Annotated in this window: 52 protein-coding genes and 4 tRNA genes (1 of these 56 only partly in view); 26 read left to right on the forward strand and 30 right to left on the reverse strand. The window is 67.1% G+C overall.

Going from position 1 to position 55,353, the window contains the following annotated elements; genetic code table 11:
- The first annotated feature begins 108 nt into the window (after positions 1-108).
- The 7 genes from PMI12_RS08670 (at position 109) to PMI12_RS08700 (ending at position 7,367) form a co-directional block, all read left to right on the forward strand.
- On the forward strand, positions 109-1,026 hold the full coding sequence (locus PMI12_RS08670; protein ID WP_007831137.1) for a DMT family transporter: 918 nt from the start codon (positions 109-111) through the stop codon (positions 1,024-1,026).
- Positions 1,027-1,066: 40 nt separating this feature from the next.
- Positions 1,067-1,975, forward strand: a complete 909-nt coding sequence (locus PMI12_RS08675; RefSeq protein WP_007831138.1) for a sulfurtransferase — start codon at positions 1,067-1,069, stop codon at positions 1,973-1,975.
- Complete coding sequence (locus PMI12_RS08680; protein WP_007831140.1) at positions 1,972-2,571, forward strand: DUF2796 domain-containing protein; 600 nt, start codon at positions 1,972-1,974, stop codon at positions 2,569-2,571. The genes PMI12_RS08675 and PMI12_RS08680 overlap by 4 nt, the downstream gene beginning before the upstream one ends.
- A 4-nt stretch (positions 2,572-2,575) precedes the next feature.
- Positions 2,576-3,322 carry an ABC transporter ATP-binding protein gene (locus PMI12_RS08685; protein ID WP_042673075.1) on the forward strand — a complete coding sequence of 249 codons (747 nt, stop codon included), beginning with the start codon at positions 2,576-2,578 and terminating at the stop codon, positions 3,320-3,322.
- On the forward strand, positions 3,319-4,581 hold the full coding sequence (locus PMI12_RS08690; RefSeq protein ID WP_007831144.1) for an ABC transporter permease: 1,263 nt from the start codon (positions 3,319-3,321) through the stop codon (positions 4,579-4,581). Before PMI12_RS08685 ends, PMI12_RS08690 begins: the two co-directional genes overlap by 4 nt.
- A gap of 3 nt (positions 4,582-4,584) precedes the next feature.
- On the forward strand, positions 4,585-5,220 hold the full coding sequence (locus tag PMI12_RS08695) for a DUF3299 domain-containing protein (RefSeq protein ID WP_007831145.1): 636 nt from the start codon (positions 4,585-4,587) through the stop codon (positions 5,218-5,220).
- Positions 5,221-5,387: 167 nt separating this feature from the next.
- Positions 5,388-7,367, forward strand: coding sequence for a DUF3300 domain-containing protein (locus PMI12_RS08700; protein ID WP_007831146.1), 1,980 nt, complete (start codon positions 5,388-5,390; stop codon positions 7,365-7,367).
- Between the two features lie 42 nt (positions 7,368-7,409).
- On the opposite strand, the gene PMI12_RS08705 is transcribed toward PMI12_RS08700, so the two are convergent.
- Positions 7,410-8,615 carry a M20/M25/M40 family metallo-hydrolase gene (locus tag PMI12_RS08705; RefSeq protein WP_272943557.1) on the reverse strand — a complete coding sequence of 402 codons (1,206 nt, stop codon included), beginning with the start codon at positions 8,613-8,615 and terminating at the stop codon, positions 7,410-7,412.
- Between the two features lie 23 nt (positions 8,616-8,638).
- Positions 8,639-9,352, reverse strand: coding sequence for a helix-turn-helix domain-containing protein (locus tag PMI12_RS08710; protein WP_007831148.1), 714 nt, complete (start codon positions 9,350-9,352; stop codon positions 8,639-8,641).
- A 202-nt stretch (positions 9,353-9,554) separates the two neighbouring features.
- Between PMI12_RS08710 and PMI12_RS08715 the strand changes: the two genes are divergently transcribed.
- Genes PMI12_RS08715 through PMI12_RS08750 form a run of 8 tightly spaced genes read left to right on the forward strand, consistent with a single transcriptional unit; the run spans position 9,555 to position 19,240 of the window.
- Complete coding sequence (locus PMI12_RS08715) at positions 9,555-10,712, forward strand: NAD(P)/FAD-dependent oxidoreductase (protein WP_007831149.1); 1,158 nt, start codon at positions 9,555-9,557, stop codon at positions 10,710-10,712.
- 45 nt (positions 10,713-10,757) lie between these two features.
- Positions 10,758-12,209: a M81 family metallopeptidase gene (locus PMI12_RS08720; RefSeq protein WP_007831150.1), complete on the forward strand. Its 1,452-nt coding sequence runs from the start codon at positions 10,758-10,760 to the stop codon at positions 12,207-12,209.
- Between the two features lie 46 nt (positions 12,210-12,255).
- A complete protein-coding gene (locus tag PMI12_RS08725; RefSeq protein WP_007831152.1) occupies positions 12,256-13,848 on the forward strand; it encodes an ABC transporter substrate-binding protein in 1,593 nt (530 codons plus the stop codon).
- An 18-nt stretch (positions 13,849-13,866) separates the two neighbouring features.
- The gene (locus PMI12_RS08730) at positions 13,867-14,802 is read left to right on the forward strand and encodes an ABC transporter permease (RefSeq protein ID WP_007831166.1); all 936 of its coding nucleotides are present in this window, start codon (positions 13,867-13,869) and stop codon (positions 14,800-14,802) included.
- A gap of 24 nt (positions 14,803-14,826) precedes the next feature.
- Positions 14,827-15,720 carry an ABC transporter permease gene (locus PMI12_RS08735; protein ID WP_007831169.1) on the forward strand — a complete coding sequence of 298 codons (894 nt, stop codon included), beginning with the start codon at positions 14,827-14,829 and terminating at the stop codon, positions 15,718-15,720.
- Between the two features lie 10 nt (positions 15,721-15,730).
- Complete coding sequence (locus PMI12_RS08740; RefSeq protein ID WP_007831171.1) at positions 15,731-16,771, forward strand: ABC transporter ATP-binding protein; 1,041 nt, start codon at positions 15,731-15,733, stop codon at positions 16,769-16,771.
- Positions 16,768-17,766, forward strand: coding sequence for an ABC transporter ATP-binding protein (locus PMI12_RS08745; protein ID WP_007831172.1), 999 nt, complete (start codon positions 16,768-16,770; stop codon positions 17,764-17,766). Before PMI12_RS08740 ends, PMI12_RS08745 begins: the two co-directional genes overlap by 4 nt.
- Before the next feature lie 16 nt (positions 17,767-17,782).
- Entirely contained in the window at positions 17,783-19,240 is a 1,458-nt protein-coding gene (locus tag PMI12_RS08750; RefSeq protein WP_007831174.1) for an N-acyl-D-amino-acid deacylase family protein, read from the forward strand.
- Between the two features lie 10 nt (positions 19,241-19,250).
- On the opposite strand, the gene PMI12_RS08755 is transcribed toward PMI12_RS08750, so the two are convergent.
- From PMI12_RS08755 to PMI12_RS08775, 5 genes are all read right to left on the reverse strand, one after another.
- The gene (locus PMI12_RS08755) at positions 19,251-19,463 is read right to left on the reverse strand and encodes a hypothetical protein (protein WP_007831182.1); all 213 of its coding nucleotides are present in this window, start codon (positions 19,461-19,463) and stop codon (positions 19,251-19,253) included.
- Positions 19,464-19,581: 118 nt separating this feature from the next.
- Positions 19,582-20,472 (reverse strand): ZIP family metal transporter, encoded by an 891-nt coding sequence (locus PMI12_RS08760; protein ID WP_007831184.1) that lies wholly within the window; start codon positions 20,470-20,472, stop codon positions 19,582-19,584.
- 108 nt (positions 20,473-20,580) lie between these two features.
- Positions 20,581-21,477 (reverse strand): dienelactone hydrolase family protein, encoded by an 897-nt coding sequence (locus PMI12_RS08765; RefSeq protein ID WP_007831187.1) that lies wholly within the window; start codon positions 21,475-21,477, stop codon positions 20,581-20,583.
- A 103-nt stretch (positions 21,478-21,580) separates the two neighbouring features.
- Positions 21,581-22,330, reverse strand: a complete 750-nt coding sequence (locus tag PMI12_RS08770; RefSeq protein WP_007831190.1) for an aspartate/glutamate racemase family protein — start codon at positions 22,328-22,330, stop codon at positions 21,581-21,583.
- A 112-nt stretch (positions 22,331-22,442) separates the two neighbouring features.
- Positions 22,443-23,333, reverse strand: a complete 891-nt coding sequence (locus PMI12_RS08775) for a transporter substrate-binding domain-containing protein (protein ID WP_007831192.1) — start codon at positions 23,331-23,333, stop codon at positions 22,443-22,445.
- Between the two features lie 186 nt (positions 23,334-23,519).
- On the opposite strand from PMI12_RS08775, the gene PMI12_RS08780 reads away from it, so the two are divergent.
- Complete coding sequence (locus PMI12_RS08780) at positions 23,520-24,731, forward strand: D-amino acid dehydrogenase (protein ID WP_007831194.1); 1,212 nt, start codon at positions 23,520-23,522, stop codon at positions 24,729-24,731.
- Position 24,732: 1 nt separating this feature from the next.
- Here PMI12_RS08780 and PMI12_RS08785 read toward each other — a convergent pair whose 3' ends face one another.
- The 3 genes from PMI12_RS08785 to polA all read right to left on the reverse strand — a co-directional run bounded on the left by PMI12_RS08785 (position 24,733) and on the right by polA (position 29,893).
- Positions 24,733-25,635, reverse strand: coding sequence for a LysR family transcriptional regulator (locus tag PMI12_RS08785; RefSeq protein ID WP_007831195.1), 903 nt, complete (start codon positions 25,633-25,635; stop codon positions 24,733-24,735).
- A gap of 125 nt (positions 25,636-25,760) precedes the next feature.
- Positions 25,761-27,035, reverse strand: a complete 1,275-nt coding sequence (locus PMI12_RS08790) for a M20/M25/M40 family metallo-hydrolase (protein ID WP_007831196.1) — start codon at positions 27,033-27,035, stop codon at positions 25,761-25,763.
- A 41-nt stretch (positions 27,036-27,076) separates the two neighbouring features.
- Positions 27,077-29,893: a DNA polymerase I gene (polA, locus tag PMI12_RS08795; protein WP_007831197.1), complete on the reverse strand. Its 2,817-nt coding sequence runs from the start codon at positions 29,891-29,893 to the stop codon at positions 27,077-27,079.
- A 97-nt stretch (positions 29,894-29,990) separates the two neighbouring features.
- On the opposite strand from polA, the gene PMI12_RS08800 reads away from it, so the two are divergent.
- The 3 genes from PMI12_RS08800 to PMI12_RS08810 are packed head-to-tail and all read left to right on the forward strand — an operon-like array spanning position 29,991 to position 32,316.
- Positions 29,991-30,362, forward strand: a complete 372-nt coding sequence (locus tag PMI12_RS08800) for a hypothetical protein (RefSeq protein ID WP_007831198.1) — start codon at positions 29,991-29,993, stop codon at positions 30,360-30,362.
- A 58-nt stretch (positions 30,363-30,420) separates the two neighbouring features.
- On the forward strand, positions 30,421-31,479 hold the full coding sequence (locus PMI12_RS08805) for a homoserine kinase (RefSeq protein ID WP_007831199.1): 1,059 nt from the start codon (positions 30,421-30,423) through the stop codon (positions 31,477-31,479).
- A 9-nt stretch (positions 31,480-31,488) separates the two neighbouring features.
- Positions 31,489-32,316 carry a BPSS1780 family membrane protein gene (locus tag PMI12_RS08810; RefSeq protein ID WP_007831200.1) on the forward strand — a complete coding sequence of 276 codons (828 nt, stop codon included), beginning with the start codon at positions 31,489-31,491 and terminating at the stop codon, positions 32,314-32,316.
- Between the two features lie 36 nt (positions 32,317-32,352).
- Here the strand turns inward: PMI12_RS08810 and PMI12_RS08815 are convergent, their stop codons facing one another.
- Positions 32,353-34,767 carry a UvrD-helicase domain-containing protein gene (locus PMI12_RS08815; protein ID WP_007831201.1) on the reverse strand — a complete coding sequence of 805 codons (2,415 nt, stop codon included), beginning with the start codon at positions 34,765-34,767 and terminating at the stop codon, positions 32,353-32,355.
- A 206-nt stretch (positions 34,768-34,973) separates the two neighbouring features.
- Here PMI12_RS08815 and PMI12_RS08820 point away from each other — a divergent pair, with 206 nt between their 5' ends.
- Positions 34,974-35,951, forward strand: a complete 978-nt coding sequence (locus PMI12_RS08820; RefSeq protein ID WP_007831202.1) for a GMP reductase — start codon at positions 34,974-34,976, stop codon at positions 35,949-35,951.
- Between the two features lie 16 nt (positions 35,952-35,967).
- Here the strand turns inward: PMI12_RS08820 and PMI12_RS08825 are convergent, their stop codons facing one another.
- Positions 35,968-36,834: an alpha/beta hydrolase gene (locus tag PMI12_RS08825; RefSeq protein ID WP_007831203.1), complete on the reverse strand. Its 867-nt coding sequence runs from the start codon at positions 36,832-36,834 to the stop codon at positions 35,968-35,970.
- Between the two features lie 88 nt (positions 36,835-36,922).
- Between PMI12_RS08825 and PMI12_RS08830 the strand changes: the two genes are divergently transcribed.
- Positions 36,923-36,998: transfer RNA gene (locus PMI12_RS08830), tRNA-Ala, on the forward strand.
- 51 nt (positions 36,999-37,049) lie between these two features.
- Here PMI12_RS08830 and PMI12_RS08835 read toward each other — a convergent pair.
- Positions 37,050-37,757, reverse strand: a complete 708-nt coding sequence (locus PMI12_RS08835; protein WP_007831205.1) for an SDR family NAD(P)-dependent oxidoreductase — start codon at positions 37,755-37,757, stop codon at positions 37,050-37,052.
- A 139-nt stretch (positions 37,758-37,896) separates the two neighbouring features.
- On the opposite strand from PMI12_RS08835, the gene PMI12_RS08840 reads away from it, so the two are divergent.
- The 4 genes from PMI12_RS08840 (at position 37,897) to PMI12_RS28685 (ending at position 40,053) form a co-directional block, all read left to right on the forward strand.
- Positions 37,897-37,972, forward strand: a tRNA-Lys gene (locus tag PMI12_RS08840).
- Positions 37,973-38,450: 478 nt separating this feature from the next.
- Entirely contained in the window at positions 38,451-38,903 is a 453-nt protein-coding gene (locus PMI12_RS08845) for a hypothetical protein (protein ID WP_007831206.1), read from the forward strand.
- A 129-nt stretch (positions 38,904-39,032) separates the two neighbouring features.
- Positions 39,033-39,431: a tyrosine-type recombinase/integrase gene (locus PMI12_RS08850; RefSeq protein ID WP_007831208.1), complete on the forward strand. Its 399-nt coding sequence runs from the start codon at positions 39,033-39,035 to the stop codon at positions 39,429-39,431.
- 451 nt (positions 39,432-39,882) lie between these two features.
- Complete coding sequence (locus PMI12_RS28685) at positions 39,883-40,053, forward strand: hypothetical protein (protein ID WP_007831210.1); 171 nt, start codon at positions 39,883-39,885, stop codon at positions 40,051-40,053.
- A 92-nt stretch (positions 40,054-40,145) separates the two neighbouring features.
- Here PMI12_RS28685 and PMI12_RS08855 read toward each other — a convergent pair whose 3' ends face one another.
- The 4 genes from PMI12_RS08855 to PMI12_RS08870 form a co-directional block, all read right to left on the reverse strand.
- Positions 40,146-40,709: an HNH endonuclease gene (locus PMI12_RS08855; protein WP_007831211.1), complete on the reverse strand. Its 564-nt coding sequence runs from the start codon at positions 40,707-40,709 to the stop codon at positions 40,146-40,148.
- Positions 40,710-40,761: 52 nt separating this feature from the next.
- Positions 40,762-40,835 (reverse strand) — tRNA-His (locus PMI12_RS08860).
- 28 nt (positions 40,836-40,863) lie between these two features.
- The gene (locus tag PMI12_RS08865) at positions 40,864-41,070 is read right to left on the reverse strand and encodes a hypothetical protein (RefSeq protein ID WP_007831213.1); all 207 of its coding nucleotides are present in this window, start codon (positions 41,068-41,070) and stop codon (positions 40,864-40,866) included.
- A gap of 42 nt (positions 41,071-41,112) precedes the next feature.
- A tRNA-Arg gene (locus PMI12_RS08870) sits at positions 41,113-41,186 on the reverse strand.
- 725 nt (positions 41,187-41,911) lie between these two features.
- On the opposite strand from PMI12_RS08870, the gene PMI12_RS08875 reads away from it, so the two are divergent.
- Positions 41,912-42,304 (forward strand): hypothetical protein, encoded by a 393-nt coding sequence (locus tag PMI12_RS08875; RefSeq protein ID WP_007831215.1) that lies wholly within the window; start codon positions 41,912-41,914, stop codon positions 42,302-42,304.
- A 5-nt stretch (positions 42,305-42,309) separates the two neighbouring features.
- On the opposite strand, the gene PMI12_RS08880 is transcribed toward PMI12_RS08875, so the two are convergent.
- From PMI12_RS08880 to PMI12_RS08940, 13 genes are all read right to left on the reverse strand, one after another.
- Positions 42,310-42,771 carry an acyl-CoA thioesterase gene (locus PMI12_RS08880; RefSeq protein WP_007831217.1) on the reverse strand — a complete coding sequence of 154 codons (462 nt, stop codon included), beginning with the start codon at positions 42,769-42,771 and terminating at the stop codon, positions 42,310-42,312.
- A 2-nt stretch (positions 42,772-42,773) separates the two neighbouring features.
- Positions 42,774-43,307: a MarR family winged helix-turn-helix transcriptional regulator gene (locus PMI12_RS08885; protein ID WP_007831218.1), complete on the reverse strand. Its 534-nt coding sequence runs from the start codon at positions 43,305-43,307 to the stop codon at positions 42,774-42,776.
- Positions 43,304-44,080, reverse strand: coding sequence for an SDR family NAD(P)-dependent oxidoreductase (locus PMI12_RS08890; RefSeq protein WP_007831219.1), 777 nt, complete (start codon positions 44,078-44,080; stop codon positions 43,304-43,306). The genes PMI12_RS08885 and PMI12_RS08890 overlap by 4 nt, the downstream gene beginning before the upstream one ends.
- Positions 44,081-44,185: 105 nt before the next feature.
- Positions 44,186-45,775 carry an ATP-dependent acyl-CoA ligase gene (locus PMI12_RS08895; RefSeq protein ID WP_007831222.1) on the reverse strand — a complete coding sequence of 530 codons (1,590 nt, stop codon included), beginning with the start codon at positions 45,773-45,775 and terminating at the stop codon, positions 44,186-44,188.
- A complete protein-coding gene (locus PMI12_RS08900; RefSeq protein ID WP_007831224.1) occupies positions 45,765-46,496 on the reverse strand; it encodes an ABC transporter ATP-binding protein in 732 nt (243 codons plus the stop codon). The genes PMI12_RS08895 and PMI12_RS08900 overlap by 11 nt, the downstream gene beginning before the upstream one ends.
- Before the next feature lie 82 nt (positions 46,497-46,578).
- A complete protein-coding gene (locus tag PMI12_RS08905) occupies positions 46,579-48,366 on the reverse strand; it encodes a branched-chain amino acid ABC transporter ATP-binding protein/permease (protein ID WP_007831227.1) in 1,788 nt (595 codons plus the stop codon).
- Positions 48,363-49,418, reverse strand: coding sequence for a branched-chain amino acid ABC transporter permease (locus PMI12_RS08910; RefSeq protein WP_007831229.1), 1,056 nt, complete (start codon positions 49,416-49,418; stop codon positions 48,363-48,365). The genes PMI12_RS08905 and PMI12_RS08910 overlap by 4 nt, the downstream gene beginning before the upstream one ends.
- 34 nt (positions 49,419-49,452) lie before the next feature.
- Complete coding sequence (locus PMI12_RS08915; protein WP_007831231.1) at positions 49,453-50,616, reverse strand: ABC transporter substrate-binding protein; 1,164 nt, start codon at positions 50,614-50,616, stop codon at positions 49,453-49,455.
- A 40-nt stretch (positions 50,617-50,656) separates the two neighbouring features.
- Entirely contained in the window at positions 50,657-51,121 is a 465-nt protein-coding gene (locus PMI12_RS08920; protein ID WP_007831249.1) for an aromatic-ring-hydroxylating dioxygenase subunit beta, read from the reverse strand.
- Entirely contained in the window at positions 51,118-52,437 is a 1,320-nt protein-coding gene (locus PMI12_RS08925) for an aromatic ring-hydroxylating dioxygenase subunit alpha (RefSeq protein ID WP_007831250.1), read from the reverse strand. Before PMI12_RS08925 ends, PMI12_RS08920 begins: the two co-directional genes overlap by 4 nt.
- Positions 52,438-52,459: 22 nt before the next feature.
- A complete protein-coding gene (locus PMI12_RS08930) occupies positions 52,460-53,605 on the reverse strand; it encodes an ABC transporter substrate-binding protein (protein ID WP_007831251.1) in 1,146 nt (381 codons plus the stop codon).
- A gap of 1 nt (position 53,606) precedes the next feature.
- The gene (locus tag PMI12_RS08935) at positions 53,607-54,773 is read right to left on the reverse strand and encodes an ABC transporter substrate-binding protein (RefSeq protein WP_007831252.1); all 1,167 of its coding nucleotides are present in this window, start codon (positions 54,771-54,773) and stop codon (positions 53,607-53,609) included.
- Positions 54,774-54,825: 52 nt separating this feature from the next.
- Positions 54,826-55,353, reverse strand: the 3' portion of a protein-coding gene (locus PMI12_RS08940) for an SDR family NAD(P)-dependent oxidoreductase (RefSeq protein WP_007831253.1). Its footprint extends 207 nt past the window's final position; 528 of the gene's 735 nt are visible here — the last part of the coding sequence; its start codon lies off the right edge, out of view; the stop codon is at positions 54,826-54,828.

Below are 55,353 nucleotides of genomic sequence, written 5' to 3' on the forward strand. Positions count from 1 at the left end.
GCGGAACCGGCTTTGCCGGGCCGCTGGTGTTGCCCCCGGTGAGGGGGTAGGAGAAGCGACACGAAGTGCGCGAAGCCTGGGGGAGAGTAGATAGTGCAAGCGCTCTGGATGGTGCTCGGCGCCTTTTTGTTCGCCACGATGAGCGTGGTCGTCAAGGTGGCCTCGGCGTGGTTCAACAGCGGTGAGATGGTGCTGGGCCGCGGCCTCATCGGCATCGTCTTCCTCTGGCTCCTGGCCCGCAACCGCGGCGTCTCCCTGGCCACCCGCTACCCCGGCATGCACGCCTGGCGCAGCACCATCGGCGTGGTCTCGCTGGGCGCGTGGTTCTATGCCATCGCCCACATGCCGCTGGCCACCGCCGTCACGCTCAACTACATGAGCAGCGTGTGGGTCGCGGCCTTCCTCGTCGGCGGTTCGCTGCTGGCGTGGGTGCCGGTGCCCGGGCGCGACGGGCGCGTGGAACGCCCGCCGCTGCAGGGCGCGCTGGTGCTGACCGTGCTGGCGGGTTTCGCGGGCGTGGTGCTGATGCTCAAGCCCAGCGTCAACGCCAACGAAGGCTTCGCGGGCATGCTGGGCCTGCTGTCGGGCCTCACGGCCGCCTTTGCCTACATGCAGGTGGTGGCGCTGTCGCGCATCGGCGAGCCCGAACTTCGCACGGTCTTCTACTTCGCGGTGGGCTCGGCCGTGGCCGGTGGCATTGCCACGGCGACCACCGGGTTTTCGGACGGCGGTGCATGGACGTGGCAGCATGCGCTGTGGCTGCTGCCCATTGGCTTGCTGGCCGCCCTCGGACAACTCTGCATGACCCGCGCCTACGCAACCGCCAAGACCGCAGCCGGTACGCTGGTGGTGGCCAACCTGCAGTATTCGGGCATCGTGTTTGCTGCGTTCTACAGCGTGGTGCTGTTCAACGACCGCATCGATGCCACCGGCTGGGCCGGGATGGCGCTCATCATCGCGAGCGGCATTGCTGCAACCGTGTTGCGACAGCGGGCGGTGCCCAAGGCGCCGGCCGAAGAGCACTGAACGACATAAATACATTCTCGATTTCGAAGGAGCACACGCCATGTACACCACCCTCATCTCCGTCGAACAACTCCAGCAATTGCAAGCGGGCGACACGCCCTTGATGGTGTTCGACTGCAGCTTCGACCTCATGAAGCCCGAAGCGGGCGCACAGCAGTACGCCGCCGCCCACATTCCGGGCGCCCTGTACGCCAACCTCGACACCGACCTCAGCGCCAGGCACGGCGTCCCGGGTGCACACGGCGAGGTGGTGGTGGCGCAGGAAGACGGCGTGCCCGCATCGGGCGGGCGCCACCCGCTGCCCAGCCGCGAAAAGTTCGCGGCGTGGCTGTCGAGCATCGGCTTCGCCAACGGCATGCAGGCCGTGGTGTACGACCGCAACGGCGCCAACTACTGTGGCCGCCTGTGGTGGATGCTCAAGTGGATGGGCCACGAGGCTGTGGCCGTGCTCGACGGCGGCCTGCAGGCCTGGCAGGCCGCGGGCGGCGAAGTCACCGACCGCGAGGAGCCCGCGCGCTTCCAGTCGAACTTCGTCGCGGGCGAGCCCATCGCGAAGCTCGTGACCACCGACACCGTGGTGCGCCGGCTCGGCCAGCCTGACCAGAACCTGATCGATGCACGCGCTGGCGCACGTTACCGCGGCGAGGTGGAACCTCTGGACCCGATTGCCGGTCACATCCCCGGGGCCCTCAACCGGCCCTTCGCCGACAACCTCGGCCCCGACGGCAAATTCAAGCCGGCATCGCAATTGCGTGCCGAGTTCGAAGCGCTGCTCGCGGGACGCGAAGCGGCGACCGTCGTCCACCATTGCGGCAGCGGCGTGAGCGCCGTGCCGAATCTGCTCGCCATGCAGATCGCGGGGTTCGGGACGACCGCGCTCTATGCCGGCAGCTGGAGCGAATGGAGCAACACGCCGGGGCTGCCGACCCGGCAAGGCGCTGAACCATGACATTGATGACGACGAGTCGACCATTCCGGAGCTTCCAACGCACCGCGGGACTCGCAATCGCCGCCGCGCTCTTCGCGGCGGCCCCGTTCCTCCCGGCACAGGCCCAGCAGCAGCACGCCCACGTGCACGGCCAGCTCAAGCTCGACGTGGCCGTCGACGGCCCCACGGTGGTGATCGACATGGAGTCGCCCCTGGACAACATCATCGGCTTCGAACGCGCACCCAAGACCGATGCCGAGAAGAAGCTCGTCGAAGAGGCCGTCGCCCAGTTGCGTGCGGCCGACAAGCTCTTCATCGTCGACCCCGCCGCCAACTGCAAGCTCGGACCAGTCGACCTGCGCTCAGGCGCGCTGGGCCTGGGCAACCCCGACCCCGCCGAGCCCGTCGGCCACGCCGACCTCGACGCCACCTTCTCCTTCAACTGCACCAACGCGGCCGCCGCGAAGTTCATCGACCTCAACCTGTTCGGTGCATTCAAAGGCTTGCGCCAGATCGACTCGCAGATTGCCACGGCGCAGGGACAGTTCAAGCGCCAGCTGAAGCGCCCTGCCGGTGCGCAAGCCGCCCAGCCCGTCCGCCTGAGCTGGGGCAAGTAAAGCTGTGAGTACCTCCCTGCAGGCCGAGCCGTCGCCCTTGCGCGTCGTGCTCGCAGCCGAAGCATTGCGCTTCGCATGGCCCCGCGTGAAGAAACCGTGCATCGACATCGAGGCCTTTCGCATCACCGCGGGCGAATCGGTGTTCCTGCACGGCCCGAGCGGCTGCGGCAAGAGCACGCTGCTGTCGCTGCTGGCCGGCGTGCTGGTGGCCGACGAAGGCCGGGTCACGCTGCTCGGGCACGACTGGTCGAAGCTCTCGGGCGCCGCACGCGACCGCAGCCGCGTGGCCCATGTGGGCTACATCTTCCAGCAGTTCAACCTGCTGCCGTACCTGAGCGTGATCGACAACGTGCTGCTGCCCTGCCGCTTCTCGCAGCGGCGCGAGGCGAATGCATCGCGCAACGGCAGCTCGCGCGACGAGGCCGAGCACCTGCTCGACCAGATGGGCCTCGACCGCAATCTGTGGAAGCGCCAGGCCGTTCAGCTGTCGGTCGGGCAGCAACAGCGCGTGGCCGCCGCGCGCGCACTCATCGGCCAGCCCGAGGTGGTGATTGCCGACGAGCCCACCTCCGCGCTCGACGAAGACCGGCGCGAAGCCTTCCTCGACGTGCTGCTGACGGCCTGCGCCGAGCACCACAGCGCGCTGGTGTTCGTGAGCCACGACCAGCGCATCGCGCAGCGCTTCGCGCGGCATGTGCTGCTGCCCGAGATCAACCGTGCGGCCACCAGCGCGATGGCGGTGGACGCATGAAGGCACTCTTCTCCATTGCATGGCACAGCGCCTGGAACCGGCGCTTCACGCTCGCGCTCACCGTGTTCTCGATCGCACTGTCGACCTTTCTTCTTCTGGGTGTCGAACGCATCCGCACCGAGCTGCGCGAGAACTTCTCATCGTCCGTCTCGGGCACCGACCTGATCGTGGGCGCGCGCACCGGCTCGACGCAGTTGCTGCTGTACTCGGTGTTCCGCATCGGCGCGGCCACCAACAACATCTCGTGGAAGAGCGTGCAGGCCCTGTCCGCGCACCCGGGTGTCGACTGGGTGGTGCCGCTGTCGCTCGGCGATTCGCACCGCGGCTTCGCGGTGCTGGCCACGTCCACCGACTACTTCACGCACTTCCGCTACGGCGACAGGCAGACGCTGAAGCTGCGCGAAGGCAAGCCCTTCAGCGAGCTGTTCGATGCGGTGGTGGGCGCCGAAGTGGCCGACAAGCTCGGCTACCGCGTGGGCCAGAAGATCACCCTCGCCCACGGCAGCGGCGAACTCAACGTGGCCGAGCATGCGGACAAGCCCTTCACCGTGGTGGGCGTGCTCGCGCGCACCGGCACGCCGGTCGACCGCACGGTGCACATCGGCCTCGCCGCGATGGAGGCCATCCACCTCGAATGGGTGGGCGGCGCGCCGATGCCGGGCGTGCACATTCCGGCCGAGCAGGTGCGCAAGTTCGACCTCACGCCCAAGAACGTGACGGCCGCGCTGGTGGGCCTGAAGAACCGCGCCGCGGTGTTCGGCTTGCAGCGATGGATCTCGACCTATACCGGCGAACCGCTGATGGCCATCCTGCCCGGCGTGGCGCTCGACGAGTTGTGGAGCGTGATCGGCATCGGCGAGAACGCGCTGCTGCTGATGTCCGCGCTGGTCGCGCTGGTCAGCCTCGCGGGGCTGGTCTCGGTGGTGATGGCCGGCCTCAACGAACGCCGCCGCGAACTCGCCGTGCTGCGCGCCGTGGGCGCTGGCCTGCGCCATGTGCTGGCGCTGCTCGCGCTCGAAGGCGCGATGGTCACCGTGCTCGGCGTGGCCTTCGGCGTGGTGATGGCTGTGCTGGGCATCACCCTGCTCTCGCCATGGCTGCAGTCGCAGTTCGGACTGACACTGAGCCTCTCGGAACCTACACTGAACGAATGGCTGCTGATGGCAAGCCTGCTGGCGGCCGGATGGCTGGCAAGCCTCTTGCCCGGCATCCGCGCCTACCGCCTCTCCCTTGCCGACGGCCTCTCACCGAGAATTTGAATCATGCCCATCGCACACACGACGTCCAAAAGCAAAGCTTTCATCCGGCTTTCGATGCTGCTCGCAGGCACCGGCCTTGCCGCCGCCGCCTGGGCCGTGGAGCCTGCACCCAAGGACACCACCGCCACCAACCCGCTGGGTGGCAAGGCAACGCCAGCCGCGCCCAAGGCCGTGCCGGGCCAGCCGCGCCAGATCACCTGGGAAGAACTGGTGCCCAAGGACTGGGACCCGGCGAAGGAATTCAAGGGCATGGACCTGAGCGCGCTCGACGACGGCGACCCGCGCGCCAACGAGATGCTCATGAAGATGCAGGAGGTGTCGAACAACGCGCCGACCAATCCCGCGATGAACGGCACCGAAGTCAGGATCCCCGGCTTCATCGTGCCGCTCGAAGAGGCCAAGGGCGAAGTCACCGAGTTCCTGCTGGTGCCTTACTTCGGCGCCTGCATCCACACGCCGCCGCCGCCGGCCAACCAGATCCTGCACGTGGTGCCGCAGAAGGGCGCCAAGTTCCGCGCCATGGACACGGTATGGGTCACCGGCAAGCTGCAGACCCTGCGCAACGATTCGATGATGGGCGTGAGCGGCTATCACGTGAGTGCCACCAGCGTCACCAAGTACACGGGCGGCGCCAAGTAGCCGCAGCAAGGCAGCGGCCTCCTGGCCGTGTGGTTCTGCGCCGACAGGCTTGACCGCGCAGAACCGACACAGACCGTTGCATCCGGGGCGCAGGCTTTGTCATCGCCTGCCGCCGCGCACCGTTGAAAGAGTTCCGGGCCGACGCCGGCGCCCACATGGAACTCCAGATGACAAAAACCCATCGCCCAACGGTCCCGCGCCTCCTGACGATTTCGGTGTGCATCGGCGCACTCGCCATCGCAAGCTGCGACAAGCCAACCAGCACGCCAACCGCCGCCGTCGACCCCGCCGCATCGTCCATTCCCGCGCCGTCGGTGCCGCAGAACAACGCGCCTGCAGCCGTGCCAGTGGCCTATGTGCCACCCTCGGCCGACCAGCTCTACCAGATGGTCGCGCCCATTGCGCTGTACCCCGACAAGCTGGTCGCGCAGATCCTGGCCGGCGCCACCTACCCCGAGCAGATCACCGCCGCGCACGACTGGCTCGCGCAGAACCGCGGCCTCAAGGCCGGACCGCTGGCCGATGCGGCCAACCAGCAGCCCTGGGACCCTAGCGTGAAGTCGCTCACCGCCTTCCGCAGCGTGGTCGACCAGATGGCCGCCAACATCCCGTGGACCGAGTCGCTGGGCAAGGCCTACTACAACGACCCGACCGACGTGATGAACGCGATCCAGGTCATGCGGCAACGCGCGGCCAAGGCCGGCCGGCTCAAGAACAACGACAAGCTGCGCGTGGTCAGCGCGGCGACGCCCCAGAACTACGCGCCCGCGCCCGATTCACAAGCCGCGTACTACAGCGGCCCCGCGGTGATCGAACCGCCGCCGCAATACATCACCATCGAGCCCGTGCAGCCCGACGTGGTGTATGTGCCGGCCTATGACCCGCAGGTGATCTACGGCACGCCGCAGCCGGTGTACCCCGGCTATGCGTATGCGCCGCCGGTCGAGGTGGCGCCGGGCTACAGCCAGGGCCAGATGATTACGGCCGGCGTGCTCGCGTTCGGCGCTGGCGTGGTGGTCGGTGCCGCGCTGGAGCGGCACGACTGGGGCTGGCATTCGTGGAACATGAACTGGGGCGCGCCGGGTTGGCACGTCCGAGACCGTGGCGCCCCCCCGCCCCCGGCCTACCGCCCGGCCGTGGTCTACAACAACAACACCTACATCTCGCGCTCGACCACGGTGGTCAACAACGTGAACGACGTGCGCACCGTCTACAACAACAACGGCGGCGCACCGCGCGGGCTGCCGGCCGGCGCCGCGGCACCCAACTTCGCGGCCGCTCCGGGCTTCGCGCCGCAGCAGCAACAGCAGATGCAGCAGCAAGCCGCGCTGGCCCAGCAGCAACAACAGCAGGCCCGCCAGCAGGAGGCCCTGCTTCGCCAGCAGCAGATGCAGCAACAGGCGCAGCAGCGCTCGCAGCAACAGGCGCAACAACAACAACAGGCGCAGCAGCTTCACGCGCAGCAACAGCAGCAGGACCAATTGCGTCGACAACAAGCGCAGCAGGCAGAACAACAGGCGCATCAGCAGCAGCACCCGCCGGCGCGCCTCGCGGGCCAACCGCCGGGAGCACAGCAGCAGCAGCAACAGGCGCAGTTGGAGCAGTCAAGACGCCAGCAGATGCAGCAACAACAGCAGGCACAACAGCAAGCGCGAGCGCAGCAGCAGGCCCAGTTGCAGCAACAGCAACAACAGGCGCAGGTCCAGCACCAACGGGAACAGCAGCAACAACAGGCGCAGAACCAAGCACGCCAGCAGCAGCAGGCACAGATGGAGCAAATGCGTCAGCAGCAGGCGCACCAGCAACAGCTGCAACAGCAGCAACAACAGGCCCAGATCCAGCACCAACGGGAACAGCAGCAACAGGCGCAGAACCAAGCGCGCCAGCAGCAGCAGCAGGCACAGATGGAGCAGATGCGCCAGCAACAGGCGCAACAGCAAGCCGCGCACCAGCAACAGCAGCAACGGGCGATGCAGATGCAACAGCAACGCCAACAACAACAGGCGCAGCAACAGCAGGCAGCGCAGCAGCACGCCCAGCGACAGGCGCAACAGCAACAACAGCGCGTGGCCGCGGCGGCAGCAGCAGCAGCGGCCCATCGCCCGCCCCGTCACGGCGAACCAGGGCAGCCGCAAGAGCGTCCCTGAGCGGCGAGCCGGCTAACGCATGCCGGCTCTTTTCAGAACCTGTCAGTTCTTGCCGATTTCGGTCAGCAGCCGCGTGACGAGGTAGATGCGCGGCACGATCGAATCGACTTCGATGTACTCGTCGCGTGCGTGATAGCCGAAGCCCGCGAGGCCGAAGCTCTCGACCACCGTTGCCTTGCCCGAACGGCCCGCGTAGCCCGCATCGGTGCCGCCGCCGGTCGTCGGCGTCAGCGCGAGCTCGCGGTCGATTTCCTTGTAGATGGCCTGCGCCTTCTCGGCCAGCGCGCGGCCCTTGTCGCCCGCGATGAAGGCCGGGCGGCCCACTTCCACCTTCACCGTGGTCTCGGTGTCGGGAATCAGCTTGCCGGCGGCGATCTTGGCCTGCAGCGCTTCGTTGAGCTTCTTCTCGGCGCCCGGCTGCGTGATGCGGATGTCGCCCAGCGCCTGCGCCTTCTCGGTGATCTGGTTGATGGGGCCGGTAGCGCGTGCCACGGTCCAATTGAGCGTCACGCCGGGAATGTCCTTGGCGAGGTCCCTGGTCTGCAGCATCTGGTACGACAGTTCGTACAGCGCGTTGCGGCCCAGTTCGGGCGCGGCACCGGCATGCGCGGCGCGGCCCTTCACCTCCATCGTTGCCTGTGCGATGCCGGCCGCGCCCAGGAGCAGCGACTCGCCCTTGGCCACCGATTTCGCCACCGTCGGTTCAAAAGACAGCACCGTGTCGTGCTGGTCGGCCATGGTGGCGATCAGTTCGCCGGAGCCGACCGAGCCCACTTCCTCGTCGGGATTCATCAGCACGGTGAGCGTGTCGTAGTCGCGCCAGCCGGCGTCGGCCAGGATCTTCAGCGACGCCAGTATCACCGCGAGGCCGCCCTTGTCGTCGGCGATGCCGGGGCCGTAGATGCGGTTGCCGTCGACCTTGTAGGGCTGGCTGTTCAGGATGCCGGGCGCGTACACCGTGTCCATGTGACCCTGCAGCATGATCTTGCGCTTGCCCGTGCCCTTGAGGGTGCCGATGACGAGGTCGGCGCCCGCGCCGGCCGTGGCCTTGCGGCGCTCGGTCTTGAAGCCGGCGGCCTTCAACCGCCCTTCCACCACGTCAGCCATCTTGAGCAGGCCCTCGACGTTGAGGCTGCCCGAATCGATCAGCACCATCTCCTTGAGGTTGTCGATCACGGCGGGCTGCGCCTTCTCGGCGGCGGCGAGCATAGCGGGGCAAGGCGCCGGCCGCGCGCAAATCGGAGACACCCGGCGCCGTGCGAGAACGCTGCTCAGCGCTTGGCGCGAGCCGCGGTCTTCTTCGCGGCCCCGGTCTTGCGAGGCGCCTTCAACGCAGGCGCCTCGCGCGCAGATTGCATGTGCCCGCTCTCGCCGATGGTCATGCCCACGATGCGCGCAAGCTGGCGGCTCACGCTGATGTAGGCGTGGCCCAGGCGGCTGTCGAAGTACAGCGAGTCGCCCTTGGCCATGCGCACCACCTCGCCGTTGTCGAAGTGCACCTCGATCTCGCCCGACAGCACATAGGCGAACTCCTCGCCGCCGTGCCGCACGAAGTCTTCCGGGCCGTGGATCTTTCGCGCATGCACCGTGCCGACGATGGGGCTCATCTGCTTGCCCGCCGCGGTGGTGCCGAGGAACTCGTAGGCGATGGAAAGCCCCTTGTAGACCACGCCCTTGCCCGCGCGCGTGACCACCGGCCCGTCGAGCTGCGCGGGCTTGACGCCGGCGCCCGCGAACATGGCGTTCATGTCCATCTCCAGCGCGCGGCCCAGCGCCGTGAAGTTCTCGTAGCCCAGCGCGAGCTGGCCGCGCTCGGCGCGCGAGATGGTGGTGATCGACACGCCCGAGCGCTCCGCGAGCTGCGCCAGCGTCCAGCCGAAGCGCTTGCGCGCGGTGCGCAGGCGGTTGCCGAAGGTGGCGCGGTCCAGCGTGGGCGGCTCGTCCCCGGGCTTCGCTCCCGTCTTGGTCCCTGTGTGTGGATTCACGCTTGGCTTTCTCCTGTGGTGCCGGAGATTCTGCCAGCCGGGGCGCGCGCCATCCATGCCAACCCGCGTGACTCAGGCGCGAAAGTTGCGTATACGCAAATTGCGTGAACGCAAATTTCACCAGCACGGTGCATCATGGTTTCCCCTTGGCATCTCTGAATTAATTTGCGTATCCGCAAAATTCTTCCTACACTTTTCGTCGATGACTTCCAGCACTGCAGAGCCCATCGTGGCTGACTTCCTCGTGATCGGCGGCGGCATCGCCGGGGCCTCGGTGGCCCACTGGCTCGCGCCGCACGCCCGCGTGATCCTTCTCGAACGCGAATCGCAACCCGGCTACCACTCCACCGGCCGCTCCGCCGCCCTCTTCATGGAAAGCTACGGCACCGCGCAGGTGCGTGCCCTCACCATGGCGAGCCGGGCCTTCCTCGAACACCCGCCCGAAGGCTTCAGCGAGCACCCGCTGCTCACGCCCCGCGGCGCGATGATGGTCGCGGGCGCCGACCACATGGCCGAGCTCGAAGCCCACTGGCAGGTGCTGCGCGACATGAACACCGGCGCCTCGCGCCTGAGCGGCGAAGAGGCGCGCGAGATGGTGCCGGCCTTGCGCCCCGAGCAGGTGCAAGGCGCCGTCTACGAGCCTGATGCGTCCGACATGGACGTGCACGCCATCCACCAGGGCTATCTGCGCGGCATGCGGCGCGCGGGCGGCAAGCTGGTGTGCGATGCGGGCGTGACGGCCATTCAACGTGTGGGCGACCGCTGGCGAGTGGAAGCCGGCGGCGCGATGTACGAAGCGCCCGTGGTGCTCAACGCGGCCGGTGCATGGGTCGACACCATCGCGCGCATGGCCGGCGTGCCGCCGCTGGGCATCGAGCCGCGCCGGCGCTCGGCGTTCATCTTCGCGCCACCCGATGGCCAGAGCGTGGCGCACTGGCCCATGGTGTTCGGTGCCAACGAGGGTTGGTACATCAAGCCCGATGCCGGCATGCTGCTCGGCTCACCGGCCAATGCCGATCCGGTCGAGCCGCAGGACGTGCAGCCGGAGGAGATGGACATCGCCATCGCCATGCATCGCATCGAGGAAGCGACCACCCTCGCCATCCGCCGCCCCACGCGCACCTGGGCCGGCCTGCGTTCCTTCGTGGCCGACGGCGATCTCGTCGGCGGCTTCGAACCCGGTGTGCCCGGCTTCTTCTGGGTGGCCGCGCAGGGCGGCTACGGCATCCAGACATCGGCCGCCATGGGCGAGGCCTGCGCCGCGCTGGCGCGCGGGCTGCCGCTGCCCGAGCGCATCGCCTCCTTCGGGCTCACGGCGGAAATGCTGGGCCCGCAGCGGCTGCGCGCGGCCGCGGGCTGAGCCCGACCCGCCTCCGACAACAAATCCACCCCACGAGGTCCGACCATGCGCGTCTTCAGTGCTTCCCTTGCCACCGAAACCAACACCTTCGGTCCGATGCCGACAGGCCTCGCCTCCTTCAAGGACCGTGGCTACTTCCCCGCCGGCAAGCACCCCGAGGCGATGACGCTGTTCTCGGGCCCGCTGTGGGCCGCACGCATGCGCGGCGCCGACAAGGGCTGGACGCTGTTCGAAGGCATGGTGGCCGGCGCGCAGCCCAGCGGCACGACCACGCGCCACGCCTATGAGACGCTGCGCGACGAGCTGCTCGACGACCTGCGCGCGGTGCTGCCGGTCGACATGGTGCTGCTCGGCCTGCACGGCGCGATGGTGGCCGACGGCTACGACGACTGCGAGGGCGACCTGCTGGCGCGCGTGCGGCAGATCGTCGGCCCCGACGTGGTGATCGGCGCGGAGCTCGACCCGCACAACCACCTCACGCCGGAGATGATCTCCAACGCGAACGTGATGATCTCCTTCAAGGAGTACCCGCACACCGACGTACTCGAGCGCGGGCTGGAGCTGGTCGACATCTGCGCCGCCACGGTCGAGGGCAAGGTGCGGCCGGTGCCCGCGGTGGTCGACTGCGACATGATCGTCACCGTCCACACCTCGCGCCAGCCGGCGCGCGGCTTCGTCGAGCGCATGCAGTCGCTCGAGGGCAAGAACGGCGTGCTCTCGGTCTCGCTCACGCACGGCTTTTCGTGGGGCGACGTGCCCGAGATGGGCACCAAGGTGCTGGTCTACACCGACGGCGACAAGGCCCAGGCCGACCTGCTGGCGCGCCAGCTCGCCGACGAGGTCATCGCCATGCGCGACGGCCTCACCGTCAACTACCCAGGCATCGATGCATCGCTGGACGAGGCCCTGGCCTTCGACGGCGGCCCGGTGGTGATCTCCGACGGCGCCGACAACCCCGGCGGCGGCGCGGCCAGCGACTCCACCTTCATCCTGCGCCGCATGGTCGAGCGCGGCATCACCAATGCGGCGCTGGGCCCGCTGTGGGACCCGATCGCGGTGCGCATCGCCTTCGACGCGGGCGTGGGCGCGAAGCTGCCGATGCGCCTCGGCGGCAAGATCAGCCCGCTGTCGGGCGACCCGCTCGATGTCGAATGCACCGTGAAGGCGCTCAAGCACGACCTGGTGATGACCGGCCTGGCCGGCACGCCCACGCTGATGGGCGACAGCGCGCTGGTCGAGGCCAACGGCATCGAGATCGTGCTGATCACCCTGCGCAACCAGGCGATGGGCACCGACCTCTTCACGCAGCTGGGCTGCGACCTCGCCGCCAAGAAGATCATCGTCGTGAAGTCTTCCCAGCATTTCTACGCGTCGTATTCCAAGGTGGCGAAGCACGTCATCTACGCAGGCGCACCGGGCGCCGTCACGCTCGACCTGAACACGCTGCCGTATCGCAAGGCCCGCCTGCCGAAATGGCCGATCGGCGTCGCGGCCTGAGCCCTTCCTTCTTTTTTTGCTGCCTGCCCTCACCGGAGAACCGACGATGAAACGACGGACGCTTGGCGCTCTCGCCGCCTTGGCCCTTTCCACCGCCTTCGCGGCGAGCCTTCCCGCGCATGCCCAGACGCCGCAGCCCAAGACGCTGAAGGTGGTGGCGCATGCCGACCTGAAGATCCTCGACCCGACCTTCACCACCGCCTACATCTCGCGCAACTTCGGCTACATGGTCTACGACACGCTCTTCGCGCAGGACGCGAACGGCAAGCCGCAGCCGCAGATGGTGGAGAAGTACACCGCCTCGAAGGACGGCAAGCAGTGGAGCTTCACGCTGCGCCCCAACCTCAAGTTCTCCGACGGCAGCGCCGTCACCTCGGCCGACGCGGTCGCCTCGCTGCAACGCTGGGCCGCACGCGACAGCCTCGGCCGCGCCATGACGGCCAGCGGTGCCGAGTGGAAGGCCACCGACGCGCGCAGCTTCACGCTCACGCTCAACGAGCCCTTCGGCATGGTGCTCGACGCGCTGGCCAAGCCCTCGGGCTTTCCGCCGGTGGTCCTGCCCGAGCGGCTGGCGAAGATGCCGGCCACCGCGCCGCTCACCGAAGTGCTGGGCTCCGGCCCCTTCGTCTTCAAGCGCGACGAATGGGTGCCGGGCAACAAGGCGGTGTTCGTGCGCAACCCCAACTACGTGGCACGCAGCGAGCCGCCGAGCGGCCTGGCCGGCAGCAAGAAGAGCAGCTTCGATCGCGTCGAGTGGCTCTACCTGCCTGACGCCAACAGCGCCGTGGCCGCCCTCAAGCGCGGCGAGGTCGACATCATCGAGCAGCTGCCGCCCGACTACATCGCGCCGCTGCGCACCGACACGGGCGTGAAGATCGGCTCCGGCGGCGCCTACCAGGGCTTCCTGGTGATGAACCAGCTGCATCCGCCCTTCAACAACCCGAAGGTGCGCCAGGCGCTGCTGCAGGCCGTGAGCCAGGAGCGCTTCATGGCGGCCATGGGCTTCCCGCTGGACATGCGCATGGCCTACTGCGCCACCTACTTCATCTGCGGCAGCCCCAACGACACCGCGGCCGGCGCCGAGCCCTACCGCAAGGCCGACGTCGCCAAGGCCAAGAAGATGCTCGCCGACGCCGGCTACAAGGGCGAGAAGGTGGTGCTGCTGGTACCCAGCGACGTGCCCTACCTGAACGCCGAGGCGCTGATGGCCGTGCAGACCATGAAGAGCATCGGCCTGAACGTCGACGCCCAGACCATGGACTGGGCCTCCATCGGCGCGCGCCGCGCCAAGCGCGACGCTGGCGATGCCGGCGGCTGGAACATGTACGTCACCGTGGCCGGCGAGTTCGACGCCAACTCGCCCATCAGCAACGCCTACCTGAGCGCGGCCTGCGGCAACACCCTGCCCGGCTGGCCCTGCGACAAGCCACTGGACGAACTCCGCACCGCATGGCTGAAGGAAACGGTGCCCGCCAAGCGCAAGGAACTGCTCGACGCGTTCCAGGCCCGCGCCTACGAGGCCGTGCCCTACATCAACGCAGGCCAGTACTCGGCCGCCTTCGCGGCGCGCACCAGCCTGAAGGGGCTGGACAAGCTGTGGTCCGGCATGCCGACAGTCTGGGCGCTCGACAGGCAATAAGGATTCGAGGGCACCGCCATGGGCTACATCGTTCGACGCTTCATCGCGACCCTGCCCGTCATGGCGGTGGTGGCCGTGGTGGTGTTCCTGCTGATCCATCTTTCACCGGGCGACCCGGCCGCGCTCATCGCGGGCGACCTCGCCACGACCGAAGACATCGAGAAGCTGCGCGCCGCGCTCGGCCTGAACCTGCCGCTGTGGCAGCAGTTCGGGCTGTGGATCGGCAAGCTCTTCACCGGCGACCTCGGCACCTCGATCTTCACGCAGATGCCGGTCACGCAGCTGCTGGGTCAGCGGCTGGAGCCGACCGTGTCCATCGCCGCACTGACGATGCTCATCACGCTGGTGGTCTCGGTGCCGCTGGGCACGCTCGCGGCCTACCGCGCGGGCAGCTGGATCGACCGGCTGGTGATGCTGTTCGCGGTGCTGGCCTTCTCGGTGCCGGTGTTCCTCGTGGGCTACCTGCTGGTCTACAGCTTCGCGATCCAGCTGCCGTGGTTTCCGGTGCAGGGCTACGTGCGCTTCGCCGAGGGCCCGGGCGAGTGGCTGCGCTCGCTGGTGCTGCCTTGCGTGAACCTGGCGCTGGTCTACATCGCGCTGGTGACACGCATGACGCGCGCCACCGTGCTCGAGGTGCTGCACGAGGACTACATCCGCACCGCCCGCGCCAAGGGCCTGGGCGTGCTGCCGGTGCTGGGCCATGCGCTGCGCAACGCGGCCATTCCCATCGCCACCACCGTGGGCGCGGGCATCGCGCTGCTGATCGGCGGCGTGGTGGTCACCGAGACGGTGTTCGCCATTCCGGGCGTAGGCCGGCTGGTGATCGACTCGGTGCAGCGCCACGACTACCCGGTGATCCAGAGCGTGCTGCTGCTGTCGGCCGGGGTGTACGTGCTGATCAACCTGCTGATCGACCTGAGCTACCGCCTGTTCGATCCGCGCATCCAGTACTGAACAAACATGTCCACGGTCCTCCCCATGAGCGAGATCGACGCGCCCGCCCCCACGGTGCCGGATGCACACGGCGACACCCCCTTCGTGCCGCCGCGCTGGCGCTGGGCGCGCAAACACCCGACGCTGATCATCGGCGCACTGCTGCTGATCCTGATGGCAGCCCTCTCCATCGGCGCCCCCTGGGTCGCCACGCACGACCCGCAGGACATCGACCCTCTGATGCGCATGCAGCCGCCGTCGGGCGAGCACTGGTTCGGCACCGACGCGCTCGGCCGCGACGTGTTCAGCCGCGCCGTGTGGGGCGGACAGGTGTCGATGATCGTGGGTGCCACGGTCGCGGTGCTGGCCACTTTCTTCGGCGTCGTGCTCGGGCTGGTGTCGGGCTTCGTGCGCTGGGCGGACGGTCCGATCATGCGGGTGATGGACGGGCTCATGGCCATCCCCGGCATCCTGCTGGCCATCGCGCTGATGGCCGTGACGCGCGCCAGCCTGACGACGGTGATCGTCGCCATCACCGTGCCCGAGATTCCGCGCGTGGTGCGGCTGGTGCGTTCGCTCGCGCTCACGCTGCGCGAACAGCTGTATGTGGAGGCCGCGCACGCGGTCGGCACGCGGCTGCCGATGATCCTGCGGCGCCACGTGCTGCCGAACATCGTGGCGCCGCTGGTGGTGCAGGCCACCTTCGTGGCGGCGGCGGCGGTGCTGACCGAGGCGGCGCTGTCGTTCCTCGGCGTGGGCGTGCCGTCGCAGACGCCGAGCTGGGGCAACATGATGGCCGAGGGCCGCAACTTCGTGGCGGTGGCGTTCCACATCATCCTGTACCCGGGCCTGCTGCTGGCGGCCACGGTGCTGGCCATCAACCTGCTCGGCGACGGCCTGCGCGATGCGCTGGACCCGCGCCTGGCGCGGCAACTGTGAAGGGCATGCCATGACGATCACCATGTCCCACACCGCACTTGCCCCCGGCGAGCCGCTGCTCGAAGTCGACAACCTGCGCACCCATTTCCACACGCTGGCGGGCGTAGTGCGCTCGGTCGACGGGGTTTCGTACACCGTGCGCGCGGGCCGCACGCTCGGCGTGGTCGGCGAATCGGGCTGCGGCAAGAGCGTGACCGCGCTGTCGATCCTGCGGCTGGTGCCGACGCCGCCGGGCCGCCACATGGGCGCCGTGCGGCTGCGCGGCACCGACCTGATGCAGCTCAGCGAACGCGAAATGCGGCAGATCCGCGGCAACCGCATCTCGATGATCTTCCAGGAGCCGATGACATCGCTGAACCCGGTGCTCACCGTGGGCCGGCAGATCGCAGAGACGGTGCAGCTGCACCAGAAGGCCAGTCGCGCCGACGCCATGAAGCGCGCGGTCGAGATGCTGCGCGTGGTGCAGATCCCCGAGCCCGAGCGCCGCGTGAACGAGTACCCGCACCAGCTTTCGGGCGGCATGCGCCAGCGCGTGATGATCGCGCTGGCCCTGGCCTGCAACCCAGAGGTGCTGATCGCCGACGAGCCGACGACCGCCCTGGACGTGACCATCCAGGCGCAGATCCTCGACCTCATCAAGCGGCTGCAGAAGGAGCTGGGCATGGGCGTGGTGATGATCACGCACGACCTTGGCGTGGTGGCCGAGAGCTGCGACCGCGTGGTGGTCATGTACGCCGGAAAGAAGGTGGAAGAAGCCGACGTCATCGACCTGTTCGACCGCCCGCTGCATCCCTACACCCGCGCACTGATGGCCTCGATGCCCGCGATGAACACCGCGAGCACGCGGCTCACCGAGATTCCGGGACTGGTGCCGGCCGCGCACGAGCTGGGCCGGGGCTGCGCGTTCGCCGCGCGCTGCAGCCACGCGCGTGAACGCTGCCGCACCGAAACGCCGAAGCTGGTGCCGCAGGAGGGCGACCACGTGGTGGCCTGCTTCGCCGTCGAGGAACACTGGGCACAACCGGCCGGCGCCGAGGAGATGGCCGCATGACGACAGCAGCAACAACGACCGCACCGCTGCTGCAGGTGCGCAACCTGCGCAAGCACTACACCACGCCCAAGCGCTGGCTGCGGCCGGCCCGGCCGCCGATCCAGGCGGTGGATGGCGTTTCGTTCGACGTCGCTCGCGGCGAAACGCTATCGCTCGTGGGCGAATCGGGCTGCGGCAAGACGACCACGGCCAAATCGGTGCTGCGGCTGGTGGAGCCCAGCGCGGGCTCGGTGCAGCTCGAAGGCGAGGAGCTGCTGACGCTTTCCTCGAACGAGATGCGCATGCGCCGGCGGCAGCTGCAGATCATCTTCCAGGACCCGTACGCCTCGCTGAACCCGCGCCTGACGGCCGGCGATATCGTGGCCGAGCCCATGCGCAACTTCGGCACGGGCGCGGCGGCCGAGCGGCGCGAACGGGTGCAGTGGCTGTTCTCGCGCGTGGGCCTTCGGCCGGAAGCGGCGAAGAAATTTCCGCACGAGTTCTCGGGCGGGCAGCGCCAGCGCCTGGGCATCGCGCGGGCGCTGGCGCTGAACCCGAAGCTGATCGTGTGCGACGAGCCGGTGTCGGCGCTCGACGTGTCGGTGCAGGCTCAGGTCGTCAACCTGCTGATGGACCTGCAGGCCGAGTTCGGCATCGCGTATCTCTTCGTGGCGCACGACCTTGCGGTGGTGCGGCACATCAGCCATCGCGTGGCGGTGATGTACCTCGGCCACATCGTGGAGATCGCCGACCGCGACGCGCTGTTCTCGGCGCCGCTGCATCCGTATACCGAGATTCTCCTGTCGGCCGTGCCGGTGCCCAACCCGCGCACGCCGGCGCGGCGCATGCTGCTGCAGGGCGATCCGCCGAGCCCGGCGAACCCGCCTTCGGGCTGCCGCTTCCACACCCGCTGCCCGATGGCGCAGGCGGTGTGCAAGGAGAAGGCGCCCGAGCTAGGCGAGCGGCCGTCGTCGTCCGCGAACGGAAGCCATCTGGTCGCCTGCCATTTCCGCTGAAGAAAGGATTTCTCCCGTGTCCGAAAAGCCACCTCACTACGAACTTCTGATCCGCGGCGGCACCGTGATCGACGGCACCAAGGCGCCGCGCTTCGATGCAGACATCGGCATCGTCGGCGACCGCATCGTCGCCATCGGCAAGCTCGCGGGCCACACGGCGGAACAGACGATCGACGCCACCGGCCGCATCGTCGCCCCGGGCTTCATCGACTCGCACACGCACGACGATCAGGCCGTGCTTTCGCAGGCGCAGATGCCCTTCAAGGTGTCGCAAGGCGTGACCACGGTGGTCGCGGGCAACTGCGGCATCAGCGCCGCGCCGCTGCGCGCCGACATGGACCTGCCCATGCCGCTGAGCCTGCTCGAGTCGCCCGCGGAAGGCCGCTTCACGAGCTTCGCGGCGTACCTCGACGCGCTGCGCGCCACGCCGTCGTCGGTGAACGTGGCCGCGATGGTCGGCCACTCGACCCTGCGCGCCGTGGCCATGGCCGACCTCGACCGCCCCGCGAACGACAGCGAGATCGCAGCCATGCAGGCGCTGGTCGAAGAAGCGATGCAGGCCGGCGCCATCGGCATGTCGACCGGCACCTTCTACCCGCCCGCCGTGAAGGCGACGACCGAGGAAATCATCGAGGTTGGCCGCCCGCTCACCGCACGCAAGGCGCTGTACGTGACGCACATGCGCGATGAGAGCGACCGCGTGATGGAGTCGCTCGAAGAGACTTTCCACATCGGCCGCGCGCTCGACATCCCGGTGGTGGTGTCGCATCACAAGGTGCAGAACACGCACAACTTCGGCAAGACGAAAGTCACGCTGCCCTTCATCAGGGAGGCGATGCAGCACCAGTGCATCGGGCTCGACTGCTATCCGTACACGGCGGGTTCCACCATGATCCGCACCGACCGCGGGATGATGGAAGGCCGCGTGCTCATCGCGTCGAGCGTGCCGCATCCCGAGTGCGCGGGCCGCGACCTGAAGGACATCGCCGCCGAATGGGGCGTGTCGGGCGAAGAGGCAGCGAAACGGCTGCAGCCCGGCAGCGCCATCTACTTCATGATGGACGAGGACGACGTGCAGCGCATCCTCGCCTTCGACGAGACCATGATCGGCTCCGACGGCATTCCGCTGGGCGAGAAGCCGCATCCGCGCCTGTGGGGCACCTTCCCACGCGTGCTTGGCCACTACAGCCGCGATGTCGGCCTGTTCCCGCTGGAGACGGCGGTGTGGAAGATGACCGGGCTCACGGCCCGCAACTTCGGCCTGCACGAGCGCGGCACGCTGAAGCCGGGGCACCACGCCGATGTGGTGATCTTCAACGCCGCGACGGTGCGCGACACAGCGAACTACGAAACGCCGACGCGGGCGGCCGAAGGCATCGACGCGGTGATCGTGAACGGCGCCGTGACCTGGCGCGCCGGCGTGCACAGCGGGGCACGCAACGGACAGGTGATCACGCGGCGCGACGCAGCCTGAGCGAGCGAGGTCAGTCGGGCGCGTTCATGACGCGATCGAATTCCTCGTCGGCCGGCACGTTGTCTGCATCGAGCTCGCTCGCATCGGTGAGGTCGATACCCGTTTCCTCCGACAGGTCGTCGGACACGTCGGCATCCTGCTCCTCGAAGTCATCGGCGGGCATGTCGTCCTCGTCGTCTTCGGCGGGCGCAGCGGATCGCGCGGTGGCGTCGATGGTGTTCATGATCGGTTCCTCGGCAGATTTCTGACAGCCCCCCTATGGTGCGCCTGTTTCGACCGTTGCGGTTCATCCGGCGCGCAGCATCGGTGTCGGGAAGTTTCCTGCAGGAGCTGGAGGACCGTCAGTCCTTGTGCACGTGGCCGTGCTCCCCGTGGCCCGGGTCGTCGTGGCCATGGTCGTGCCCTTGCTCGCCGTGTGCCAGCCGGCTCACGAGCGTGACCAGCACGATGCCCGCGGCCAGCCACAGGATCTGCGCGGCGGTCTGGCGCGCCGGCAGGCGCTTCTGCAGTTGCGGAATCAGGTCGGCCAGCGCCACGTAGACAAAACTACTACTAGCCAGCACCAGGAAGTACGGCAGCCAGCTGTGCAGCTGATCGATCAGCCACCAGCCCGCGATGCCGCCCAGCGCGGTCATGGTGCCGGCCAGCGACACCTTCACCAGCGCTGCGCGCTGGTTGGCCGAACTCTGGCGCAGCACGACGAGGTCGCCGATGTGATGCGGAACTTCGTGCGCCAGCACCGCGATGGCGGCGACCAGGCCGAGGCGCAGGTCGGCGGTGAAGGCCGAGGCGATCAGGATGCCGTCGCCGAAGCAGTGCACGCTGTCCCCCGTGAGCACGGCCCACCCGCCGGTGCGGGGCCCGTGGTCGTGTGCATGAGCGTGCGAGTGCTCGTGGCCATGGTCGTGGCCGTCGTGCCCGCCCTTCTCCTCGCCATGGTGATGCTCATGCCCGTGGTGCCACAGCTCGGCCTTGTCGAGCAGGAAGAAGAACACCAGCCCGAACAGCAGCACGGCGAACAGCAGCGCCGGCTCGATGCGGCTTTCGAAGGCTTCGGGCAGCAGGTGCATGAAGGCAGTGGCCAGCAGCGCGCCGGCCGCCAGGCTCAGCAGGTGCTGCGGGTTCACGCCGCCCGACCCGCTGCGCACACCCACCTTCAACAACAGGGCCGCGAGCCAGACGCTCCCGATACCGGCAACCAGGGTCGCCGCGATGATGACTATCAAATTCATAGCTGGGCTTGCACAAGAAGAGCGGCCGTCAGGGCCGCATACCGTTCATAAAAAGAGAAAGGCCGTCACGCGGACGGCCTTCGGCGGGGTGGCTACAAGGCGCCGTCTTCAGGCGACGCCATTGGCTTTGAACCAGGCCGTGGCGCGTTGCCAGCCGTCTTCCGCCGCGCTCTTGACATAGCTCGGGCGGTAGTCGGCGTGGAATGCATGGCCTGCTTCGGGATACACGACGAAGCTCGACGCCTTGGCCGCCGGGGTTCCGGTGGCCAGAGCTGCTTTCATCTTATCAACCGTGTCAAGAGGGATGCCCTGGTCTTTTCCACCGTACAGGCCGAGCACCGGCGCCTGCAGGCCGGCGGCGATGTCGATCGGGTGTTTCGGCGTCAGTACGCTGGCCTGCCCGACCAGCCGGCCGTACCAGGCCACGCCCGCCTTGACCTTGCCGGTGGCGGCATAGAGCCAGACGATGCGACCGCCCCAGCAGAAGCCGGTGATGCCGGCCTTGCCGGTGTCGCCGCCGTTGGCCCTGGCATAGGCCAGCGCGCCGTCGAGGTCGGCCATGACCTGCGCGTCGGGCACCTTGGTGACGATGTCGGCCTGCAGCTTCGGAATGTCGGTGTAACCGCGCGGGTCGCCCTGGCGCGCATACAGCTCGGGAGCGATGGCCATGTAGCCGAGTTGGGCGAAGCGGCGGCAGGTGTCGGCGATGTACTCGTGCACGCCGAAGATTTCCTGGATCACCAGGATCACCGGCAGGCCGGTCTTACCTTCTGGCGCGGCCGCGTAGGCGGGCACCTCGAAGCCGTTGACGGTGTACTTGATGGGGCCGGCCTTCAGGCCTTCGGCCGTGGTGCTGATGGCGGTCTGCGCCATCACCGGCAACACGGCAGCCGCGTAGCCCACGCCGATGGCGGCCTTGAGCGCGGTGCGGCGCGTGGCGCCCTGCCCGGTGCTCTCGCCGGGGCGAAGCGAATCGAAGTCGGAACGGCTGTCGTCGAGGGACATGGGAAGGGCTCCAGTTGAATCGTCGAACAATGGGGCGTGGCGCCATGGAAAACGCACGCCGCAATGTAGGCGAAATCGGCCCTGCCCCTCCAAGCCCTGAAATTCAGTGGGGTTGGTGCGACGCGTACGCCCGGCACGCCAGCGCAGCGGCCAGCACCTGCGCGGGATCGACCAGGTCCAGCCCGGCCACGGCCGCAGAGCCTTGCAGCCCCAGCGGCACCTCGGTGCAGCCCATGATGATGGTGACGGGGCCGTGGCGTTCGGCGAGCTTCAGGGCCACCTCGGAGAAGCACTGCTCGGCGAGCGGCATGTTGCCGGCCTTCACGCCGTCGAAGATGCCCCGCATGATGGTCCGGCGCTCCTCGGGCAGCGGCACGTGGCAGCCCAGGCCCGCGTCGGCCAGCGCCTGTTCGTAGAGCCGCACGCGGTAGGTGCCTTCGGTGGCCATCAGCGCCACGCCGGCCGCGCCCTGCTCGGCCACGTGGCGCGCCGTTTCGCGCGCCATGTGCAGCAGCTCGACCTGCGGAAAACGCTCCTGCAGGTTGGCGTGCCAGGCATGCGCGGTGTTGCATGCAATGGCGACGGCCCTGCTGCCCAGCGCGGCCAGGCGGCCCAGCGCCTGCAGCATCGGTTCGAGCGGCTGATGCGCGCCCTGCTCGGCCGAAGCCAGCGCGTCGGTGCGGTCGGGCACCGGCACCTGCGCGAGCCAGTGCTCGGGAAAGGCCTGGTCGCGCACCGGCTCGCCGCGCGAGCGCATCTGCTGCGCGCAGGCCTGCACGAAGAGCCGCACGAAGTCAGCGCCCGCCGCGGGGCCCATGCCCCCCAAGATGCCTACAACGTTCGTCGAAGCCATGATCTTTCTCTTTTCAGGAATACCGCGGAACCGGCTTTGCCGGGCCGCTGGTATTGCCCCCCGGTAGGGGGTTGGCGAAGCGACACGAAGTGCGCGCGGCCTGGGGGCGAGCTCAAGTAGCGGGCTTGTCGCTGAGGGCCTTCAGGTTTTCCTTCAGCTGCGGGCTCATCGGCAGGTTCAGCGGCACGTTCTTCGGCGGGATCGGCTGCATGAACCACTTGTTGTAGAGCTTCTCGAACTCGCCGCTCTTCATCATGCCGGCGAAGGTGTCGTCCACCAGCTTCTTGAAGGCCGGGTCGTCCTTGGGCAGCATGCAGGCATAGGGCTCGACCTGCAGCGGCTCGCCCACCACCTCGAAGTCGGCCGGCGTCTTGGAATTGGCGATCAGGCCGAACAGCAGGATGTCGTCCATGGCGAAGGCCACGGCGCGATCGCTTTCCACCAGCAGGAACGAATCCGCGTGGTCCTTGCCGAGCACGATGTCCATGCCAAGGTTCTTCTCGGTGTTGTACTTGCGCATGACCAGCGCGTTGGTGGTGCCGGTGGTGCTCGCCACGGTCTTCTTCGCGAGGTCGGCGTAGTCCTTGATCTTCGAAGACTTCTTCACCAGCAGGCGCGTACCGGTATAGAAGTGATTGATGGCAAAGGCCACGTCCTTGCCGCGTGCGGAGTTGTTGGTGGTGGAGCCGCACTCCAGGTCGACGGTGCCGTTGGTGATCAGCGGAATGCGGTTTTGCGAAGTGACGGGCATCAGCGCGACCTGCAGGTTGGGCTTGTTCAGCTTCTTCTTCACTGCTTCGACCACAGCGTTGGAGAGCTCCACCGAAAACCCGATCGGCTTGTTGGGGCCATCGAGATAGCTGAAGGGCACCGACGACTCGCGGTAGGCGAGCGTGATCTTGCCGGACTCGGCGATCTTGGCGAGCGTGTCGGCGGCCTGCGCGCCCGTGGCGGTGAAAAGCACCGCGGCGGCCATCGAAGCCATCAGGACGGAAAGTTTCATTCGAGCCCTCATTCGGTTGGATTGAACAGGCGGCCAGTGTAGGAAGGAGTGACGCAAAGCGACAATTCCAATTGAAATCCGACCCATGCCCAAAGGTTATGGGCGAGGCTTCTTTTGGCATTTCCTGCCGGGGCCGCGTCCTCCTACAGTCTTGGCTCTGATCTCAACCTCCGGAAAGTTGCCTCCATGCATGTGTGTGTGCTCGGTGCCGGCATCGTGGGCCTTGCCACCGCCTGGCAGCTCGAACGCCAGGGCCATCAGGTCACCGTGATCGACCGTGCCGGCCCCGGCGCAGGTGCAAGCGGCGGCAATGGCGCGCAGCTCAGCTATTCGTACGTGCAGCCGCTGGCCGATCCGTCGATCTGGAAGCAGTTGCCCAAGCTGCTGCTGTCGCCCACCTCGCCGCTGAAGCTGCGGCCGCAACTCGATCCGCTGCAGTGGCGCTGGGGCATGGCCTTTCTTGCCGCCTGCAACGCACAGACGTCGCGCGACACGACGGCCAGGCTGCTGGCGCTGGCCGCATCGAGCCGCACCGGGTTCGAGGCGATGCAGGCCGACATCGCGCCCGACTGCGATTTCTCGGCCACCGGGAAACTGGTGCTGTACGGCAACTCGGCGTCGCTCGAGGGTGCACGCGCGCAGCTTGAACTGCAGCGCGCCATGGGTAGCGAACAGCGGTTGGTGACGCCCGACGAATGCATCGCCATCGAGCCCGCGCTCGCCGGCTACCGCGGCCAGATGGCGGGCGCCGTCTACACGCCGAGCGAATGTGCAGCCGACTGCCTCAAGGTGTGCGCCGAGCTGATGCGCGCACTGAGTGCGCGCGGCGTGCGCTTCATGCTCGGCGCCGACGTGAATGGCTTTGCGCGCAGCGAAGACCGCATCGCCGCGGCACGGACCAGCAACGGCGACGTGGAAGCCGATACTTTCGTGATGGCGCTGGGCTCGGCCTCGCACAAGCTCGGCCGCGCACTCGGCGCCTACCTGCCGGTGTACCCGCTCAAGGGCTACAGCATCACGGTCGACGTCGATCCGGCGCCCGGCGCCGCCCCGCATGTGAACGTGACCGACAGCGCACGCAAGGTGGTGTTCGCGCGCATCGGCTCACGCCTGCGCGTGGCGGGCATGGCCGAGCTCGTGGGACACGACGCGAGCATTCCGGCCACGCGCATCGAGACGCTGTCAGCCGCGACCCGCGCCCTCTTTCCGCATGCGAGCCGGCTGGAAGAACTGCATCCCTGGACGGGCATGCGGCCCGCTACGCCGACGGGGCTGCCGATCATCGGGCGGCTGCCGAGCGCACCGTCGAACATGCTGTTCAACACGGGCCATGGCGCGCTGGGGTTCACGCTGGCGTTCGGCTCGGCGCTGCAGATCGCACAGGACTTGCAGGCCTGAACTAGATGTTTTCCTGAATCGCCTGCTGCATGCAGCGGGTGATGCCGCGCACCGCCACCGAATCGGGCCGTGCCGCGAAGCGCAGCGCGCGGATCGGCACCGGAATATGCGGCTCCAGCGTCAGCACGTCGACCTTCTCGCGGTCCGCCGAGCGCGCCGTGCAGCCATCGACCAGCGCCACACCGATGCCGTGGTGCGCCATGGCCAGCGCCGCGTGATAGGTCTGTACCGTGACCACCGCCTGCTGGAAGCCCACGCCCGCCTGCCGGCAGGCCTGGCTCAGGCTGGTGCCGACGGGGTCGCGGCTGTCGAGGCCGATCACCGGGCGGTTGACGAGGTCGTGCAGCGCCACCGACCCGTTGCGCACCAGCGCGCGCGGCAGCATGCCCTTGGGCGCGACGCACACCATGCGGCTGTCGGCCAGCGTCTCCTGCGTGAGCGAGGGATGCACGGCGGGGCTGAAGGCGAAGCCCACGTCGGCCTCCTGCAGCAGCAGCGCCGACATGATCTGCGGCGAGTGCAGCGACTCGACGGTGATCGCATAGCCCGGATGCTTTTCGCGAAACGCCTTGAGCGCGCGCGGCAGGATGTCGTAGCTCAGCGCCAGCACGCTGAGGATGCGCAACTCGCCCGTGTCGCCCGCGGTGCGCAGGTTGGCCGCCAGCCGCTGCACCTCGTCGAGCTGTGCGAACAGCCGCTCGATGTGCGGGTACAGCGTGAGGGCCTCGGTGGTCGGCGTGAGCCGGCCCTTGGCGCGCTGGAACAGCGGAAAGCCCAGTTGCAGCTCGGCATGCTGCAGCGTGCGGCTGACCGCCGGCTGCGTGATGTTGATGAGCCGCGCGGCCGCGCTCACGCTGCCCGTGAGCATGATCGCGTTGAAGACCTCGATGTGACGCAGGCGCATGCTGAATCAGCGGCTCGATGACTTTTTCGCGGAACACCGTGGAACCGGCTTCGCCGGGCCACCGGTGTTGCCCCCCGCAGAGGGTGGGCGAAGCGACACGAAGTGCGCGAAGACTGGGGGCGGGTTCATTTCGCGCGCGCGATGTCCATGACCATGCGGGTGCCGAGGTACAGGCGCGGTTCGATCGAATCGATCAGCACGTATTCGGCATCGGCCGAGTGCGCGCCGAAGCCCTGCAGGCCGAAGCGCTCGATGACGGGCGCCTTGGTCTTCAGCGCCGCGAAGGCCGCGTCGGTGCCGCCGCCGGCGGCCTTGTCGTCGGCGCCCAGCGGCCGGCCGAGCTCGTCCTTGTAGATCTGCTGCGCATGGCGGGCCAGGGCGCGCGAGGCGTCGGTGGCTTCGAGCGGCGGACGGCGGCGCTCGAACTTCAGCTCGACCTTGGCCTCGGGAATGAGCTGCTTCTTCACGCGCTCGTTCACCTGCTGCTCGATGCGGTCGTAGTCGCTGACCTTCAGCACGCGCACATCGGCACCCGCTGTGGCGCTGGCCGGAATCACATTGCGGTTGCTGCCCGACTTGGAGATGGTCCAGTTCATCTTCAGTCCGGTGGCCGGATCGGACAGGTCGCGCATCTGCAGGATCTGGTGCGACAGCTCGTACAGCGCGTTCACGCCCAGCTCGGGTGCCGAGCCCGCGTGCGAGGCCTTGCCCGTGACGTGCAGCGTGACCGAGGCGATGCCCGCCGTGGCGAGCGAAAGCTTGTCTTCCTTCACATAGGCACCTTCGAAGGACAGCACCGCATCGTGCTCGCCGCCCATGCGCGTGATGAGCGCGCGCGCGCCGGGCGAACTGATTTCCTCGTCGCCGTTGATCAGCACGGTGAGCGTGCCGTACTCCTTGAATTTCATTGCCTGCAGCATCGACACGATGTGCGTGATGACCGCCACGCCCTGCTTGTCGTCGGCAATGCCCAGGCCGTAGGCCTTGTCGCCTTCGATGCGGAACGGCTGCTTGTCGAGCATGCCCACGGTGTAGACCGTGTCCATGTGCGCGATCAGCAGGATCTTCTTCTTGCCCGTGCCCTTGAAGGTGGCGCGCACCACGCGGCCGATCTTCTCGGGCGTGTCTTCCATGCGGTAGGCCTCGGCGCTCGGATCGATCAGTTCGACCTCGCCGCCCAGCGCCTTGAACTTCGCGGCGACGAGGTCGGAGATCTTTTCGAGCCCGTCGAGGTCGCGACTGCCCGATTCGATGGAGACCAGCTCCTTGAGCGTGTCGAGCAGCGCGGGCTTTTCCTTGGCGGCGAGCGCGGCGATGCGGGCGTCGGGCGCGGCAAAGGCGCAGCCCAGGAAGGCCGCGCAGGCGGCGGCGAGCAGGAATTGGCGATGCGGGAATTTCATGTGCTTGTGTGCTTCCTTCGTTGTCTCTTTTTCAGTACGCCTCAATGCGCCTTGTCCCAGTTGGGACCGACGCCGATCTCGGCCAGCAGCGGCACCTTCAGCGCGGCCACGCCGGCCATGAGACGCGGGATTTCGGTGCGCACCCATTCGATCTCCGCCTCGGGCACTTCGAACACCAGTTCGTCGTGCACCTGCATGATCATCCTGGTGCCGCGCTTCTCTTCGTCAAGCACGTTCTGTACCTTCACCATGCTGAGCTTGATGAGGTCGGCCGCCGTGCCCTGCATCGGCGCATTGATGGCCGCGCGCTCGGCGCCGCCGCGACGCGGGCCGTTGGGCGAGTTGATCTCGGGCAGGTACAGGCGGCGGCCGAACACGGTTTCCACATAGCCCTGCTCCTTGGCGAGCGCCTTGGTCTCGTCCATGTAGGCCTTCACGCCCGGGTAGCGCGCGAAGTAGCGCTCGATGTATGAGGCCGCGGCCTTGGTCTCGATGCCGAGGTTCTTTGCCAGGCCGAAGCTGCTCATGCCGTAGATCAGCCCGAAGTTGATGACCTTGGCATAGCGGCGCTGCTCGCTCGACACCTGGTCTGGCGTGGAGCCGAACACCTCCGCGGCCGTGGCGCGGTGCACGTCGATGCCTTCGGTGAAGGCGCGCAGCAGCGACTCGTCGCCGCTGATGTGGGCCATGATGCGCAGCTCGATCTGCGAGTAGTCGGCGCTGGCGATCACGCTGCCGGCGGGCGCCACGAAGGCCTCGCGCACGCGGCGGCCTTCGGGCGTGCGGATCGGGATGTTCTGCAGGTTGGGGTCGTTGCTGCTCAGGCGGCCCGTTACGGCCACGGCCTGCGCGTAGTGCGTGTGCACGCGGCCGGTGCGCGGGTTGGCGAGCTGGCCGAGCTTGTCGGTGTAGGTGCCCTTGAGCTTCGACAGGCCGCGGTGCTCGAGGATCTTGGCCGGCAGCGGGTAATCCTCGGCCAGTTTCTCGAGCACTTCCTCGTCGGTGCTGGGTGCGCCGCTCGGCGTCTTCTTGACCACGGGCAGGCCCAGCTTGGTGAAGAAGATCTCGCCGATCTGCTTGGGCGAACCGAGGTTGAAGGGCTGGCCCGCGATGTCGTAGGCCTCCTGCTCAAGCGCCATGATGCGCGTGCCGAGTTCGTGGCTCTGTGCGGCGAGCGTGGGTGCGTCGATCAGCACGCCGTTGCGCTCGACGCGGTAGAGCGCCTCGCTCGAATCCATTTCGAGCTGGTAGACGAAGCGCAGCTTTTCATTCCTCTCCAGCTGGGGCCACAGCGTGTTGTGCACGTCGAGCGTCTGGTCGCTGTCCTCGCACGAATACTCGGCGGCCTTGGCGATGTCGACCTGGCTGAACGGGATCTGGTGCGCGCCCTTGCCGCACAGGTCTTCGTACGAAATGCCGCTGCGGCCGAGGTGGCGCTCGGCCAGGCTGGAGAGGCCGTGCGGCTTGTGCACTTCGAGCACATAGCTCTGCAGCATGGTGTCGTGCGCATAGCCCTGCACCTCGATGCCGTGGTTGGCGAACACATGGCGGTCGTACTTGATGTGCTGGCCGAGCTTCTTCTTCGCGCCGTTCTCGAGCCAGGGCTTGAGCCTGGCGAGCACCTCGTCGATGGGCAGCTGCTCCGGCGCATCGGGGTAGTTGTGGGTCAGCGGGATGTAGGCCGCTTCGCCGGGCGTGACGCTGAAGCTCACGCCGACGATCTGCGCGACCATCTCGTCGAGCGAAGTGGTTTCGGTGTCGATGGCCGCGAGTTCGGCGGCTTCGAGCTTCGCGAGCCAGGCGTCGAACTGCGCCCAGGTCGTGATCGTGTCGTACTTGAGGTTGCTTGCGGGGGAAGCGGCCTCCAGAGCTTCGAGCCCGGAGGGTTCGTCGAACAGGCCGCCCTGGTCGCTATCGGCCCGGGAGGCAGCCTTCTTCTTGAGGCTCTCCTCGATCAGCTCGGGCGGCACTTCCTGCGCTTCGAGCGCCTTGACCAGGCTCTTGAAGCCGAACTTCTCGTAGAAGGGCTTGAGCTCGGCGGTCTGCGGCGCCCCCACGGGCAGCCCGTCCAGCGACGGAAGGCCGACAACGTGGCCATCGAGGTCGCAGTCGGTGCGAATGGTGACGAGGCGCCTGCTCAGCGGCAGCTTGTCGAGCGCCTTGCGCAGGTTTTCACCGGCCGCGCCCTTGACCTCGGTGGACCGTTCGATCAGTGCATCGAGCGAGCCGTATTCGAGCAGCCACTTGGCCGCCGTCTTGGGGCCGACCTTCTCGACGCCGGGCACGTTGTCGACCGAATCGCCGACCAGCGTCTGGTAGTCGATCATCAGGTTCGGCGGCACACCGAACTCCGCCGTCACGCCCGCCACGTCGCGCTTCTTGCCGTTCATCGTGTCGATGATGGTGATGTGCTCGTCGACCAGCTGGCTCAGGTCCTTGTCGCCACTGGACACGATCACCTCGACACCCTGCGCGGCGGCGATCTTGGCGAGCGTGCCGATGACGTCGTCGGCCTCCACGTCGGGCACGCTGAGCACGGGCCAGCCGAGCAGCTTCACCACCTCGTGGATGGGGTCGATCTGGCTGCGCAGGTCGTCGGGCATCGGCGAGCGATTGGCCTTGTACTCGGGGTACCAGTCGTCGCGGAAGGTCTTGCCGGGCGCATCGAAGATGCAGGCCGCGTAGTCCGCGCGCACCTCGCGGCGCAGCGCGGTCATCATGTTGATCATTCCCCGGATGGCGCCGGTCGCCGGGCTCTTGGAGTCGCCGGGCACGGCCCGCAGATCGGGCATGGCGTGGAAGGCGCGGTAGAGATAGCTCGAGCCATCGACGAGCAGCAGCGTTTTCTTGTCGGTCATCGGGCCATTTTGCCGTGCCCGCAGCAGCGCTCCGAACCACGACGGCACGAGGCTCCAGCCGACGCCCAAGGATCGGGGCCGCGCCTACAATCGATGCATGCCTAGCTCCACACTCCTGGTCGCCCGCCGCATCCTGCTGGCGCTGGCTTTCGCAGCCCCCTTTGCCGCCGTGCAGGCGCAGCAGCCCGCGTCTGCCCCCGCGGCGGCTCCGGCCAATTCGCTACAAAATCAGGAGCAGGCCAAAACCGAGGGCCGACGCAACCAGAAGGTCGAGAACATCCACACCGAGGACAGCGGCGCATCGGTCGACGAAGTCCGCTACGGCGGCCGCACGCAAAGCATCAACGTCAAGCCCAAGTCGAACGTGCCGGGCTACGAAGTGCTGCCCGCCGACGCCGCCACGGGGCGCCAGGGCTCGTCCGAAACGGGCGCCAACGGCCCCCGCGTCTGGAACGTGATGAAGTTCTGACCGTGCTGCGCTCTTCCCTTTCCGTTTTCGAACCAGCAACCCGGCGCTGAGTACCGCCATGGCAGTTTTCACCGAAGTCGGTTTCGGCGAGGCAGACGCGCTCGTCCAACGCCTGGGCCTGGGCCCGCTGCGCGAACTGCGCGGCATCGAAGGCGGCATCGAGAACACCAACTACTTCGCGACCACCGAGTCCGGCGAGTTCGTGCTGACGCTGTTCGAGCGCCTGAGCGCCGGGCAGCTCCCTTACTACCTTTGCCTGATGCAGCACCTGGCGGCCGCCGGCCTGCCGGTGCCCGCGCCTGTGGCGGCGGCGGAGCCTGTCGCCGCCGAGAAGCCCAGGAAAAGCCAGCCTCCCGTACCCGCCGAAGCCTCTTGCGACCTGCTGCACATCGTGGCCGGCAAGCCCGCGGCGGTGGTGCAGAAACTCTCGGGCCGCAGCGAACTGGCGCCCGGTGCGGCGCATTGCGCCGAACTGGGTGCGATGCTGGCACGCATGCACCTCGCGGGGCGCGACTACCCCCGCATCCAGCCGAACCTGCGCGGCCTGCCCTGGTGGAACGAGACGGTGCCGGTGGTGCTGCCGTACATCGAAGAGCCGCAGGCTGCCCTGCTGCGCGCCGAACTGGCCTACCAGAACCACGTCGCCGAATCGTCGGCCTATGCGGCCCTGCCGCGCGGCCCGGTGCATGCCGACATGTTCCGCGACAACGTGATGTTCGCGACCGATGGCGACGCCGGTGCCGCACCGCGCCTGACCGGCGTGTTCGACTTCTACTTCGCCGGCACCGACACCTGGCTGTTCGACCTGGCCGTATGCCTGAACGACTGGGCCATCGACCTGCCGACCGGCCGGCACGATGCCGGACGCGCCGATGCGCTGCTCTCGGCCTACGAAACCGTGCGAACGCTGAACGCCGCCGAACGCGCCCTGCTGCCCGCAATGCTGCGTGCCGCCGCGCTGCGCTTCTGGATTTCCCGGCTCTGGGACTTCCATCTGCCGCGCGAGGCGAGCATGCTCAAGCCCCATGACCCCGCGCACTTCGAACGCGTGCTGCGCGATCGCGCCACCTACCCGCATGCCATGGCACAGGCCTTCGAGCCGCTGCTGGCTGCCTGATCCACACACATGAAACTCAACCTCGTGCCGGCGCGAACCGGCGTCGAATGGGTCCGCCTCGGGCTCCGGAATTTCTGGCGGCAGCCGCTGGCCTTCGTCTCGCTGTTCCTTCTGTTCATGGCGGTGATTTCCAGCGTGTCGCAACTGCCGCTGGTCGGCAGGTTCCTTCCGCTCATGCTGCTGCCGTTTTCCACGCTCGCCTTCATGGTCGCAGCGTCGGTGGCCGATTCCGCGTCCGGCAACGGCAACGCCACGGGCGACGTGAAAAAACCGACCGGCGCGCTCATGTTTCTGGCAGTGGCGCGTGCCATGCGGACGGAATGGCGTTCGCTGGTGGTGCTCGGCCTGATTTCCGCGGTGTATTTCTTCCTGACGGTGCTCGCGACGGCCGTTGTCGATGGCGGCCAGTTCGTGCGCAGCTACTTCCTCGGCGAAGCTCCTGCGAAGGAAGTGCTGGAAAGCAGCCGCTTCCAGGTGGCCAACATGCTTCAGCTGTGCCTCACGCTGCCGCTGGTCGCGGCGATGTGGCATGCCCCCGCGCTCGTTCACTGGCACAAGGTGGAGCCGGTGAAGAGCATCTTCTTCAGCCTGGTGGCGATGTTCCGGAATTTCAGCGCCTACGCGCTGTTCTGGCTCGTGTGGTGCGGCGTGGTCCTGATCAGCCTTGCCTGCGTGGCGCTGATCGCTACCGTCGTGATCGGGGTGGGCTCGCTGGGCTCGGATGCCGGCGCGATGGCCGTCGGCAACGTGTTGATGGTCGGCACGCTGCTGGCGCTCGCCGCCATGGCGCAGGCGTCGAACTGGTTCACCTTCCGCGACACCTTCAAGCCCGACTGAGCGCCGCAAGCGGCTGCTGCCCCCTTGGCGGTCGGCTCAGATCGGCGTGAGCTTGGCCACCGACAGCGCCAGCCACTTCACGCCATGCCGCGCGAACTTGACCTGCGCACGCGCGTCGTCGCCCGTGCCTTCGAGCGCGGTCACCGTGCCTTCGCCGAACTTGTTGTGGAACACCTGCATACCTGAACGCAGGCCGTGCGACGGCGCGGTCTTCTGCGGCGGCACGGGTGGGCTGGCAAAAGTTTCCTTGTCGCGGCTGTTGCTGCCGCCGCCATAACCACCGCCGTAGCCGCCACCACCGCCGCGCGTGCTCGCGTAGCCGCCGCCATAGCCGAAGGCCGACGGCGTGAAGCCCTGGTTCTTGGGCGTGAGCCACTTGAGCGCGCCCTCGGGCAGCTCGTCGAAGAAGCGGCTCTTGACGTTGTAGCGGGTCTGGCCGTGCAGCATGCGCGTCTGCGAATGGCTCAGGTAAAGGCGCTTGCGGGCACGCGTGATCGCCACGTACATCAGGCGGCGCTCTTCCTCGAGGCTCTCGAAGTCGCTCATCGAGTTCTCGTGCGGGAACAGGCCCTCTTCCATACCGGTGATGAACACGCAGTCGAACTCCAGGCCCTTGGCGGCATGCACGGTCATGAGCTGCACCGCGTCCTGCCCGGCCTGCGCCTGGTTGTCGCCCGATTCGAGGGCGGCGTGCGTAAGGAAGGCGGCCAGCGGGCTCAGGGTCTCGCCGGTTTCGGCGTCGGGCGCGAGCGGCTCGTCGACCACCGGGCGGGTCAGGTCGATGCCCTGGCTCGCGGGCGACTGGCGCAGCTCGTCGACCGGCAGCGCCACGGCGTCGCGGCCGAAGCCTTCCTGCGTGACGAAGCTCTCTGCCGCGTTCACGAGTTCCTCCAGATTCTCGATGCGGTCGGCGCCTTCGCGGTCGGCCTTGTAGTGCTCGACGAGGCCGCTGTGGTCGAGCACCAGCTCGATGATCTCACGCAGGCTCACACCCTGGGTTTGCTCGCGCAGCACGTCGATCTTGGCGACGAAGCCCGTGAGGTTCGCGCCGGCCTTGCCGCCGACCACGCTCACTGCATCGTGCAGCGAACGGCCGGCCGCGCGCGCCGCATCCTGCAGGGTTTCGAGCGTGCGCGCGCCGATGCCGCGCGGCGGGAAGTTGACCACGCGCAGGAAGCTGGTGTCGTCGTCCTTGTTCTCGAGCAGGCGCAGGTAGGCCAGCGCGTGCTTGATTTCGGCGCGCTCGAAGAAACGCAGGCCGCCGTACACGCGGTAAGGCACCGATGCATTGAAGAGCGCCGTTTCGATCACCCGGCTCTGCGCATTGCTGCGGTAGAGCACGGCCATCTCTTTCCGATCGAAGCCATCGCGCACGAGCTGGCGCATTTCCTCGACCATCCACTGGGCCTCGGCGAGGTCGGTGGGCGATTCGTACACGCGCACCGGCTCGCCGGGGCCTTGGTCGGTGCGCAGGTTCTTGCCGAGGCGCTTCTTGTTGTGGCTGATGAGCTCGTTGGCCGAGTCGAGGATGTTGCTGTAGCTGCGGTAGTTCTGCTCCAGCTTGATCTGATGCGTGACGTTGAACTCGCGCACGAAGTCGGTCATGTTGCCCACGCGCGCACCGCGAAAGGCGTAGATGCTCTGGTCGTCGTCGCCCACGGCGATCACGCTGTTGCGGCCCGGCTCGAACTGGCCCGCGGCGGTGTTGCCCGCGAGCATCTTGATCCACGCGTACTGCAGGCGGTTGGTGTCCTGGAACTCGTCGATCAGGATGTGGCGGAAGCGCCGCTGGTAGTGCTCGCGCACCGGGTCGTTGTCGCGCAGCAGCTCGTAGCTGCGCAGCATGAGCTCGCCGAAGTCGACCACGCCTTCGCGCTGGCATTGCTCTTCATAGAGACGATAGAGCTCGACCTTCTTGCGGTCGTCGTCGCTGCGGACTTCGACAGCGTCGGGGCGCAGGCCGTCTTCCTTGGCGCCGGCGATGAACCATTGCGTCTGCTTGGCCGGGAAGCGCTCGTCGTCGACATTGAACTGCTTCATCAGGCGCTTGATGGCCGAGAGCTGGTCCTGCGTGTCGAGGATCTGGAAAGTCGACGGCAGGTTGGCCAGCTTCCAGTGCGCGCGCAGCAGGCGGTTGCACAGGCCGTGGAAAGTGCCGATCCACATGCCGCGCACATTGACGGGCAGCATCGCCGTCAGGCGCGTCATCATTTCCTTGGCGGCCTTGTTGGTGAAGGTCACGGCGAGGATGCCGCCGGCGGAGACCTGCCCCGTCTGCAGCAGCCATGCGATGCGGGTGGTGAGCACGCGCGTCTTGCCGGAGCCGGCGCCGGCCAGGATCAGCGCGTTGCCCTCGGGCAGCGTGACCGCGGCGAGTTGCTCCGCGTTCAGGTTCTGGAGCAGCGGCAGTGCGGGAGGGTGGGCGTCAGCCGCAGGATCGTGAAACAACATCCTGCGATTGTAGAAACCACTGCGTATGCGGGTTATATGAAGAATCGGAAGACCTGCCTTTGCGAGGCCGCGTAAAATCAATCACCGGGCCCAAGATTCTTGCGCCCGGTTTTTTGTGGGCGTCTTCTTGCAAGAACGTACCGCGAAAGCCGGCCGGACCAAGCGCTCATTCGTTCCTTTCAACGATTCCTTTCAGGAGCCTGGTCATGCAGATTTTCGATTACGACAACATCCTTTTGCTCCCACGCAAGTGCCGCGTAGAGAGCCGCTCCGAGTGCGACACCAGCGTGACGCTGGGCGAGCGCAGCTTCCGCCTGCCGGTGGTGCCCGCCAACATGAAAACGGTGGTCGACGAATCGATCTGCCTGTGGCTGGCGCAGAACGGCTACTTCTACGTGATGCACCGCTTCGACCTCGACAACGTGAAGTTCGTCAAGGAGATGCAAGGCAAGGGCGTGTTCGCGTCCATCTCGCTCGGCGTGAAGAAGCCCGACTACGACACCGTCGACCAGATGGTGGCGCAAGGCCTCGTGCCCGAGTACGTCACGATCGACATCGCGCACGGCCACGCCGACAGCGTGAAGAACATGATCGGCTACCTCAAGCAAAAGCTGCCGAAGGCCTTCGTGATTGCCGGCAACGTCGGCACGCCCGAAGCAGTGATCGACCTCGAGAACTGGGGCGCGGACGCGACCAAGGTCGGCATCGGCCCGGGCAAGGTCTGCATCACCAAGCTCAAGACCGGCTTCGGCACGGGCGGCTGGCAGCTGTCGGCGCTCAAGTGGTGCGCGCGCGTCGCGACCAAGCCGATCATTGCGGACGGCGGCATCCGCGACCACGGCGACATTGCCAAGAGCGTGCGCTTCGGCGCGTCGATGGTCATGATTGGTTCGTTGTTCGCGGGGCACGAGGAGTCGCCCGGCAAGACGGTCGAGGTCGATGGCGCGCTGTTCAAGGAGTACTACGGCTCCGCCAGCGACTTCAACAAGGGCGAGTACAAGCACGTCGAGGGCAAGCGCATCCTCGAACCCATCAAGGGCAAGCTGGCCGACACGCTGGTCGAGATGGAGCAGGACGTGCAGAGCTCGATCAGCTACGCGGGCGGGCGCGCGCTGATGGACATCCGCAAGGTCAACTACGTCACCCTGGGCGGAGACAACGCGGGCGAACATCTGTTGATGTAAGCCCGGGCACTGCCGGTCAGGCCTCGAGCAACTGCACCGCGTGCCGGTGCAGCGCGTGGGCCGGATCGGCGAGCGCATCGACCACGCCGAAGTGGTCGAGCCCTGGAAGCACCTCGCACACCGGCACGGTGTTGCGCCCCCACGCCTCGCGGATCATCACGTTGTGGCGGATGAACTCCTCGCTCTCCTCGCCGCCTGCAACTGCGTAGAGCTGCCCACGTTTCGGTGCTGGCCACAGGGCGGGGCTGGCGCGCAGGGCGTCCGCGTCGCTCAGCTTCAGTGTGTTTTCAAGGAACGGCGTGCGCTGCAGCGGGCGAAGGTCGTAGAGGCCCGAGATCGACAGCGCATTGCGCACGAGCAGCGCAGGCAGGTCGGAGGCGACCGCTTTCCAGTCGCAGGCCAGCAGCGCCGCCGCCATGTGCCCACCAGCCGAATGGCCAGCGACGGTGATCCGCGAGGGATTGCCGCCATGGGCCGCGACGTGGCGCCATGTCCACTCGAGCGCACGCACCATCTGCAGCAGGATGCCGGGCACCGTGACGGGCCGCCGCGGCGTGCCGGGACACAGCGCGTAGTTGGGCTGGACCACGCAGATGCCGCGGTCATTGAACGCGGGCGCGATGAAGGAATGGTCTTTCTTGTCCATGGCGCGCCAGTAGCCGCCGTGGATGAAAACCAGCACGGGAGCGTCGGGCACGGGTGCCGGAAAGATGTCGAGCGTTTCGTTCACGCTCTGGCCATAGGGCACGTCGATCCGCGCGGGCAAGGCCTCGCGCACCGCGGCGGATTCACGTGCCCAGCGCTCGAAGTAGGCGGGGTGGTCCTTGACCCGTGCGAGGTTGTTGTACATGCCCTCCAGCCAGGCGGGATCGAACGGGGCCATGCGCTTTTTCTCCGTGTTTTGCGAGGCGCGCATCTTGGCACGCCAGCGTGCGCCGAGACGGAGTTTTGGTTAAAATTCGGCTTGTGTTGGGGGGGTAGCTCAGCTGGGAGAGCGCCGCGTTCGCAATGCGGAGGTCGGGAGTTCGATCCTCCTCCTCTCCACCAACCGACACAGGAAAGGCCTTGGCATCTGCCAGGGCCTTTTCTTTTTCCGGCTCAGGTATCCAGCGTCAGATGCTGTCCATGCAGCGCCGCAGCCGCCGGCGATGCGAGGAAGCCAATGGTCTGCGCCGCGACCGAGGTAGACACCCAGTCGGCCGGGTTTGCATCGGGCATCGCCTGCCGGTTGGCTGGCGTATCGAGCACGCTGGGAGCCACGCTGTTGATGTTGACGCCGTGCGGCGAAGCCTCGGCTGCCATGGCTTCCACCAGGCGCTGCAGCGCACTCTTCGAAGCGATGTACGCGGCCATGGCCGGCACGCCGCGTGCCGCGACCTTCGCCGTCACGGCGATGACGCTGCCGGCGCGGCGCGCGATCATCGAGGGCAGCACCGCCTGCGTCACGGCGACGAACGACCATGCGTTGAGATTCATCATCCGGTCCCAGCTCGCGCGCGTGAGTGCATGCGTCGCTTCGCCCATTTCGAATCCGCCCGCGATGTGGACCAGTGCGTCGATGCGGCCGAAGGACTTGAGCGCCTGCTCCGCAAGGGCGGCCATCTCGGAGGTGGAAGTCACGTCGCCCGCCAGCAAGAGATGCTGCGAGTTGTCCAGGCCCGGAAAGACTTCAGCAAGACGGCCCGCATGGTGGTCGACCAGCGCCAGGCGCGCGCCCTGGTCGATGAAATGCTGAGCGACGGCGCGGCCCAGTGCGCCAGCGGCGCCGGTGATCAAGACATGGGGCGTGGTGTTCGCATCGTTCATCGAAATTCTCCTGGTTGAAGGGCCCTACCCTCTCGGGCGTGGTGAATCCTAACGCTGCGGCCACAAATTTTTTGGCCATGCAGAAATTCTGGGATATACTCGTGGTCTTGCCAGAAAACACCAAACGTTTTCAACGCAAGGGCTCTTAGCTCAGTTGGTAGAGCAGCGGACTCTTAATCCGTAGGTCGAGTGTTCGAGTCACTCAGGGCCCACCACCAACACTGGAAACTGCGCGGCTTCCGCGCTATTTCTTAAGGAGCACTGTTCCGCAGACGCCGAACGTGTTCCGCAAAGCAGAAAAACCTCCCGTCGAAAGACTGGGAGGTTTTTTCTTTTTCAGCCAGAGTATTCGGTGAAGCCGATGAGCGCTTGGCGCCGAAGCACCGCAGCTGGGTAGGATGACCAAGTCCGCGTCATTCGCCTGAAGTCCATGGCAGAACCGACAAAGGGACTCCATCAAGCCTCGGCGGGGAGGCTATGCCTTGATCTGCGCAACATCTCAACACGCGTAAAGAACGCAACCAGATGAGCTGCGAGCGCACTCGCTCCTTCTTCGCTTGCTGAAGCCCGGATGCCGGCCCGCGCACATGCCGCTCCAAGTCCTACATCCGGGCTCGCTTTGGCAGAGCAGAACTTTGACGCTCGGCGCTGACTCGCGCATCGCGACGGTCAAGCTCGGCAAGGAGAATCGAAATGAACCTCACACGACGTCTTCTGGCTACCGGCCTCGCCCTTTCCGGCGTATTCGGCTTCATCGATGCGAGCTTCGCCAAGGGAAAGCATCACCACCACAATGGCGCGAAATTGGTGGGCGACAAGCTCAAGAGTAACGGCCAGCATGTCATCGACAAGAGCGGGCCGCACACGGTCTCCGTGGACATCAAAGACACAAAAATCGCTGCGTTCCACGTCAAGCATGCAAACAAGGGCGACCTGCCGGTCAAGAAATACAAGACGAACAAGAAGATGGCCCGGGCGGACGGAATGCAATACGCCACCTTCATCCACGTTCAAGACACGTACCTGGGAACGACATACATCGGGTACAGCTATGTCGACGACTATGGCGACGAGCAGATCTACTGGTATCCCTACGACATGATCCTGGACGGGGACACCGGTGCGGTCGAGTACGTGGCCGTCTGAACCCGACGCTCAGGCTGGTCATTCTGCGTGGTCGCTGCGGTTCGCGCTGCGCCTAGCCCATATCACCGGCCAGCGGCCCGCCGACGTGCTCGGCATGAGCAAGGACCACATCCGCGGCGAGTACCCGCGGTGCACCAGGGCAAGACACAGACGAAGCTGCGGATCGTGGTCGAAAACGCGCTGGAAGAGCTGATCGAAGAAATCCGCGTGTTCAAGGCGGCTAGGCCAAAGCAGTCGGCCCCGCTGCTGGCGAACGAGCGCGGCGCCCCGATGACGGCCGCGATGCTGCGCAAGCGCTTCGACAAGGCCCGCAAGAGCGCGGGGATCGACATCACCACGTTCCAGTTTCGCGACCTGCGCGCGAAAGCGGCAACGGACACCGACGAGTCAGCCGTCGAGTGTTCGAGTCACTCAGGGCCCACCACCAACACCGAAAATAGCGCGTTCTTCGCGCTATTTTTTTGTCAAAGCCTCCTCACGGTCCACGCGAGGAGGCTTTTTCTTTGGCTCGCCGGCCCCAGGAAGTAGCCCCTGCCGCGCGATCCAATCGGCGACGCAGCGTTCGAGCAGATCGTGCCGCTCACCCACCTCGGCCATCAGGTACTGGCCACCCGATTGATGCACTGCCAGAGCTGCATTGCAGAAGCACAGCGACCCCGGCGCTCAAGTGCACGCGTCAAACCTTCGAGGAAGATTTCCTTTCTCATGCGGGAATATTTCACGATTTGTGCGTCACTTACAAGCTGCTCCGGGTTCAACCTGCAATAGGTCCCCATCCGGCATGGCATCTTGTACCGGCTGTCACGCAGCACAACAACAATGACACAGGGAAATCACTTCGAAGCCATAAAGCTCGTTCAACCCGCTCAGGCGGGTATTTTTTTGTCCAGCCGCAGCCAAGGTCGACAACGATGTTCGGAGGCCACAGGATGCAGCCAGGCCCCGACCGCGCCTTCACGCGTGAGCTATATTTCCTCTCATGGAAAAGGCGTCCGACATAGGCAAACCCACCGTCCCCATCGACCTGATCGGGCCGGACCACTGGCCCCGCTCGAAACGCGGTTCGGGTCGTGCCACCAAGGTGATTCTCGCCATCGCGAGTGGCTTGGCGGCCGCCGGCCTGATCGCCTATCGTCTCTTCGGACGCTGAACACCGGCGCCTCACACTTACAAAAGCCCGCCGCCTGGGAGACAGGCAGCGGGCTTTTTTCATGGACAAAGACCAGGATCGCAGCCCTGCCCTCACTGAAGCCGCGAGCCCTTGGGCAGCCGCTTTGCCAGCCACTCGTGCACATCCACACGGATGTTGCGTCCTTCGAGCAGGAAGTTCTCGTAGCGGTTCGGCACATAGGGCAGATAGACCAGTGGCATGCCCGCCTCCTCCGGCGTGCGCGCTGCCTTGCGGTTGTTGCAGACCCCGCATGCGCTCACGAGGTTGGTCCAGGTCCACGGACCTCCGCGGGACTCGGGCAGCACGTGTTCGCACTGCAGTTCGCGTTCGTGGAACACCTCGCCGCAGTAGGCGCAGGTGTGGCGGTCGCGGCGCAGCAGTTTGCTCTTGGTGACGCTCGGAATCACGTCGAAGAGGTTGATCTTCGACGCACCGCGCAGCGCAACGATCGGCGCCACGTCGATGCGCGACTGCACGCCGCGCGCCACGTTGAAGCCGCCGCGCAGCGTGGCGAGCGGCAGGCCGCCGTCTTCCCATGCGACCGAGCCGGTCGCGTAGTGCAACACCGCCTGCTCCAGCGAAATCCAGGCTTGCGGCGTGCCCTGGATATCGAGTTGCAGGACGTGGGGATGCATGTCTCGCCTCCTTTTGCGGCGATGGTTGTTGATGAGGTCGAATGAAACGAAGTGGGGTGCACGAACGGGATCGAACCGTCGTCAGCGGGACCACAACCCGCGGCTCTGCCATTGAGCTACGCGCACCATGAAAAACAAGGAACAGGCGGCCGGCCTACCATTCGCCGACTGCGCGAACGCGCTGGTCGGGATCGAGTCCCTCCGGCAGCGGCTCGCGCCCCGCGGAGTCCGCCGCGCATTCGCCTGTGCGACGCGCGTCGACGGCAATGCCGAAACTGCGGGCCAAGGCCATCATCATGCGGTTGCGTGGCTGTGCCGGACGCACGGTGATCATCCGGATCGGGGTATTGCGCTTGCGCATGGTGGCTCCTTGGTTGGCGTGACAGCTCGAACAAAAAAAAGGCCCCACGTGCACGACTCGAACGTGCAACCCCTTGCTTCGTAGGCAAGTGCTCTGATCCATTGAGCTAACGCGGGTCGAAAACAAAAAAGTGTCCGGTTACGGGTTCCGGCGCCGCCCAATCTTTGCGGTCGGTTTCCGCGGGAGGGCCATCTGCATGGCCCGGTCCCGCTCGGGTTCGGTGGTTCGAAAAAAACGGTGTCCCGCTTTCCATTTCGGTTGTGTCCTCACGCGACGGACAGCGCGCTGGGCGCTGTCCCGTACGACGTCGCTGCACAGGAGTGATCGGTTCCTGCACATCCCGCCAGACCGTCTACGCGGTGGGCTCTGGCGGTGTGGTGAAGGCACACCCGAAATGGCAAACAAGCACGACAGACAAAACAAAAAGGCCCGGAACCTTGCGGTTTCCGGGCCTCTGCATGAGAGAGCTTGGAAGGTGTGCGCCTACGCGCAACCTCCACCCGGTAGCACTTGATCCTCGACTTTTCCAACGCGCAGGCTGGCTGCGGCTTTCGTGGAATACACGTGGTTCTGGTGCTGGTTCGGTCGGACCGACAGCATGCTGTCCAAACCACCGCACGACCAGACGCGCACGAGCGATCGGCCCAAGGCGGGTCGAATGCTGGTGAGGTTCAAGGCGGTGTTCACGATGGTTCCTGAGTCAAAAAATTGCCGCTGTCGGCTGTAAAGGGTTGGACAAAAGGGACGGCCTGGGCCGCGAATGAAGGCAACTGTAAATAGTGTTTACGACGGCGTCAACAACCGGGACAATCTTTTCTTGTCTTGTTGTTGTTTTTGAACAGTGCCCAATATCACCGTCGCGCGCCGCCGCAATGCCCTTGCGTTGCACCGCCGCTTTCTCGAAGAGGCCATCGCCGCGGGCCTGCCAGCCAAGGGGCTGGACCAGGCGTTTGCGAAAAAGCTCGAAATTTCTCCGAGCATGTGGAGCCAGATCAAGAGCTCGCGGCCCATCGGCGACAACCTGGCACGGCAGATCGAACGGCATTGCAGCGTCGAGCCCGGCTGGCTCGACGAAGAAGACCGCCTCAGCGAAGTACCCGATGCAGCGGAAGAGCGCTTCATTGCGGCCGCGCGCAACGCATGGCGCGCCGCCAATGCCAAGGGAAAGAAGGAGCTCGGCGGCTGGCTGAAGAAGCGCGCGCAGGACGCGGCGGGCAGCGAGCCCGCCCCCTAGGACGCTCAGCCCAGCTCGGGCGCGTTGCGCAGGATGGCTGCGCGCATGTCGTCCGGAATGGCGACGGCGCGATGGGTTTCGAGCGACGTGGTCACGAGCACCTGCTGCATCTGCATGCGCAGTTCTCCGGTCGCCGGCTCGAAGCAGCGCACAAGCAGCGTCATCGAGCGCGACCCCAGCCGCTGCACGGTAAGGCCGAGCGTGACCTGGTCGCCCATGCGGCTCACCGCACGGAAGTCGGCTTCGAGCTTCACGGTGGGCAGGCCAATGCGCCGCACGGCCACCAGCCCGTGGTAGCTGAGCCCCAGGCCCTCGTTGACCCAGTCTTCGACGAGCCCGTTGAGCATCACGAAGTACTGAGGGTAGAAAACGATGCCCGCCGGGTCGCAGTCCGAGAAGCGGATCAGCCGCGCGCGGCGGAACTCGCTGCCCTGGGCCGGGAGATCGACAGGGGTGGCCGCGCTCATGCTCAGCCCTCCTCGGCCGGCGGCTCGCCGCGCATCACGTGCACACGCAGCAAGCCCAGTTGGGTGTGCATCTGCTTGACGGTCTTCATGTCGAGCCCCGAGAACATCTCGAGGATCCATTGTTCGTGCTCGCTCGCCATCGTCTCGAAGGTGCGGCGCCCTGTCGGCGTGAGGCTCACGATCCACGCGCGGCGGTCGTCGGGGCTGGGCGCGCGGGCCACCATGCCTTCGCGCTCGAGTTCGTCCGTCAGGCCTGTGACGTTGCCGCCGGTCACCATGAGGTAGCGCGAGAGCACGCGCATCTTGAGCCCGTCCTTGTAGCGATGGAGCTGCGCCATGTAGTCGAAGCGCGCGAGCGAGATGCCGAAGCGCTCGCGCAGCCGGCGCCGGATCTCGGCCTCGATCTGCGTGGTGCTGGCCAGCATGCGCAGCCAGAGCTTGAGCATCGCGTGGTCCTCGTGGCCCGCGCGGGCTTCGTGGCCCAGTTCCTCCGCATCGCTCAGCACCGCGTGCGAGGCATCGTTGTCGCGCGTCATGTCACCTCTCCCCCTGAAACCGAGATCGACTGGCCGGTGACCGACGCAGCGCCCGTGCCGCACAGCCAGCGCACCGCATCGGCGACTTCGGCCGGCTGCACGATGCGCCGCTGCGGATTGACGCTGGAGAATTCGGCCAGCGCGTCGGCCTCGCTGCGCCCGGTCTTGCCGACCACGTTGGCGACGCTGTTGCGCAGGATGTCGGTGTCGGTGTAGCCCGGGCATACGGCATTCACCGTGATGCCCTTGCGCGCCACTTCGAGCGCCAGCGAACGCGTGAGCCCGACCACACCATGCTTGGCCGCGGTGTAGGCCGACACGTAGGCGTAGCCCTTCTGCCCCGCCGTGCTGGCGATGTTGACGATGCGGCCCCAGCCCGCATCGAGCATGTCGGGCAGCGCAGCCTGCGCGCACAGGAAGCTGCCGGTGAGGTTCACCGACAGCATGCGCTGCCAGAGCTCGAACGAGGTCTTGAGGAAAGGCGCGCTCTCGGCGGCACCCGCGTTGTTGACGAGCACGGCAACAGGGCCGCGCGCTGCTCGGGCCTCTGCGAAGGCCGCCTGCACCGCCTGCGGATTTGCCACATCGGCTGCAGCCACGCCATGCCCGCTGCCCGCGAGCGAATCGGCCACACGCTTCAGCGCTTCGCGGTCACGCCCCAGCAGCGTCAGAACGGCGCCTTCGGCGGCCAGGGTGCGCGCGATCTCCGCGCCGATGCCGCGCGCCGCGCCCGTGACGAGTGCATGGCGGCCGGTCAGTGAATTTGATTGCATACCTGAATGTTTTAGTTCTGAATCATTTTAGCGAAATGTACCGGCGAAGCTGTCAGCGCATGAAACAGCCGGAAAGAAAGGAACGCGTTGCGTCTGCCGGGAGCCTCAGGCCCTTGCGGGCCGGCCGTCCCAGGTCTGCGGACTCACGCCGCGCTCGCGCAGCTTGAACTTCTGCACCTTGCCGTTCTCGGTGCGCGGCAGGTCGGCCAGCACGTCGATGTAGCGCGGCACGGCGAAGTAAGGCAGCCGGCTTTCACAGAAGCGCACGAGTTCGGCCGGGTCGATCGGCACGCCGTCGCGCGCCACCAGCGCGGCCATCACCTCGTCCTCGGCCAGTTCGGATTGCACCGGGTACACCGCGCACGAAGCCACGCCCGGATGGCTCAGCAGCACCTGCTCGACCTCGAACGACGAGATGTTCTCGCCGCGCCGGCGAATCGCGTCCTTGATGCGGTCGACGAAGCGGAACGCACCGTCGGCGTCCTGCACCACGCGGTCGCCGGTGTGGAACCAGAGATTGCGCCAGGCCTCGACCGTCTTCTCCGGCATGTTGAAATAGCCGCTCGCGAAGGCATGGGGCTCGTCCGCGCGCAGCAGCAGTTCGCCGGCCTCGCCGGGTGGCAGCGCCGCATCGCCTTCGTCGGCCACGCGCGCCTGGAAGCCTGGGCGCAGCCAGCCCATGACACCGCCGCGCGGCGAATCCGGCGCGGTCGCGATGGCGAAATTGGTTTCGGTCGAGCCGTAGCCTTCGAGCAGTTGCACGCCGGTGCGCGCCTTGAATGCGGCACCTGCGGCGGACGGCACACCGGGCCCGAGGCCGATGCGCACCCGGTGATCGCGTTCGCCAGGCCCTTCGGGCTGCGCGAGCAGGATCGGCACCATTGCGCCCAGCAGGTAGACCACCGTCGCCCCGCTCGCGCGCATCGCCGGCCAGAAGCCCGAGGCCGAGAAGCGCGGCGCGAACACCACCTCTGCGCCCGTCAATGCGGCCTGCGCGAAGGTGTTGAGCGCATTGATGTGAAAGAGCGGCAGCGTGGTGCACAGCACGTCGTCGACGCCGACTCCGAGCACCTCCGCGCTGCTCACGCCCCACCAGAAATACTGCGCATGCGGGCAGACGACGCCCTTGGCTGGCCCCGTCGTACCGGAGGTGTACAGAATCGCGAGCGGGTCGCCAGGTTGCACCGCTGCGGGCGCCAGCGCCTCACCGCCCTCGGGGTAAGGCGTTACGCGCACGCCCTGGGGCGCCTGCCAGCCGGAGGACTCCGCCTCGCCCACCACCCAGACCTCGCGCAACGCGGTGCGCGCCAGATCCGCCGTCGCGAGCCGCTCAAGAAAACCCGCCTCGATCACCAGCAGTTTCGCCTGGCTGTTCGCGAGGAAGTATTCGATCTGCGGCCCCATCGACGCGGTGTTGACCGGCACCATCGACGCACCCAGCCAACCCGCGCCGAGGAAGCTTTCGAGAAACTCGATGCGGTTGCCGCACATCACGGCGAAGCGGTCGCCGCGCACCACGCCGGCCGCGGCCAGCGCACCGGCGCGAACGGCTGCAGCCTGCGCAGCGTCGCGATGCGTCCACTCGTCGCCACCGATCCGAAGCAACGGACGCGAGCCGAACAGCCCGGCCTGCCGCTGCAGCATCGCCGGCAAGGTGCGCTGCACGGGCGGCACAGCCCGCGGGTCACTCGTCATCGTGCGTGCCTCCGCCGAGATAGGTCGCCTGCACGCGCGGATCGCTCGCCAGCTCGGCCGAGGCACCCGACAGCGCGATCTCGCCGGTCTCCAGCACATAGCCTTCGTCCGAGCTTTCGAGCGCCGCACGCGCGTTCTGCTCGACCAGCAGGATCGAGACGCCGTCTTCGCGCAGCTTGCGCACGATGGTGAGGATGTCGCGCACGATCAGCGGCGCGAGGCCGAGGCTCGGTTCGTCGAGCATCAGCAGGCGCGGTGCCGACATCAGCGCGCGCCCCACCGCCAGCATCTGACGCTCGCCGCCCGAGAGCGTGTCGGCGCGCTGCGAACGCCGTTCGGCCAACCGCGGAAATCGGTCGTACACCGACTGCAGCCGCTTCTTCATCGCATCGCCGCGCAGCCGCTTGGCATAGGCGCCGAGCTGCAGGTTGTCGAGCACGGTGAGTTCGCCGAACAGCTCGCGCTTCTCGGGCACGAGGCACAGGCCGCGCTCCACACGCGCTTCCACGTCGAGCCCCTGCAGGTCTTCGCCCTCGAAGCGCAGCGTGCCCTTGCAAGGCAGCAGACCCATCGCGGCCGCCAGCAGCGTGGTCTTGCCCGCGCCGTTGGGACCGATTACCGAAATGATCTGGCCCGGCTGCAGGTCGAGCGACACGCCGCGCACCGCCTCCACCTGCCCGTACGACACGTGCAGATCGCCAATCTCCAGCATCGCGGTCATTTCGCTACCCCCAGGCTTGTCACTTCGTGTACTTCTCCTACCCCCTGAAGGGGGCCCGCGCCTTCGGGCGGCCGTGCGGCGCTCATACAACACTCCCCAGGTAAGCCGCCTGCACCCGCTCGTCCGCGCGCACCGCCGACGGCACGCCCTCCACGAGCTTGGAGCCGAAGTTCATCACCACCAGCCGGTCCACCAGTTTCATCACGAAGTCCATGTCGTGTTCGACGATCAGGATGGTCACGCCCTCCTCGCGCAACTTGCGCAGCAGGTCGCCGAGCGCCATCTTTTCCTTGCGGCGCAGGCCGGCGGCGGGCTCGTCGAGCACCAGCAGCACCGGGTCGGCGGCCAGTGCGCGCGCGATTTCCAGAATGCGCTGCGTGCCCAGCGGCAGGCTGCCCGCCAGCTCGTGCGCGCGGTCGCCCAGGCCGATGCGGTCGAGCTGGCGCTGCGCCTCCTGCAGGATCTGGCTTTCTTCCATGCGGTCGAGCCGCAGCCCCGCCTTCAGGATGCCCGAGCGCGTGCGCGAATGCGCGCCCAGCGCCACGTTGTCGAGCAGGCTCATGTGCGGGCGCAGCTTCACGTGCTGGAAAGTGCGCGCCAGCCCCAGCCGCGCCACCTCGCGCTGCGGTTTGCCTGCGATGTCGTGCGCCAGGAAGCGCACCTGGCCCGCGCTCATCGGCAGCGTGCAGGTCAGCAGGTTGAACATGGTCGACTTGCCCGCGCCGTTGGGCCCGATCAGCCCGACGATCTCGCCGGCCTTCACGTCGAAGCTCACGTCGTTGACGGCCACCAGCCCGCCGAAGCGCTTGACCGCACCGTTCACCGACAGCACCTGCGAGCCGCGCTCGGGCAGCGTGCGGTGAGGCAAGGGATCGACCGGCGGGGCCTCGTGGCGCGAAGGCTCCTGCGAGCCGCTGCGCCGGTGCGTCCAGCGGCGCAGCAGGCCCATCACGCCGCCGCGCGCGAAGTGCAGCAGCAGGATGAAGAGCGCGGCGAATGCCACCGCCTCGAGCTGGCCGGCGCGCTGCGTGAGCATCGGCAGCACGTCCTGCAGGCCGTTCTTCAGCACCAGTACCAGCGCGGCGCCCACCAGTGCGCCCGCCAGCTGGCCGAGCCCGCCGGCCACGGCCATCAGCAGGTACTCGATGCTCGCGCGCACGTCGAAGGGCGACGGGCTCACGAAGCGGTTCATGTGCGCGTAGAGCCAGCCCGCCAGCCCCGCGAACAGCGCGGCCGTGACGAACAGTGACAGCCGCACGCGGTAGGCGTCCGCCCCCACGCTCGCCAGCAGCGTGGCACCGCCGCGAAGCCCGCGAATCGCGCGCCCCGGCCGCGACTGCAGCAGGTTGTGGCTGAACAGGCAGGCCAGCCCGACCACCACCCAGATCAGGTAGTACATCGAACGCGGATCGGCCAGCGACCAGCCCGCGACCTGCAGCGGTGGAATGTTCGACAGGCCCGTGTGCCGCCCAAGCGCATCGACATTGCCGAACAGCATTGCGATCGACAGTCCCCAGGCGATGGTGCTGAGCGGCAGGAAGTGCCCGCCCAGGCGCAGCGTGAGCATGCCGATGGCCAGCGCCGAGAGGCCGGTGAGCAGCAGCGCGAACAGCAGCCCGATCCACGGCGACATGCCCTGCGTGGTCGTGAGCCATGCCGTGGCGTAGGCTGCGATGCCCACGAAAGCCGCCTGCCCAAACGAGGTCGCGCCGCCCACGCCGGTGAGCAGCACGAGGCCCAGCGCCACCAGCGCGCCGATGCCGATGTCGTTGAGCAGCGAGACCGTGAAGCTCCCCGCCACCACCGGCACCAGGGCCAGCACGACCACCACCGCGGCGATCCACGTCATGCGTTTGCGGTTGGCGCTCATTGGTCCACCTCGTCTTCTTCCTCTTCGGCATGCGTGGCCATGAAGGAGCGCAGCATGAGCACGGGGATCAGCAGGCTGAACACGATCACGTCCTTCAGCGCACCGCTCCAGAACGAGGCGAAGCTTTCCACCACGCCGACTGCGAGTGCACCCACCGCAGTCATCGGGTAGCTCACGAGCCCGCCGATGATCGCGGCCACGAAGGCCTTCAGGCCGATGATGAAACCCGAGTCGTAGTACATGGTCGTCACCGGCGCAATCAGCACGCCGATCAGCCCCGCCAGCAGCGAGGCGCATCCGTAGGCCAGCAGTGCGGTGCGCACCGGCCGGATGCCGACCAGCCGCGCGCCCACGCGGTTGACCGCCGTGGCGCGCAGCGCCTTGCCGGCCACCGTGCGCTCGAACACCAGGAAGAACAGCCCGCTCAGCACGATGGCCGCGCCCACCATCAGCACCACCTGGCCGCTGACCGTGAAGCCGTCGCCCAACGTGAACACGGCGCTGGTGAGCGGCGTGGTGCGCGAGCCTTCAGGTCCGAAGAACAGCAGGCCCAGGCCAGACAGCAGGAAGTGCAGCGCCAGCGACACGATCAGCAGCACCAGCACCGAGGCGTCGGCGATCGGCTGGAACACCACGCGCGCCAGCAGTGGTGCGATGGGCACCACCAGCAGCACGGCCACCGCGATGTGCACCGCGACCGGCACGCCGGGCCGCGCCGCAAGCCACGCGAGCAGGCAGGGAATCGCGGGCAGCACGCCCCACATCAGCACCGCCTTGGGAATGCGTGCAGCCTCGCCGCGCCGCAACAGGCTGCCGATTTCCGTTGCCAGCGCCAGGGCAGCGAGCACGGCGACCATGCCTATGGTCGGCGGGACGCGGCCGGTCTCGAAGGCCGCGAGCGACAGCGCCGCAAAGGCCGCGATGTCGCCGAAGGGCACGAACACCACGCGCGTGACGGAAAAGATCAACACCAGCCCCAGGCCGGCCAGCAGGTAGACGGCACCGTTGGCCAGGCCGTCGGTGAGGAGAATGAGCGCCACGTCCCAGGTCATCGCGCGGCCCTCCGGAAAATCAAGGGCGAGCGGTTCAAGGTGCGAGCTTCCATTGGCCGTTGTCGAGCTTGACGATCACGCGGGCGCGTTCGTCCACGCCGTAGAGGCTGCCGGGCTTGAAGGTGTAGACGCCGTGCGTGCCCACCACTTCCTTCGTGCTGAAGATGGCGTCGCGCAGCGCCACGCGGAACTCGGGCGTGCCCGGCTCGGCCTTCTTCATGGCGCGCGATGCGGCGTCCGCAAACACCAGCCAGCCGTCGAACGAATAGGCCGAGTAGGCGTCGCCGGTTGGCGCGTTGTTCGCCTTCTGGAACACGGCGCGAAACTCGGTCGCGATCTTCTTGGTCGGGTAGTTGTCGGGCAATTGCTCGGCCACGATCACCGGGCCGGTGGGCATCAGCGCGTTCTGGCCGGCCGCGCCGACCACCCGCACGAAGTCGGGGTTGATCAAGCCGTGCTGGCCGTACACGCCACCCTTGAAGCCGCGCTCCTGCAATGCGAGGAACGGCAGTGCGCCCGGCGTTCCGGCGCCGCCGGTCATCACCGCATCGGGCCGCAGCGCCACGATCTTCAGCACCTGCCCCGTCACCGACGCGTCGGCGCGCGCATAGCGCTCGTTGCTCACCACCTTGATGCCGGCTTCGGGCGCAGCCTTCATCAGTGCGTTGTAGACCAGGTCGCCCCAGGCATCGGAGAAGCCGATGTAGCCCACCGTCTTCACGTTGTTGCGCTTCATGCGCTCGACGACCGCATCGATCATCAATTGCGTGGGCTGGGCCACGGTCATGACCCAGGGGTTGTCGTTCGGGTCGAGCAAGATGGGCGTGAGGCCGATCATCGGCGTCTTCGCTTCCTTGCCAACCTGCGCCATCGCGATGGCGGCGGGCACGCCCGAGGTGCCCATGAGCACGTCGACCTTGTCCTCCTCGATCAGCTTGCGCGCGTTGCGCCCGGCCGTGGTCGGGTCGGAGCCGTCGTCCAGCACGATGAGCTGGACCTTGCGGCCGTTCACCTCCGGCTTGTACGCCAGCGCGGCCTGCATGCCCTTGGCATAGGGCACGCCCAGCGAGGAATTCGGCCCTGAGAGCGACACGCTGAGACCGACCTTGAGGTCGGCCGCCAGCGCGCTCCCAACACCACAGGCAATCAGCGCCGCGGCGAGTGCACCGCGCGTCAAGGTCTGCATCAGGCTCTTCATGTCGTAGCTCCGGTGAGGATGGTTGGAATGGACAGGTAACTCAGATGAACAACTGGATGGCCGGCAACGCACGCGTGGCGTTGAGCAGGTCGATGCGCTTCTCGCGGATGCGCCAGCCGGCCGGCGTGCGAACGAGGTGATGGCGCGCGGTGCCGCTCAGCAGGATCTGGGATTCGCCTCGCGCTTCGACGTACAGGAATGGCGTGCGCAGGCGCGCTTCATCGGCGTTCTCGTGCTCGATGCGCGAGGGCTGCAGCACGTGCTGGCTGTGGCTGGCTGGATGCTGCGAATGCGCGCGCGGGCTCTTGAGGCGCTCCACGCGCAACTGCAGCAGCAGCCGGTCTTCATAGGCCAGCGAGTTGTGCGAGAACGGATCGGCCTGCGCAGCGCCGAGCAGCGGCACCCAGTAGTGGCCGTCGCCGGCAAAGAGCGCCAGCCAGTCGTCGAAGCGCCGCTCGTCGAGCAGGGCCGCTTCGTGGGCGGCGAAATCGCGCGGAACGGTCATGGCGCGGCCTCCACGGACATCGACTTCGCCCAGGCGCGGAATTGATTGCGCATGAGCAGCTCGTTGGTGCCGTTGGTGGTGATGGTCGACTGCGCGAGCTCGGCCGCATCGAAGTTGCGGTGCAGGCTCACCCATTCGTTGCCGCCCGCGCGCAGGCCCTGCTGGATGCTCTCGAACAGGTGCACGTCATCGTGCGCCACTACCGACATCGGTGAGAAAACAAGCCGGTTGTAGCTCATGGCGCGCTCGAACAGCAGCGCGGGTGCGCCGGCCGCGCGGAAGCTCCACGCCTCGATCAGCGTGCGGTCGGCGGCCAGCGGACGGATCACGCGGATGGCCTGCGGCGAGCCCTTGACCGACAGGCTCGGATAAAGAACGGAGTTCTGCGGCGATCTCTGCAGAATTTCGGTGGCGCGCCCAATGCCGTGCGCCGCCTGCATCGCGGCCTCGTACTCCGGCAGCTGCGCATAGTTGGAGTGGATGCTGAAGTTCACGCCCAGCACACTGTGGCCATTGGCGAACACGCGCCCGCCCATCTTGTCGAAGAACTCGTAGCCCGAGCCGAAGGGCAGGATCTGCTCCATCGCCATGGGCTTGGGGTCGGTGGGCGCATGGCCTTCCCACAGCGCCTCGGCCGCCTTGGTGGCCGACTCGTGCGTGGACATCGGGTGCACCGTGTCGTTGATGTTCTCGAGGTACATCTTCCAGTTGCAGTGGACGATGTTGCGCAGCACGCCGCCGCCCACGATGAGCTTGCCCTCGGGCGAGCGGTCGACCATGTTGTCGATGGCGCCCAGCACCTCGCCGAAGTAGTCCTCGAACGAGGGCCCCGTGTCGGATAGGCGCACGAACACGAAGTCGCGGTACACCTTCACGTGCCTCACCACCGACAGCCCCTGCCCCGACTCGCACGCCTTGAGCTGCGTGCCCTCGTAGCCGTTCTTCAACGGTACCCCGAGCGGCGCGCCGTCGAGCTTGTAGGTCCACGCGTGATACGGGCAGCGGAAGAAGCGGCCGGTGTTTCCGCTCTCGTCCGTCACCAGTTGCGTGCCCTTGTGGGCGCAGCGGTTGTAGAGCACGTGCACCGCGCCGTCGGGCTGCCGCACCATCAGCAGCGGCCGGCCCGCGATGTCCTGCGCCACGAAGTCGCCGGGCTCGGGCACCTGGCTCGCATGGCCGAGGAAGACCCAGTTGTTCGCGAACAGGCGCTCCTGCTCGAGCGCGAAGATCTCCTCGCTCAGGTACAGGTCGCGGTGCACGCGGTCGTGCTGCACGAGGGCGGCGACGCGTTCGGGATGGTGGCGGTAACTGGTCATCGACGTGGGCCCGGGTCTTTTTTCAGGGAACCAGCTTCCACTGCCCCTTGTTCATCTGCACGATCACCACGCCGCGGCGGTCGGAGCCATAGCTATCGCCGGGCTTGAAGGTGTAGATGCCGTGCGTACCCACCAGCTCCTTGGTGCTCACGATGGCGTCGCGCAGGGCGGTGCGGTATTGCGGTGTGCCGGGCTCGCCCTTGGCGCGCGAGGCGGCATCCGCCAGCAGCAGGTAGGCGTCGTAGGTGTAGGACGAAAAGGCGTCGGTCGGCACCGCGCCGTTCACTTTCTGGTAGGCGTTGCGAAAGCCCATCGACACCTTCTTGATCGGGTTGCTGTCGGGCAACTGGTCGGCCACCAGCACCGGTCCGCTGGGCACCTGCAGGCCTTCGACGGAGGCGCCGCCCACGCGCACGAAGTCGGCGTTGATGAGGCCGTGCGTGCCATAGATCTTTCCCTTGTAGCCGCGCTCGGCCAGTGCGATGTAAGGCAACGCACCGGGCGTGCCGGAATTGCCCGCGAACACGGCGTCGGGTCGAGCCGCGACGATCTTCAGCACCTGCCCGGCCACCGAGGAATCGCTGCGCGCATAACGCTCGTTGGCCACCACCTTGATGCCGGCAGCGTCGGCGCTCTTCACGAGCGAGTCGTAGGCCAGGTCGCCCAGTGCGTCCGAGAAGCCGATGAAGGCGACCGTCTTCACGCCGGACTTCTGCATGCGGTCGACCACGCCCGCGACCATGAGCGGGAATGGCTGCGACACCGTCACCGTCCACGCGCCCTCAGGGCCGGCGATGGTGACCGGCGTGGGCGAGATCAACGGTGTGTTCAGTTCCTTGGCCACCGCTGCGATGGCCATCGCACCTGGCACGCCGGAGGTTCCTATGAGCACGTCGACCTTGTCTTCGGTCACCAGCTTGCGTGCGTTGCGGCCGGCGGTGGTGGGGTCTGACGCGTCGTCGAGCGCGATCAGCTGGACCTTGCGGCCGGCGATCTCGGGATGCTCGGCAATGGCAGCGCGGATGCCCTTCTCGTACGGAATGCCGAGCGCAGCCACCGGACCCGAGAGCGAGCTGATGAAGCCGATCTTCAGGTCAGCCGCCATGGCCTGCGAAGCTGCCAGAGCAAGCACTGTGGCGCCAAGGATGTGGGCTAGCTTGTTCTTCATCTCAGGGCACCAGCTTCCATTGACCCTTTTCGAGCTTCACGACGACGCGCGAGCGATCATCCGAGCCATAGCGATCAGTGGGCTTGAAGTTGTAGACCGAATGCGTGCCCACCAGCTCCTTGGTGCTCACGATGGCATCACGCAGCGCCAGCCGGAATTGCGGCGTGCCGGGCTCAGCCTTGCTGGCCAGCGCACGCTGCGCAGCATCGAGATAGATCAGCCACGCATCGAAGCTGTAGGCCGAGAAGGTATCAGTGGGCGCCGCGCCGTTGGCCTTCTGGTAGGCAGCGCGAAAGTCCATCGCGATCTTCTTCATCGGGTTGTTGTCGGGCAGCTGCTCGGCCACCACCACCGGGCCCGTGGGCGCCAGCAGGCCTTCGACCGACGAACCGCCGACGCGGATGAAGTCGGGGTTGATCAGCGAGTGCATGCCGTAGATCCTTCCCTTGTAGCCACGCTCGGTCAACGCGAGGTACGGCAACGCACCGGGGGTGCCCGAGGCACCGGTAATGACCGCATCAGGCCGCAGCGCCACGATCTTCAGCACCTGCCCGGCCACCGACGAATCGCTGCGCGCATAACGCTCGTTCGACACCACCTTGATGCCGGCCGTGGGCGCCGATTTCATGAGCGCGTCGTAGACCAGGTCGCCCCAGGCGTCGGAGTAGCCGATGTAGGCCACCGTCTTCACGCCGGCCTGCTTCATCTTCTCGACCATCGCACCCATCATCAACGGCGCGGGCTGCGGCAGCGTCACCATCCAGGCGCCGTCCTCGCCGGCCAGGTCGGCATTGGCGATGGAGATCAGCGGTGTCTTCGTCTCGCGCGCCACGCCGGCAATGGCCAGCGAGCCGGGTGCGCCGGCCGTCCCGATGATGACGTCGACCTTGTCTTCCTCGATCAGCTTGCGCGCATTGCGCGCGGCCGTGGACGGGTCGGACGCATCGTCGAGCTGGATCACCTGCACCTTGCGACCGCCGACTTCGGACTTGTAGGCCAGCGCGGCTTTCATGCCCTTGTCGTAGGGAATGCCGAGCGAAGACACCGGTCCCGACATCGAGGTGATGAAACCGACCTTGAGATCGGCGGCCCATGCGCCCGCGGCGCTCAGCGCGCCGAGGCCCGCGGCAATGGCCGCGAGTGTGCGAATTCGGTTCAGGACTTTCATGGCGATGCTCCAGGGATGGTTTGGGATGAACGTGGAAAAGCGAAAGAAGAATTCAGAGGGCCAGGCTGCCGACGCTGGTACCGCCGCACACGTACAGCACCTGGCCGGTGACGAAGCTGCTGTCGGCATCGGCGAAGAAACGTACGGCGCGTGCCACATCGGCCGATTCGCCGAGGCGCTTGACGGGCACCGAGGCTGCGAGCGCGCGTTCCTTCTCGCTGCCGGCTTCGACCACGTCGTAGAACATGTCGGTGCGGATCGGCCCCGGGGCCACCACGTTCACCGTGATGCCGTCAGCGGCAAGCTCCAGCGCCCAGGTGCGCGCCATGCCCAGCATGCCGGCCTTGGTGGCCGAGTAGCTGGTGCGCGTGGCCAGCCCCAGCGCGGCGCGTGACGACAGCAGCACCACGCGGCCGAAGCGCTGCGCACGCATCGCGGGCAGCGCACCTTGCACGAGCTGAATGGCACAGCCCAGGTGCAGGTCGACCAGTGCGTCGAGGTCGTCGAGCTTTACTTCGGGCAGCAGCGCGGCGCGGATGACGCCTGCGTTGTGGACGATGGTGGTCGGCGCGAAGCGTTC

This window comes from Variovorax sp. CF313 (genome assembly GCF_000282635.1).
Lineage (GTDB): Bacteria > Pseudomonadota > Gammaproteobacteria > Burkholderiales > Burkholderiaceae_C > Variovorax.

Excerpts from the sequence above, each read along its gene's own strand:
- PMI12_RS08805 (WP_007831199.1), top strand. The coding sequence starts at position 30,421 with ATGGCAGTTTTCACCGAAGTCGGTTTCGGCGAGGCAGACGCGCTCGTC.
- PMI12_RS08720 (WP_007831150.1), top strand. The coding sequence starts at position 10,758 with ATGCGCGTCTTCAGTGCTTCCCTTGCCACCGAAACCAACACCTTCGGT.
- PMI12_RS08735 (WP_007831169.1), top strand. The coding sequence starts at position 14,827 with ATGAGCGAGATCGACGCGCCCGCCCCCACGGTGCCGGATGCACACGGC.
- PMI12_RS08855 (WP_007831211.1), bottom strand. The coding sequence starts at position 40,709 with ATGCATCCCCACGTCCTGCAACTCGATATCCAGGGCACGCCGCAAGCC.
- PMI12_RS08765 (WP_007831187.1), bottom strand. The coding sequence starts at position 21,477 with ATGTCCCTCGACGACAGCCGTTCCGACTTCGATTCGCTTCGCCCCGGC.
- PMI12_RS08935 (WP_007831252.1), bottom strand. The coding sequence starts at position 54,773 with ATGAAAGTCCTGAACCGAATTCGCACACTCGCGGCCATTGCCGCGGGC.
- PMI12_RS08825 (WP_007831203.1), bottom strand. The coding sequence starts at position 36,834 with ATGGCCCCGTTCGATCCCGCCTGGCTGGAGGGCATGTACAACAACCTC.
- PMI12_RS08700 (WP_007831146.1), top strand. The coding sequence starts at position 5,388 with ATGACAAAAACCCATCGCCCAACGGTCCCGCGCCTCCTGACGATTTCG.
- PMI12_RS08905 (WP_007831227.1), bottom strand. The coding sequence starts at position 48,366 with ATGAGCGCCAACCGCAAACGCATGACGTGGATCGCCGCGGTGGTGGTC.
- PMI12_RS08900 (WP_007831224.1), bottom strand. The coding sequence starts at position 46,496 with ATGACCGCGATGCTGGAGATTGGCGATCTGCACGTGTCGTACGGGCAG.
- PMI12_RS08770 (WP_007831190.1), bottom strand. The coding sequence starts at position 22,330 with ATGGCTTCGACGAACGTTGTAGGCATCTTGGGGGGCATGGGCCCCGCG.
- PMI12_RS08845 (WP_007831206.1), top strand. The coding sequence starts at position 38,451 with ATGAACCTCACACGACGTCTTCTGGCTACCGGCCTCGCCCTTTCCGGC.
- PMI12_RS08755 (WP_007831182.1), bottom strand. The coding sequence starts at position 19,463 with ATGAACACCATCGACGCCACCGCGCGATCCGCTGCGCCCGCCGAAGAC.
- PMI12_RS08760 (WP_007831184.1), bottom strand. The coding sequence starts at position 20,472 with ATGAATTTGATAGTCATCATCGCGGCGACCCTGGTTGCCGGTATCGGG.
- polA (WP_007831197.1), bottom strand. The coding sequence starts at position 29,893 with ATGACCGACAAGAAAACGCTGCTGCTCGTCGATGGCTCGAGCTATCTC.
- PMI12_RS08725 (WP_007831152.1), top strand. The coding sequence starts at position 12,256 with ATGAAACGACGGACGCTTGGCGCTCTCGCCGCCTTGGCCCTTTCCACC.
- PMI12_RS08675 (WP_007831138.1), top strand. The coding sequence starts at position 1,067 with ATGTACACCACCCTCATCTCCGTCGAACAACTCCAGCAATTGCAAGCG.
- PMI12_RS08925 (WP_007831250.1), bottom strand. The coding sequence starts at position 52,437 with ATGACCAGTTACCGCCACCATCCCGAACGCGTCGCCGCCCTCGTGCAG.
- PMI12_RS08865 (WP_007831213.1), bottom strand. The coding sequence starts at position 41,070 with ATGCGCAAGCGCAATACCCCGATCCGGATGATCACCGTGCGTCCGGCA.
- PMI12_RS08895 (WP_007831222.1), bottom strand. The coding sequence starts at position 45,775 with ATGACGAGTGACCCGCGGGCTGTGCCGCCCGTGCAGCGCACCTTGCCG.
- PMI12_RS08835 (WP_007831205.1), bottom strand. The coding sequence starts at position 37,757 with ATGAACGATGCGAACACCACGCCCCATGTCTTGATCACCGGCGCCGCT.
- PMI12_RS08890 (WP_007831219.1), bottom strand. The coding sequence starts at position 44,080 with ATGCAATCAAATTCACTGACCGGCCGCCATGCACTCGTCACGGGCGCG.
- PMI12_RS08780 (WP_007831194.1), top strand. The coding sequence starts at position 23,520 with ATGCATGTGTGTGTGCTCGGTGCCGGCATCGTGGGCCTTGCCACCGCC.
- PMI12_RS08785 (WP_007831195.1), bottom strand. The coding sequence starts at position 25,635 with ATGCGCCTGCGTCACATCGAGGTCTTCAACGCGATCATGCTCACGGGC.
- PMI12_RS08670 (WP_007831137.1), top strand. The coding sequence starts at position 109 with ATGGTGCTCGGCGCCTTTTTGTTCGCCACGATGAGCGTGGTCGTCAAG.
- PMI12_RS08690 (WP_007831144.1), top strand. The coding sequence starts at position 3,319 with ATGAAGGCACTCTTCTCCATTGCATGGCACAGCGCCTGGAACCGGCGC.
- PMI12_RS08820 (WP_007831202.1), top strand. The coding sequence starts at position 34,974 with ATGCAGATTTTCGATTACGACAACATCCTTTTGCTCCCACGCAAGTGC.
- PMI12_RS08885 (WP_007831218.1), bottom strand. The coding sequence starts at position 43,307 with ATGACGCGCGACAACGATGCCTCGCACGCGGTGCTGAGCGATGCGGAG.
- PMI12_RS08775 (WP_007831192.1), bottom strand. The coding sequence starts at position 23,333 with ATGAAACTTTCCGTCCTGATGGCTTCGATGGCCGCCGCGGTGCTTTTC.
- PMI12_RS08880 (WP_007831217.1), bottom strand. The coding sequence starts at position 42,771 with ATGAGCGCGGCCACCCCTGTCGATCTCCCGGCCCAGGGCAGCGAGTTC.
- PMI12_RS08745 (WP_007831172.1), top strand. The coding sequence starts at position 16,768 with ATGACGACAGCAGCAACAACGACCGCACCGCTGCTGCAGGTGCGCAAC.
- PMI12_RS28685 (WP_007831210.1), top strand. The coding sequence starts at position 39,883 with ATGGAAAAGGCGTCCGACATAGGCAAACCCACCGTCCCCATCGACCTG.
- PMI12_RS08920 (WP_007831249.1), bottom strand. The coding sequence starts at position 51,121 with ATGACCGTTCCGCGCGATTTCGCCGCCCACGAAGCGGCCCTGCTCGAC.
- PMI12_RS08715 (WP_007831149.1), top strand. The coding sequence starts at position 9,555 with ATGACTTCCAGCACTGCAGAGCCCATCGTGGCTGACTTCCTCGTGATC.
- PMI12_RS08910 (WP_007831229.1), bottom strand. The coding sequence starts at position 49,418 with ATGACCTGGGACGTGGCGCTCATTCTCCTCACCGACGGCCTGGCCAAC.
- PMI12_RS08930 (WP_007831251.1), bottom strand. The coding sequence starts at position 53,605 with ATGAAGAACAAGCTAGCCCACATCCTTGGCGCCACAGTGCTTGCTCTG.
- PMI12_RS08740 (WP_007831171.1), top strand. The coding sequence starts at position 15,731 with ATGACGATCACCATGTCCCACACCGCACTTGCCCCCGGCGAGCCGCTG.
- PMI12_RS08730 (WP_007831166.1), top strand. The coding sequence starts at position 13,867 with ATGGGCTACATCGTTCGACGCTTCATCGCGACCCTGCCCGTCATGGCG.
- PMI12_RS08810 (WP_007831200.1), top strand. The coding sequence starts at position 31,489 with ATGAAACTCAACCTCGTGCCGGCGCGAACCGGCGTCGAATGGGTCCGC.
- PMI12_RS08695 (WP_007831145.1), top strand. The coding sequence starts at position 4,585 with ATGCCCATCGCACACACGACGTCCAAAAGCAAAGCTTTCATCCGGCTT.
- PMI12_RS08680 (WP_007831140.1), top strand. The coding sequence starts at position 1,972 with ATGACATTGATGACGACGAGTCGACCATTCCGGAGCTTCCAACGCACC.
- PMI12_RS08815 (WP_007831201.1), bottom strand. The coding sequence starts at position 34,767 with ATGTTGTTTCACGATCCTGCGGCTGACGCCCACCCTCCCGCACTGCCG.
- PMI12_RS08790 (WP_007831196.1), bottom strand. The coding sequence starts at position 27,035 with ATGAAATTCCCGCATCGCCAATTCCTGCTCGCCGCCGCCTGCGCGGCC.
- PMI12_RS08915 (WP_007831231.1), bottom strand. The coding sequence starts at position 50,616 with ATGAAGAGCCTGATGCAGACCTTGACGCGCGGTGCACTCGCCGCGGCG.
- PMI12_RS08800 (WP_007831198.1), top strand. The coding sequence starts at position 29,991 with ATGCCTAGCTCCACACTCCTGGTCGCCCGCCGCATCCTGCTGGCGCTG.